The organism is Marilutibacter spongiae (assembly GCF_014145325.1).
GTDB classification, from domain to species: domain Bacteria; phylum Pseudomonadota; class Gammaproteobacteria; order Xanthomonadales; family Xanthomonadaceae; genus Marilutibacter; species Marilutibacter spongiae.
In genome coordinates, this window is sequence record NZ_JACHTF010000006.1 from 1 (window position 1) to 54,595 (window position 54,595).

General features: G+C 70.3%; 57 protein-coding genes (1 of these 57 cut by a window edge). 15 read left to right on the forward strand and 42 right to left on the reverse strand.

From position 1 onward, the window contains the following. Window positions 1-139: integrase core domain-containing protein (locus H4F98_RS06510; RefSeq protein ID WP_182686044.1), on the forward strand; the 139-nt coding region annotated here is incomplete at its 5' end. 1,062 nt (window positions 140-1,201) lie between these two features. On the opposite strand, the gene H4F98_RS06515 is transcribed toward H4F98_RS06510, so the two are convergent. From H4F98_RS06515 to H4F98_RS06530, 4 genes are read right to left on the reverse strand one after another with little or no spacing between them, the layout of a single operon-like run. After that, entirely contained in the window at window positions 1,202-1,771 is a 570-nt protein-coding gene (locus H4F98_RS06515) for a DNA-3-methyladenine glycosylase I (protein WP_182686045.1), read from the reverse strand. Continuing rightward, window positions 1,768-2,166 carry a response regulator gene (locus tag H4F98_RS06520; protein WP_170218544.1) on the reverse strand — a complete coding sequence of 133 codons (399 nt, stop codon included), beginning with the start codon at window positions 2,164-2,166 and terminating at the stop codon, window positions 1,768-1,770. The genes H4F98_RS06515 and H4F98_RS06520 overlap by 4 nt, the downstream gene beginning before the upstream one ends. 2 nt (window positions 2,167-2,168) lie before the next feature. Next, window positions 2,169-2,606, reverse strand: coding sequence for a response regulator (locus tag H4F98_RS06525; RefSeq protein WP_182686047.1), 438 nt, complete (start codon window positions 2,604-2,606; stop codon window positions 2,169-2,171). Continuing rightward, window positions 2,603-4,429, reverse strand: coding sequence for a sensor histidine kinase (locus H4F98_RS06530; RefSeq protein ID WP_182686049.1), 1,827 nt, complete (start codon window positions 4,427-4,429; stop codon window positions 2,603-2,605). Before H4F98_RS06530 ends, H4F98_RS06525 begins: the two co-directional genes overlap by 4 nt. A 142-nt stretch (window positions 4,430-4,571) precedes the next feature. Here H4F98_RS06530 and H4F98_RS06535 point away from each other — a divergent pair, with 142 nt between their 5' ends. The 3 genes from H4F98_RS06535 to H4F98_RS06545 are packed head-to-tail and all read left to right on the forward strand — an operon-like array spanning window position 4,572 to window position 6,643. Further along, window positions 4,572-5,138: a YqgE/AlgH family protein gene (locus H4F98_RS06535; RefSeq protein WP_182686051.1), complete on the forward strand. Its 567-nt coding sequence runs from the start codon at window positions 4,572-4,574 to the stop codon at window positions 5,136-5,138. A gap of 52 nt (window positions 5,139-5,190) precedes the next feature. Continuing rightward, window positions 5,191-5,649: a Holliday junction resolvase RuvX gene (ruvX, locus tag H4F98_RS06540; protein WP_182686053.1), complete on the forward strand. Its 459-nt coding sequence runs from the start codon at window positions 5,191-5,193 to the stop codon at window positions 5,647-5,649. Between the two features lie 46 nt (window positions 5,650-5,695). Next, window positions 5,696-6,643, forward strand: a complete 948-nt coding sequence (locus tag H4F98_RS06545; RefSeq protein ID WP_182686055.1) for an aspartate carbamoyltransferase catalytic subunit — start codon at window positions 5,696-5,698, stop codon at window positions 6,641-6,643. A 40-nt stretch (window positions 6,644-6,683) separates the two neighbouring features. On the opposite strand, the gene H4F98_RS06550 is transcribed toward H4F98_RS06545, so the two are convergent. The 15 genes from H4F98_RS06550 to H4F98_RS06620 all read right to left on the reverse strand — a co-directional run bounded on the left by H4F98_RS06550 (window position 6,684) and on the right by H4F98_RS06620 (window position 19,548). Beyond that, a complete protein-coding gene (locus tag H4F98_RS06550; RefSeq protein WP_182686057.1) occupies window positions 6,684-7,532 on the reverse strand; it encodes a carboxylesterase family protein in 849 nt (282 codons plus the stop codon). Window positions 7,533-7,629: 97 nt separating this feature from the next. Beyond that, complete coding sequence (gene mgtE / locus H4F98_RS06555; protein WP_182686058.1) at window positions 7,630-8,991, reverse strand: magnesium transporter; 1,362 nt, start codon at window positions 8,989-8,991, stop codon at window positions 7,630-7,632. Between the two features lie 156 nt (window positions 8,992-9,147). Further along, window positions 9,148-10,872: a phosphoenolpyruvate--protein phosphotransferase gene (gene ptsP, locus H4F98_RS06560; protein WP_182686060.1), complete on the reverse strand. Its 1,725-nt coding sequence runs from the start codon at window positions 10,870-10,872 to the stop codon at window positions 9,148-9,150. Between the two features lie 12 nt (window positions 10,873-10,884). After that, window positions 10,885-11,154 (reverse strand): HPr family phosphocarrier protein, encoded by a 270-nt coding sequence (locus tag H4F98_RS06565; protein WP_141517717.1) that lies wholly within the window; start codon window positions 11,152-11,154, stop codon window positions 10,885-10,887. Between the two features lie 22 nt (window positions 11,155-11,176). Then, window positions 11,177-11,569 carry a PTS sugar transporter subunit IIA gene (locus tag H4F98_RS06570; RefSeq protein WP_182686062.1) on the reverse strand — a complete coding sequence of 131 codons (393 nt, stop codon included), beginning with the start codon at window positions 11,567-11,569 and terminating at the stop codon, window positions 11,177-11,179. 71 nt (window positions 11,570-11,640) lie between these two features. Continuing rightward, a complete protein-coding gene (gene rapZ / locus H4F98_RS06575) occupies window positions 11,641-12,543 on the reverse strand; it encodes an RNase adapter RapZ (RefSeq protein WP_182686064.1) in 903 nt (300 codons plus the stop codon). Between the two features lie 8 nt (window positions 12,544-12,551). Further along, window positions 12,552-13,502, reverse strand: coding sequence for an HPr(Ser) kinase/phosphatase (gene hprK, locus H4F98_RS06580; RefSeq protein ID WP_182686066.1), 951 nt, complete (start codon window positions 13,500-13,502; stop codon window positions 12,552-12,554). A gap of 42 nt (window positions 13,503-13,544) precedes the next feature. After that, window positions 13,545-14,021 carry a PTS sugar transporter subunit IIA gene (locus tag H4F98_RS06585; protein WP_182686068.1) on the reverse strand — a complete coding sequence of 159 codons (477 nt, stop codon included), beginning with the start codon at window positions 14,019-14,021 and terminating at the stop codon, window positions 13,545-13,547. A 5-nt stretch (window positions 14,022-14,026) separates the two neighbouring features. Then, window positions 14,027-14,356, reverse strand: a complete 330-nt coding sequence (gene hpf / locus H4F98_RS06590; protein WP_182686070.1) for a ribosome hibernation-promoting factor, HPF/YfiA family — start codon at window positions 14,354-14,356, stop codon at window positions 14,027-14,029. A 137-nt stretch (window positions 14,357-14,493) separates the two neighbouring features. After that, window positions 14,494-15,909, reverse strand: coding sequence for an RNA polymerase factor sigma-54 (locus H4F98_RS06595; protein WP_182686072.1), 1,416 nt, complete (start codon window positions 15,907-15,909; stop codon window positions 14,494-14,496). A 120-nt stretch (window positions 15,910-16,029) separates the two neighbouring features. Beyond that, a complete protein-coding gene (gene lptB, locus H4F98_RS06600; protein ID WP_141517711.1) occupies window positions 16,030-16,749 on the reverse strand; it encodes an LPS export ABC transporter ATP-binding protein in 720 nt (239 codons plus the stop codon). Beyond that, window positions 16,749-17,297 carry a lipopolysaccharide transport periplasmic protein LptA gene (gene lptA / locus H4F98_RS06605; protein ID WP_182686074.1) on the reverse strand — a complete coding sequence of 183 codons (549 nt, stop codon included), beginning with the start codon at window positions 17,295-17,297 and terminating at the stop codon, window positions 16,749-16,751. Before lptA ends, lptB begins: the two co-directional genes overlap by 1 nt. Further along, window positions 17,278-17,844 carry an LPS export ABC transporter periplasmic protein LptC gene (gene lptC / locus H4F98_RS06610; RefSeq protein ID WP_182686076.1) on the reverse strand — a complete coding sequence of 189 codons (567 nt, stop codon included), beginning with the start codon at window positions 17,842-17,844 and terminating at the stop codon, window positions 17,278-17,280. Before lptC ends, lptA begins: the two co-directional genes overlap by 20 nt. Next, window positions 17,841-18,419: a KdsC family phosphatase gene (locus H4F98_RS06615; RefSeq protein WP_182686078.1), complete on the reverse strand. Its 579-nt coding sequence runs from the start codon at window positions 18,417-18,419 to the stop codon at window positions 17,841-17,843. The genes lptC and H4F98_RS06615 overlap by 4 nt, the downstream gene beginning before the upstream one ends. 115 nt (window positions 18,420-18,534) lie before the next feature. After that, the gene (locus H4F98_RS06620) at window positions 18,535-19,548 is read right to left on the reverse strand and encodes a KpsF/GutQ family sugar-phosphate isomerase (RefSeq protein WP_182686080.1); all 1,014 of its coding nucleotides are present in this window, start codon (window positions 19,546-19,548) and stop codon (window positions 18,535-18,537) included. 168 nt (window positions 19,549-19,716) lie between these two features. On the opposite strand from H4F98_RS06620, the gene H4F98_RS06625 reads away from it, so the two are divergent. Together H4F98_RS06625 and murA are read left to right on the forward strand one after the other, a co-directional pair. Then, window positions 19,717-19,947, forward strand: a complete 231-nt coding sequence (locus H4F98_RS06625; RefSeq protein ID WP_141517706.1) for a BolA family protein — start codon at window positions 19,717-19,719, stop codon at window positions 19,945-19,947. Between the two features lie 28 nt (window positions 19,948-19,975). Then, on the forward strand, window positions 19,976-21,232 hold the full coding sequence (gene murA / locus H4F98_RS06630) for a UDP-N-acetylglucosamine 1-carboxyvinyltransferase (RefSeq protein ID WP_182686082.1): 1,257 nt from the start codon (window positions 19,976-19,978) through the stop codon (window positions 21,230-21,232). A 40-nt stretch (window positions 21,233-21,272) separates the two neighbouring features. Here murA and H4F98_RS06635 read toward each other — a convergent pair whose 3' ends face one another. From H4F98_RS06635 to purM, 4 genes are read right to left on the reverse strand one after another with little or no spacing between them, the layout of a single operon-like run. After that, entirely contained in the window at window positions 21,273-21,977 is a 705-nt protein-coding gene (locus H4F98_RS06635) for a DUF3108 domain-containing protein (protein ID WP_182686084.1), read from the reverse strand. Beyond that, entirely contained in the window at window positions 21,978-22,772 is a 795-nt protein-coding gene (locus tag H4F98_RS06640) for a DUF3108 domain-containing protein (RefSeq protein ID WP_182686086.1), read from the reverse strand. A 9-nt stretch (window positions 22,773-22,781) separates the two neighbouring features. Then, window positions 22,782-23,447: a phosphoribosylglycinamide formyltransferase gene (purN, locus tag H4F98_RS06645; protein ID WP_182686088.1), complete on the reverse strand. Its 666-nt coding sequence runs from the start codon at window positions 23,445-23,447 to the stop codon at window positions 22,782-22,784. Window positions 23,448-23,451: 4 nt separating this feature from the next. Continuing rightward, the gene (gene purM / locus H4F98_RS06650) at window positions 23,452-24,471 is read right to left on the reverse strand and encodes a phosphoribosylformylglycinamidine cyclo-ligase (RefSeq protein WP_182686410.1); all 1,020 of its coding nucleotides are present in this window, start codon (window positions 24,469-24,471) and stop codon (window positions 23,452-23,454) included. 267 nt (window positions 24,472-24,738) lie between these two features. On the opposite strand from purM, the gene H4F98_RS06655 reads away from it, so the two are divergent. From H4F98_RS06655 to hda, 3 genes are read left to right on the forward strand one after another with little or no spacing between them, the layout of a single operon-like run. Further along, window positions 24,739-25,905 (forward strand): DUF2066 domain-containing protein, encoded by a 1,167-nt coding sequence (locus H4F98_RS06655; protein WP_182686090.1) that lies wholly within the window; start codon window positions 24,739-24,741, stop codon window positions 25,903-25,905. 17 nt (window positions 25,906-25,922) lie between these two features. Further along, entirely contained in the window at window positions 25,923-27,065 is a 1,143-nt protein-coding gene (locus H4F98_RS06660) for an AI-2E family transporter (protein WP_182686411.1), read from the forward strand. After that, window positions 27,062-27,784, forward strand: a complete 723-nt coding sequence (gene hda / locus H4F98_RS06665) for a DnaA regulatory inactivator Hda (protein WP_182686092.1) — start codon at window positions 27,062-27,064, stop codon at window positions 27,782-27,784. Before H4F98_RS06660 ends, hda begins: the two co-directional genes overlap by 4 nt. A gap of 33 nt (window positions 27,785-27,817) precedes the next feature. Here hda and H4F98_RS06670 read toward each other — a convergent pair whose 3' ends face one another. The 7 genes from H4F98_RS06670 to cysG all read right to left on the reverse strand — a co-directional run bounded on the left by H4F98_RS06670 (window position 27,818) and on the right by cysG (window position 33,988). Beyond that, entirely contained in the window at window positions 27,818-28,618 is an 801-nt protein-coding gene (locus tag H4F98_RS06670) for a PDZ domain-containing protein (protein ID WP_182686094.1), read from the reverse strand. After that, the gene (locus H4F98_RS06675; protein ID WP_182686096.1) at window positions 28,615-29,046 is read right to left on the reverse strand and encodes a hypothetical protein; all 432 of its coding nucleotides are present in this window, start codon (window positions 29,044-29,046) and stop codon (window positions 28,615-28,617) included. The genes H4F98_RS06670 and H4F98_RS06675 overlap by 4 nt, the downstream gene beginning before the upstream one ends. After that, window positions 29,027-29,614 carry an RNA polymerase sigma factor gene (locus H4F98_RS06680; RefSeq protein WP_182686098.1) on the reverse strand — a complete coding sequence of 196 codons (588 nt, stop codon included), beginning with the start codon at window positions 29,612-29,614 and terminating at the stop codon, window positions 29,027-29,029. Before H4F98_RS06680 ends, H4F98_RS06675 begins: the two co-directional genes overlap by 20 nt. Before the next feature lie 62 nt (window positions 29,615-29,676). Then, window positions 29,677-30,384 (reverse strand): N-acetylmuramate alpha-1-phosphate uridylyltransferase MurU, encoded by a 708-nt coding sequence (gene murU, locus H4F98_RS06685; protein WP_182686100.1) that lies wholly within the window; start codon window positions 30,382-30,384, stop codon window positions 29,677-29,679. Further along, window positions 30,381-31,406 (reverse strand): aminoglycoside phosphotransferase family protein, encoded by a 1,026-nt coding sequence (locus H4F98_RS06690; protein WP_182686102.1) that lies wholly within the window; start codon window positions 31,404-31,406, stop codon window positions 30,381-30,383. The genes murU and H4F98_RS06690 overlap by 4 nt, the downstream gene beginning before the upstream one ends. A 109-nt stretch (window positions 31,407-31,515) precedes the next feature. Then, window positions 31,516-32,472 carry a cysteine synthase A gene (gene cysK, locus H4F98_RS06695; RefSeq protein WP_182686105.1) on the reverse strand — a complete coding sequence of 319 codons (957 nt, stop codon included), beginning with the start codon at window positions 32,470-32,472 and terminating at the stop codon, window positions 31,516-31,518. A gap of 70 nt (window positions 32,473-32,542) precedes the next feature. Continuing rightward, window positions 32,543-33,988 carry a siroheme synthase CysG gene (gene cysG, locus H4F98_RS06700; RefSeq protein WP_182686107.1) on the reverse strand — a complete coding sequence of 482 codons (1,446 nt, stop codon included), beginning with the start codon at window positions 33,986-33,988 and terminating at the stop codon, window positions 32,543-32,545. Between the two features lie 225 nt (window positions 33,989-34,213). On the opposite strand from cysG, the gene H4F98_RS06705 reads away from it, so the two are divergent. Next, the gene (locus H4F98_RS06705; RefSeq protein ID WP_182686109.1) at window positions 34,214-35,200 is read left to right on the forward strand and encodes a LysR family transcriptional regulator; all 987 of its coding nucleotides are present in this window, start codon (window positions 34,214-34,216) and stop codon (window positions 35,198-35,200) included. 75 nt (window positions 35,201-35,275) lie between these two features. Here the strand turns inward: H4F98_RS06705 and H4F98_RS06710 are convergent, their stop codons facing one another. Genes H4F98_RS06710 through H4F98_RS06720 form a run of 3 tightly spaced genes read right to left on the reverse strand, consistent with a single transcriptional unit; the run spans window position 35,276 to window position 39,550 of the window. Beyond that, the gene (locus H4F98_RS06710) at window positions 35,276-36,028 is read right to left on the reverse strand and encodes a phosphoadenylyl-sulfate reductase (RefSeq protein WP_182686111.1); all 753 of its coding nucleotides are present in this window, start codon (window positions 36,026-36,028) and stop codon (window positions 35,276-35,278) included. Next, window positions 36,025-37,725, reverse strand: a complete 1,701-nt coding sequence (gene cysI / locus H4F98_RS06715) for an assimilatory sulfite reductase (NADPH) hemoprotein subunit (protein ID WP_182686113.1) — start codon at window positions 37,723-37,725, stop codon at window positions 36,025-36,027. The genes H4F98_RS06710 and cysI overlap by 4 nt, the downstream gene beginning before the upstream one ends. A gap of 1 nt (window position 37,726) precedes the next feature. After that, window positions 37,727-39,550, reverse strand: a complete 1,824-nt coding sequence (locus tag H4F98_RS06720) for an assimilatory sulfite reductase (NADPH) flavoprotein subunit (protein ID WP_182686115.1) — start codon at window positions 39,548-39,550, stop codon at window positions 37,727-37,729. Window positions 39,551-39,713: 163 nt separating this feature from the next. On the opposite strand from H4F98_RS06720, the gene H4F98_RS06725 reads away from it, so the two are divergent. The 3 genes from H4F98_RS06725 (at window position 39,714) to cysN (ending at window position 43,335) form a co-directional block, all read left to right on the forward strand. Next, a complete protein-coding gene (locus H4F98_RS06725) occupies window positions 39,714-40,466 on the forward strand; it encodes a sulfite exporter TauE/SafE family protein (protein WP_182686117.1) in 753 nt (250 codons plus the stop codon). Window positions 40,467-40,531: 65 nt separating this feature from the next. Continuing rightward, on the forward strand, window positions 40,532-41,440 hold the full coding sequence (cysD, locus tag H4F98_RS06730) for a sulfate adenylyltransferase subunit CysD (RefSeq protein WP_182686119.1): 909 nt from the start codon (window positions 40,532-40,534) through the stop codon (window positions 41,438-41,440). After that, window positions 41,440-43,335, forward strand: a complete 1,896-nt coding sequence (cysN, locus tag H4F98_RS06735; RefSeq protein WP_182686121.1) for a sulfate adenylyltransferase subunit CysN — start codon at window positions 41,440-41,442, stop codon at window positions 43,333-43,335. The genes cysD and cysN overlap by 1 nt, the downstream gene beginning before the upstream one ends. Window positions 43,336-43,411: 76 nt before the next feature. Here the strand turns inward: cysN and H4F98_RS06740 are convergent, their stop codons facing one another. Next, the gene (locus H4F98_RS06740) at window positions 43,412-44,905 is read right to left on the reverse strand and encodes a M20 family metallopeptidase (protein ID WP_182686122.1); all 1,494 of its coding nucleotides are present in this window, start codon (window positions 44,903-44,905) and stop codon (window positions 43,412-43,414) included. Window positions 44,906-45,102: 197 nt separating this feature from the next. On the opposite strand from H4F98_RS06740, the gene H4F98_RS06745 reads away from it, so the two are divergent. Both H4F98_RS06745 and H4F98_RS06750 read left to right on the forward strand, forming a co-directional pair. After that, the gene (locus tag H4F98_RS06745; RefSeq protein WP_182686124.1) at window positions 45,103-45,453 is read left to right on the forward strand and encodes a ComEA family DNA-binding protein; all 351 of its coding nucleotides are present in this window, start codon (window positions 45,103-45,105) and stop codon (window positions 45,451-45,453) included. Between the two features lie 235 nt (window positions 45,454-45,688). After that, complete coding sequence (locus H4F98_RS06750; protein WP_343064738.1) at window positions 45,689-46,399, forward strand: HutD/Ves family protein; 711 nt, start codon at window positions 45,689-45,691, stop codon at window positions 46,397-46,399. Here H4F98_RS06750 and H4F98_RS06755 read toward each other — a convergent pair. The 8 genes from H4F98_RS06755 to H4F98_RS06790 all read right to left on the reverse strand — a co-directional run. Continuing rightward, entirely contained in the window at window positions 46,393-48,021 is a 1,629-nt protein-coding gene (locus H4F98_RS06755) for a sulfite reductase subunit alpha (RefSeq protein ID WP_182686126.1), read from the reverse strand. The two genes, H4F98_RS06750 and H4F98_RS06755, sit on opposite strands and share 7 nt — an antisense overlap. 11 nt (window positions 48,022-48,032) lie before the next feature. Next, window positions 48,033-49,043 carry an FAD:protein FMN transferase gene (locus H4F98_RS06760; protein WP_343064739.1) on the reverse strand — a complete coding sequence of 337 codons (1,011 nt, stop codon included), beginning with the start codon at window positions 49,041-49,043 and terminating at the stop codon, window positions 48,033-48,035. Between the two features lie 12 nt (window positions 49,044-49,055). Continuing rightward, entirely contained in the window at window positions 49,056-49,865 is an 810-nt protein-coding gene (locus tag H4F98_RS06765) for a DUF4198 domain-containing protein (protein ID WP_182686128.1), read from the reverse strand. A 53-nt stretch (window positions 49,866-49,918) separates the two neighbouring features. Further along, window positions 49,919-50,434 (reverse strand): DUF2271 domain-containing protein, encoded by a 516-nt coding sequence (locus H4F98_RS06770; RefSeq protein WP_182686130.1) that lies wholly within the window; start codon window positions 50,432-50,434, stop codon window positions 49,919-49,921. Between the two features lie 28 nt (window positions 50,435-50,462). After that, window positions 50,463-51,104 carry a PepSY-associated TM helix domain-containing protein gene (locus tag H4F98_RS06775; protein WP_182686132.1) on the reverse strand — a complete coding sequence of 214 codons (642 nt, stop codon included), beginning with the start codon at window positions 51,102-51,104 and terminating at the stop codon, window positions 50,463-50,465. Window positions 51,105-51,201: 97 nt separating this feature from the next. Beyond that, window positions 51,202-51,894 carry a Fe2+-dependent dioxygenase gene (locus H4F98_RS06780; RefSeq protein WP_182686135.1) on the reverse strand — a complete coding sequence of 231 codons (693 nt, stop codon included), beginning with the start codon at window positions 51,892-51,894 and terminating at the stop codon, window positions 51,202-51,204. Between the two features lie 70 nt (window positions 51,895-51,964). Then, entirely contained in the window at window positions 51,965-54,277 is a 2,313-nt protein-coding gene (locus tag H4F98_RS06785; RefSeq protein WP_182686137.1) for a catecholate siderophore receptor Fiu, read from the reverse strand. A 198-nt stretch (window positions 54,278-54,475) separates the two neighbouring features. Beyond that, window positions 54,476-54,595, reverse strand: partial view of a Rieske (2Fe-2S) protein gene (locus H4F98_RS06790; protein ID WP_182686138.1) — the 3' end only. The gene runs 201 nt beyond the window's last position; 120 of the gene's 321 nt are visible here — the last part of the coding sequence; its start codon lies beyond the right edge, outside the window; the stop codon is at window positions 54,476-54,478.

The following is a 54,595-nucleotide window of genomic DNA, read 5'->3' on the forward strand; positions in this document are numbered from 1 at the left end:
CCTGCTGCATGCCAGAACCGTCATCGAAACCTGGCGCCGCGAGTACAACGAGGAGCGACCCAAGAAGGTGCTCGGCGGACTGACCCCGAGCGACTACGCCAGCCAGCTGGCATCCGCTACGATTGATTCCGGACTCTAAACCGCCTTGCTACTGAAGGCGGGGGGACGTCGACGTCGGGGCGGTCGCACTGTATGCCGCAGCGGGCGAGGGGCATGCGGGACGCGCGGACCGGCAAGAGACCCCGGGTGCGCTGCGCTTACCCGGGCTACGGGGCTGCGCTCGGACCAAGCCAAGGGAGGGGCGGGAGAAGGGCAAAGGCTGGATCCCAGCGTTCGCTGGGATGACGGCAAGTTGCGATGGTCCTCGGGATTTTTTGTGCTCGCGCGACAAGGTAGAACGGGCAAGCGAGGCACGGCCGGGGAGTGCCCGTCTGGTCGGCCATCGCGCACCATGCAGGGGCGCGAGTGGGACGACGTGTGGGGGCGGTCGCACTGTATGCCGCAGCGGGCGAGGGGCATGCGGGACGCGCGGACCGGCAAGAGACCCCGGGTGCGCTGCGCTTACCCGGGCTACGAACGGGCTACGCTCGGACCAACCCAAGGGAGGGGCGGGAGAAGGGCAAAGGCTGGATCCCAGCGTTCGCTGGGATGACGGCAAGTTGCGAGGGTCCTCGGGATTTTTTGTGTTCGCTCGACAAGGTAGAACGGGCAAGCGAGGCACGGCCGGGGAGTGCCCGTCGGGTCGGCCATCGCGCACCATGCAGGGGCGCGAGTGGGGCGACGTGTGGCGGCGGTCGCACTGTGTGCCGCAGCGGGCGAGGGGCATGCGGTACGCGCGGGCCGGCAAGAGACCCCGGGTGCGCTGCGCTTACCCGGGCTACGCTCGGACCAACCCAAGGGGGGAGGCGGGGGAAGGGCAAAGGCTGGATCCCAGCGTTCGCTGGGATGACGGCAAGTTGCGTGGGGTCCCGCATAGCCGCCTCGCCTCGAATTCCGAATCCCCAATCCCCAATCCCCAATCCCCAATCCCCAATCCCCAATCCCCAATCCCCAATCCCCAATCCCCAATCCCCAATCCCCAATCCCCAATCCCCAATCCCCAATCCCCAATCCCGAATCACGAATCACGAATCACGAATTACGAATTACGAATTACGAATTACGAATTACGAATTACGAATTACGAATTACGAATTACGAATTACGAATTACGAGCCCCCACCACCGAAGGCAGCCCCGGATGCAGACGGGCGATGCGCTGCATCACCGGGCAGTCGGGGCGGTGGGCGCCGGGCAGGTAGCCCAGGCTCATGAGGAACTCGCCGGTGATCTCGCCGCCGGTGAAACGGAAGGTCTGCTTGAACAGCTTGACCCAGGCGGCCTTGTCGCGGGCGCGGCCGCCGTCGGCGGCATGCGCGTCGAGCCATTCGGCGAAGCCGCCATGGCTGTCGCGCAGGCGCTGGATGACGCCGGCATTGTGGATGGCGGCGTCGACCTTCAGGCGGTTGCGGATGATGCCGGCGTCGGCCAGCAGGCGGGCGCGATCGCGCTCGCCGTAGGCGGCCACGATGTCGACGTCGAAGCCGCCGTAGGCGCTGCGGAAGCCCTCGCGCTTGCGCAGGATGGTTTCCCAGCTCAGGCCGGCCTGGTTGATCTCCAGCAGCAGCCGCTCGAACAGCACGTGTTCCTCGCGCTGCGGGAAGCCGTATTCGGTGTCGTGGTAGGGGCCGTGGAGCGGGTGCCCGGGGGCGATGTCGCAATAGCCGCTCATCGCGGCTGCAGCAGTTCGGCCAGCAGGCCGGGCAGGAGCTGGAGCTCGGACTTCGGCAGTTGCGCATCGGCCGGGGCCAGGCCGCCGGGGCGGTGGGCGGGCAGGTCGTCGAGCCAGCCGTCGGACACGTACACGAAGGGCACGCGGGGCGCGTGCGTGCGGACCAGCTCCAGCGCCTGCTCGCCGGAAAAGCCAGGCAGGTTGAGGTCCGACAGCACGCACTGGGGATTGAAGTCGTCCAGTGCGCGCAGCAGCGCATGCTCGTCCTGCACGCGCACGTAGTGGAACTCGATGCCGGCGTCGGCGAGTTCCAGGGTGGTCAACTCGGCGTCGTCGGCCGAGTCTTCGATCAACAGCAGCCTGAGCGGGCCGCCGTCTTCGCCGGACAGGTTCAAGCTCAGACCTCGGGGATCTCGTTGAACACGGCCCAGAACTTGCCCAGCGCCTGCACCGCGTCGAAGAACTGGTCGACGTCGACCGGCTTGACCACGTAGGCGTTGACGCCCAGGTCCCAGCTGCGGGCCAGGTCGCTTTCCTCGCGGGACGAAGACAGGATCACCACCGGCATCCGCTTGAGGTGCTCATCGGCGCGCAACTGCTGCAGGACTTCCAGGCCATCCATGCGCGGCATCTTGATGTCGAGCAGCAGGACCGCCGGGTCCTCGCCGCCGCGGTCGGCGAACTGGCCGCGGCGCAACAGGTAATCCATGGCCTCGACGCCGTCCTCGACGTGGACGATGGGGTTGGCCAGGTGGGCCTCGCGCAGGGCGTCGATGGCCATTTCGGCATCGGCGGGGCTGTCTTCGGCCAGCAGGATGGTGCGGAGTTTGCTCATGTCGTGGGCTCGTTGTTGGCCGGTTGGTCCAGCGATGCTGGAAGGGTGAAGGTGAAGGTGGCGCCTTCGTCGGGTCGCGCGTCGGCGCTGACGGTGCCGCCGTGGCGGGTCAGGACGCGGCGGACGCTGGCCAGGCCGATGCCGGTGCCGGGGTAGTCGCTGGCCTTGTGCATGCGCTGGAACACGCCGAACAGCTTGCCGGCGTAGCGCATGTCGAAGCCAGCGCCGTTGTCGCGCACGCTGAACTGGTGGCGGCCTTCCTCGTCCTGGTGGTACTCGACCTCGATGACCGCCGGGTCGCGGTTGGCGCTGTACTTGACGGCGTTGCCCAGCAGGTTGAGCCAGACCTGGCGCATCATGTTCTCGTCGGCGACCAGGATCGGCATCGGGCCGATGCGCCATTCGACGTGGCGGCCGGGGGCGTCGTTGTGCAGGTTGGCGTCGAGGATGGCGCGGGTCTCGTCGACCATCGACTGCATGTCCACCGCCTGCAGGCGCATGGCGTTGCGGCCCAGGCGCGAGTAGACCAGCAGGTCGTCGATCAGCGAGGACATGCGTCGCGCCGACTTCGCGATGACGTCCAGGTAGTGCAGGCTCTTCTCGTCGGCCTCGTCGCCCAACTGCCGGCCCAGCTTGTCGGCGAAGCCGGCGATGTGCCGCAGCGGCGCGCGCAGGTCGTGCGACACCGAGTAGCTGAAGGCTTCCAGCTCGCGATTGACGTCGGAGACCTGGTCGACCTTGCCGGCCAGCTGACGGTTCAGCTCGCGGATCTGCCGCTCGGAGGACTTCTGGGTGGTCACGTCGCTGACCGTCAGCAGGGCGACTTCATCCTCGCGGTCGGGCAGGGGCATGCGCCGGGCGTTCACCAGCATCACGCGCTCGCTGCCGTCCTCGGTCTGCTGGGCCAGTTCGAAGTCCCACAGCTCGCGGTCGCGGGCGAGGACGTCGCGCAGGCGCTGCAGCAGCTCGGCATGTCGCCAGGCGCCGTTGCCGATCGCCTCCAGCGGCTGCCCCAGGGCTTCGTCGCCCTCGACGCCATACATCTCGGCGAAGGCGAGGTTGTGCATGATGATCGCCTGATGGCTGTCGGTCAGCGCGATCGGCTCGCGCACGCTCTGCAGCACCGTCAGCGCGCGGGCGCTGGCGCGACTGGCGGCGTTCTCGGCCTGCAGGCGCTGGCGCGCCTGGCGCTGGGAGAAGAAGCTCAGCAGCCCGAGCAGGACAAGCTGTCCGATCATCGCCGCCCAGAACAATGCGTTGGTCCTGCGTTGCATTGCCTCGGCGCGGGCGTCGCGCAGCGCGAGCAGGCGCGACTCCTCGTCCATCATCGACTGGGCGAGTTCGCGGATGGGGAATCGCGAGATCATCGCGGCGGTTTCGCTTCGCTGGCGTGCCACCGAAGGCTCCTGGAGGATGCTCTCGGTGATCTCCAGGCGCTGGCGGATCATCACGTTGAGCTCGCCCACGCGTACCTGCTGGTCGGGGTTGTCGCGGGTCAGGGTCTGCAGGTGCGCGCTGAGTTGGCGGATATTCTCGGTGCCCTCCTGCAGGCGCTGCTTCAGCAGATCGCCGTCGAGGCTCTCTTCGCTGTCGAGCCCGGCCACCAGCGACAGCGTGGCCGACTCCAGGCTGCGCATTTCATAGGCAAGCGACTGGACGGTGTTCTCGACTTCGCGCGTGTGGTTGGCCAGGCCCACCGCCGAGACGTTGTCCTGGTGCGCATCGCGAAGCAACAGGAACGGCGCCACCACGATCAGCAGGACCGCGAAGACGAGTACCGGCAAGCGCCAGCGCGACCAGTTGTCGACGAAGTCAAAGGGCATCGGATCCTGCCGGGCCGCCATGGAAAAGGGCACGGACAGGGCGACCCACAGTCGACTCCCCCCGGATCCGTCCCCCATCATCCCCCGCGCGAGGCGGTATTTCAATGGATGCCAGGCCGCGGCGGCGCGATAGAATGGGCCCATGCCAGAGCCCACCACGCCCCTCGCCAACCAGCTCCTGATCGCCCTGCCATCGCTGGCGGACACCAATTTCTCGCGCTGCGTGGCCCTGGTCTGCCAGCACGACACCGACGGCGCGATGGGCATCATCGTCAACCGGGCCTCCGAGTACACCCTGGGCGAGGTGTTCGGCCAGATGGGCGTGGAGGGCGGCAGCGACCGCCTGCGCGGCCAGGCCGTGCTCGCCGGCGGCCCGGTCCACCCCGAGCGCGGCTTCGTGCTCCACGACGGCGGCATGCAGTGGGACTCGACCCTGATGATCACCGACGGCCTGTACCTGACCACCTCGCGCGACATCCTCGAGGCCATGGCCCGGGGCGAGGGCCCCGCGCACGCCATGGTGGCGCTGGGCTGCGCCGGCTGGAGCGCGGGCCAGCTGGAGCAGGAACTGGGCGAGAACGACTGGTTGACCGCGCCTTCGGACGCGGAGCTGCTGTTCGCCCTGCCGCTGGATGCCCGTTGGCAGGCCGCGGCGGGTCGCATCGGCGTGGACTTCGCGCACCTGGCCGATTACGCCGGGCACGCCTGAGGACCCACGGTGACCACGGCCGCCACGAGGCACGGACGATGAGCGCGCGGCGATGAGGCGCGACGGCACGGTGCTGGGCTTCGATGTCGGCGGCCGTCGCATCGGCGTCGCCGTCGGCAGCGCCTTCGGCCATGGCGCCCGCGCGCTGGCGGTGGTCGACATGCATGGCCATGGGCCCGACTGGACCGCGATCGACCGGTTGCGCAAGGAGTGGCTGCCCAATGGCTTCGTCGTCGGCGACCCGATGACCCTCGACGGCGGCGACCAGCCGATCCGCAAGCAGGCGCATGCCTTCGCCCGCGAGCTGCAGGCCCGCTACCGGCTGCCGGTGGCGCTGGTGGACGAGCGCTCGAGCTCGATCGAGGCGGCGCAGCGCTTCGCTGGCGACCGCGCCGAGGGCCGCCGCCGCCGTCGCGACGCCGAAGTGCTCGATGCCATGGCCGCGGCAGTCATCATCGAACGCTGGCTGGCCGCGCCCGACGACGCGGTCGAGCTGCCGCCGCTGGAATGAGCCCGTCGCCTCCCGCTTCCTTCCCCGCCATCCCGACCCCTACCGCATGAACGCCCCACGCCCCGGCACCCCGGCCGCCGACGCCTCGCAGCACCTCATCGGCCTGCACGACATGCCCGCCGCACGCATGACCGCGCTGCTCGACCGCGCGCAGTACTTCGCCGAGGGCCACGATGCGCGCCAGGCGCTGGCCGGCATCGCGATCTGCACGCTGTTCTTCGAGCCGTCCACCCGCACCCGCCTGAGCTTTCAGCTCGCCGCGCAGCGGTTGGGCGCGGACGTGCTGAACTTCGACGCCTCCACATCGTCCACCAGCAAGGGCGAGACCGCGCTCGACACGCTGCGCACCATCGAAGCGATGGGCGTGCGCGGCTTCGTGGTCCGACACAAAGAGGACGGTGCGGTCGCCGCGCTGGCCGCCGCCGCCGCGCCGGGTACCGCCGTGGTCAACGCCGGCGACGGGCGCAGTGCCCACCCCACCCAGGGCCTGCTCGACATGCTCACCCTGCGTCAGGCCAAGGGCCCGGACTTCTCCCACCTGAAGGTGCTGGTGGTCGGCGACGTGAGGCATTCGCGCGTCGCCCGCTCCGACCTGCATGCGTTGCGCGCGCTGGGCGCGGGCGAGATCCGCGTCTGCGGCCCAAAGGCGCTGTTGCCCGACGATGGCACGTTGGACGGCTGCGCGGTGTCGGGCGACTTCGACGCGTCGCTGGCGGGCGTGGACGCGGTGATGATGCTGCGCCTTCAGCGCGAGCGCATGGAGGACGGGCTGGTCGACTCGCTGGAGGACTACCACCGCGACTACGGCCTGACAGTCGCCCGCCTCGCACGCGCGGCGCCGGACGCGATCGTGATGCACCCCGGGCCGATGAACCGCGGCGTCGAGATCACCGATGAGGTCGCCGACGGTCCGCAGTCGCGGGTCCTGCGCCAGGTCGGCAATGGCGTGGCGGTGCGCATGGCGGTCCTGGAAGCCCTGCTCGGCGCGCGCTGACGGCCGCGGGCCGGGCCGCAAGCCCCGGCGATCGGCCGCTTCAGGGCCGGGTGATACCCGCGCTCGTGGCGTCGGCTTCGTTGCGCTCGAGGCGCTGGGCGAACAGCCAGGGCCACAAGGCCGGCGTCCCGGCGTAGGTCGCGTCCCAGGCATTGTGGTCGGCGTCGGGGAACTCGGTGTAGCGCGCGTCGGCGGTGCTGACCTCGTCGAAGGCCCGCGCCAGCATGCGGTCGTCGTGGGTGGGGACCACGTCGTCCTTCGCGCCATGGAAAATCCATACCGGCACGCGGGACAGCCGCGTCGCGATCGCGGCGTATGGGTCGGCCTCGCCGGCGACGGCGGTGACCTGCAGGTCGCGTTCCGGACGGATCCGCCGGACCGCGCCGCACACGGGCACCAGCGCGGCGAAACGGCCGGGTTCGGCCAGCGCGATCTCCCACACGCCATAGCCGCCCATCGACAGCCCGGTCAGGTAGGTCCGGTCGGGGTCGCCGTTGAATTCGCGGGTCGCCGCGTCCAGTGCGGCCAGCGCGGCGCGGACATTGGCGCCCTGCCACTCCTGCCCGTCGGGCACCTGCGGGAAGACCACGATCGCGGGGAAGTCCGCGGCATGGGCGCGGACGTACGGTCCCAGCCCGACCAGGGTCGGCGTGCGCCCGTCATCGCCGCGTTCGCCCGAGCCGTGCAGGAACAGGATCACCGGCGCGGATTCGCGGCGCGCGACCGCCGACGGCACGAAGACCTGGTAGCTGCGGCGAGCGCCGTCGATCTCGACGGTGCGGGTCACGAAGCCGGTGTCGGCCGCGGCGCGCATGCCCGCGCATCCGGACAGCGCCAGCACGGTGGCGAATGCGGCGACGAGTCGTTGCGCGATCCCTGGACGTTCCATGGCGTCTACCGGTGGGCCTGTGGGAGTACCAGCATGACATCGCCACCGCGGGCTGTCGCGCGGCGGCCGTCACGTCACGGCGCCGGGCGGCGCCTGCTCAGCGCACCAGGATCAGCGTTGCCAGGCCCAGGAAGGTGAAGAAGCCCAGCACGTCGGTGACCGTGGTCAGGAAGATACTGCTCGCCAGCGCGGGATCGAAGCCGAGCCGCTTCAGGGTCAGCGGCACCAGCACGCCGGCGGTGGCGGCGAACAGCAGGTTGAGGGTCAGCGCGGTTGCGATGACCGCCGACAGCTTGGGATCGCCGAACCAGAACCAGACGATCACGCCCAGCAGCAGGCCCAGCGACAGGCCGTTGAGCAGGGCCAGGCGCACTTCCTTCCACAGCAGCACGCCGGCGTTGGACGAGCCGACCTGGCCCAGCGCAAGGCCGCGGATCATCAGCGCCAGCACCTGGGTGCCGGCATTGCCGCCCATGCCGGCGACGATGGGCATCAGCACGGCCAGCGCGACGATCTTCTCGATCGTCATCTCGAACTGGCCGACCACGCTGGCCGCGAGGAAGGCCGTCCCCAGGTTGATCGTCAACCAGATCAGGCGCCGGCGCATCGCGCGCCGGATGGGACTGAAGAGGTCCTCGTCCTCGTCCAGGCCGGCGGCGCCGAGCGCCTGGTGCTCGGCGCGGTCGCGGATGATGTCGACCACGTCGTCGATGGTGATGCGGCCCAGCAGCACGTTGCCGTCGTCGACGACGGGCGCGCTGAGCCAGTCGTGGTCGGAGAACTGGCGGGCGACTTCGTCGTCGGACTCGTCCACGTCGATCGCCGGCTGTTCGTCGTCGATCAGGCGGTTGATCGGGTCGGTGGGTTCGCAGGTCAGCAGCGACGCCAGCGCGATGCGACCCAGGTACTGGTGGCGGCGGCTGACCACGTACAGGTGGTCGGTGTGCTCGGGCAGTTCGCCGCGCAGGCGCAGGTAGCGCAGGACGACGTCGACCGTGGTGTCGGCGCGCACCGTCACCACGTCCGGGTTCATCAGGCGGCCGGCGGTGTCCTCGGGATAGGACAGCACCTGTTCCAGGCGCTCGCGGTTCTCGCGGTCCATCGACTTGAGCACTTCGTCGATGACCGTGTCGGGCAGGTCCTCGGCCAGGTCGGCGAGGTCGTCGATGTCGAGGTCTTCGACCGCGGCGACGATCTCGTCCGGGTCCATCTCCGCCAGCAGGCTTTCGCGGACCTCGTCGCCGACATGGACCAGCACCTCGCCGTCGTCCTCGGGATCGACCAGCCCCCAGACCACCGTGCGCTTGGCCGGCGGCAGCGACTCGAGCAGGTTGCCGATCTCGGCCGGCGACAAGGTGTTGACCAGGCGCTTGACCGGCCCCAGCCGCCCGCTGTCCAGCGCGTCCGAAAGCAGGCGCAGCTGGCGTGCGGTCTTGTCGTGGCGGACGGCTTCGGCCATGCAGTGCTCCGGGTGGGGCAGACGGAACCGCAGGGGTATCCGACCGGGGGCGGGCTTCGCGGTGGGTCACATCATCGGGCGGCGCGTCCCTGGCGCCCGCGCGGCATTATCGCTGTTGCGGATGGACCTGCACACCCCGGCAGGCCGTGGATGCGTTCAGTCGGCGGGCGTGCAGGCTGCCAGCCAGCGTTCGATGGCGGGTCGATCGCGTGCGCGGAGCAAGGTGGCGGCGCGTGCGCGCAGCACGCCCAGGTCATGGCGGCGAATGGTCTGCCGCAGCTCAAGCAGGGTGCCCGGGTGCAGGCTGAACTCCATCAATCCCAGCGCCAGCAACAGGGGCGCGAAGCTTGGGTCGCCGGCCATCTCGCCGCAGACCGACACCGGCACGTCGCGCGCCTGCGCCAGCCGGATCACGTCGCGCATGAGCCTGACCACCGCCGGGTGCAGCGGCGTGTACAGCTCGCCCAGCGCTTCGTTGATGCGGTCGGCCGCCAGCAGGTACTGGACCAGGTCGTTGGTGCCGATGGAGAGGAAGTCGACGTCGTTGATGAAGCTGCCCAGGGCGATCGCCGCCGCCGGGACCTCGATCATCGCGCCCACCTGCACGTGGTCGGCGATCATGTGGCCTTCCGCCCGCAGTTCCCCGGCGATGCGTTCCAGGTGCCGGCGCACGCCGAGGATCTCCTCGCGGCTGCTGACCATCGGCAGCAGGATGCGCAGCGGCCCGTAGCCGGACGCACGCAGCAGGGCGCGCAACTGGGTCTCCATGACCTCCGGTCGCGCCAGCGACAGGCGCACGCCGCGCAGGCCCAGGGCGGGATTGGGCTCGTCGCGCAGGGCCAGGCCGGTGCGGTCGGCCTTGTCCGCGCCCAGGTCGACGGTGCGGATGGTGACCGTGCGGCCGGTCATGCCCAGGACGACGTCGCGATAGGCGCGGAACTGCTCTTCTTCGTCGGGCAGCTCGCTGCGCTGCAGGAACAGGAACTCGGTGCGGTACAGGCCGATGCCGGCCGATCCCAGCGAATGCGCCTCGGCGACGTCCTCGCGCGACTCGGCGTTGGCGTACAGCTTGATGTCGACGCCGTCGACGGTGCGCGTGGGCTCGCGCCGCAGGCGATGCAGCTGCTTGCGTTCGCGCTTTTGTTCGCGGACGCGCGCGCGATGCCCGCGCAGGTCGTCGGCATTGGGTTCGAGCACCACCAGGCCGGTGGCGCCGTCGATCATCAGGGTGTCGCCGTCGTTGATCTTCTGCAGCACGTTCGGCGTGCCGACCACGAGCGGCAGGTGCAGGCTGCGCGCGAGGATGGCGCTGTGCGAGAGGTGGCTGCCGGAGGCGGTCACGATCGCCATCACGCCCTGGGCCTGGAGTTGCGCGATCTCCGCCGGGGCGACCGCGTCCGTCACCAGGATCTCCCCGGCGACGCCCTGCAGCTCGCCCTCGCGCCGGTGCAGGGCGGCGTGGATGCGGCCGATGACCTGGTCGATGTCCTCGATGCGGCTGCGGAAGTACGCGTCGTCCATTTCCTGGAAGACGGCGGCGATGCGGTCGCGCTGCAGGCGCAATGCGTAGTCGGCCGAATAGTGGCCGGTGCGGATGAGGGCATCCAGGCCCTGCAGCAGTTCCGGGTCGTCCAGCAGCAGGGTATGCAGGTCCAGGAACTCGCCGACCTCGTGGGCCAGCGCGCCGTGCAGGCGCTCGCGCAGTTCCTGCATCTCGCTGCGGACGGCGTCGATGGCGGCGTGGATGCGGTCGAGCTCGCCTTCGACGGCCTCGGTGGGGATCAGCTCTTCATCGACTTCCAGCGCATGCGGCAGGCGGACGCGGGCCCGGCCCAGCACGCTTCCGCGCGAGGCTCCGTTGCCGTTGAACTCCTGCCGCATCCAGCCCCGTCCTCAGCTGTCTTCGTCGAAGCGACGGTCGAACAGGGCGACGATCGCGTCGGTGGCCGCGGTTTCGTCGTCGCCGTTCACGCGCAGCTTCACCGGCGTGCCCTGCCCGGCGGCGAGCAGCATCACGCCCATGATGCTCTTGGCATTCACCTCGCGGCCCTTGGCGGTCAGGGTCGCGCTGCTGCGGTAGGCCGAGAGCACCTGGACCAGCTTGGCGGTGGCCCGGGCATGCAGGCCCAGGCGGTTGGAGACGGTCAGTTCGCGTTCGATCATGGGGGATTTCCTCGGGCCGTCTTCAGGCATCGTCCAATATGACACCGTTGCGTGCGCCAGCGGAAGCGATCGCCGGCAGTTCGTCCAGTTCGAGCTCCGCGTAGTTCATCACCCTCAGCAGCATGGGCAGGTTCAGCGAGGACACCCGGCGCACCGGCGTGCCCAGGTGGGCGACCCGGGCGGCCAGGTTGCTCGGGGTGGCGCCGTACAGGTCGGTCAGGACCAGCACCCCGTGGCCACCGTCCACACGCCGCAGGGCCGCGCTGGCCTGGGGCAGGATGGCGTCGGGGTCGGCGTCGAACGGCACTTCGAAGGCCTCCGCCTTCAGCGGCAGCGCGCTGAGCAGGCGGGTGGCCACCGCCAGCAATGCGCTGCCGATGCCTTCATGGGTCACGAGTAGGATGCCGACGCTCATGGAGACAACTTAGCAGAGCCGGGTGACACGCCGGTAGCCGGAAAGCCGCGCCTGGCGGCCCCAACGACCGTTCAGTCGAGTTCGCGATGGTGCACGGCGACTTCGTCCCAACCCCCGGCGCGGGCGCGCTCGCCCATCTTCTCGGCCAGGTAGACCGACCGGTGGCGGCCGCCGCTGCAGCCGAAGGCCACGGTGACGTAGCTGCGGGTGGTGTCGCGGGTCATGCGCGGCAGCCAGGTGTCGAGGAACTCGCCCACCTGCCCGACGTACTGCATCACCTCGGGCTGCTGCTCGAGGTATTCGCGGATGGCGCCGTCGCGACCCGACAGGGGGCGCAGGCTGGCATCCCAGTGCGGGTTGGGCAGGCCGCGCGCGTCGAACACGAAATCGGCGTCGGCGGGGACACCGTGGCGGTAGGCGAAGGACTCGAACAGCAGCGAGACGGTGTTGTCGCTGCCCAGGCCGAACTCGGTGATGATGTGCCGGCGCAACTGGTGGACGTTCATCTCGCTGGTATCGACGACGGTGTCGGCCAGGCGCCGCAGCGGGCGGGACACCTGGCGTTCGAGCGCGATCGCGTCGCCCAGCGACAGTCCCAGGCGGCTGAGCGGGTGCCGCCGCCGCGTATCGGCATAGCGCCGCAGCAGCACGTCGTCGCGGCTCTCGAAGTAGACCAGGCGGGGATCGAAGCCGAGCCGGCCGACTTCGGCCAGCCAGTTGGCCATGTGGCTGAGGTCGTTGTGGCGGTTGCGCACGTCGATCGCCACCGCCAGCTTGGGCGGCGCGCCGTCGTCGTTCTTGACGCTCTTGACGAAACTGGCGAGCAGGTCGGCCGGCAGGTTGTCGACGCAGTAGTAGCCCAGGTCCTCCAGGGTCTTGAGCGCGACCGACTTGCCGGAGCCGGACATGCCGCTGACGATCACCAGCGCCGGGTTGCCGTTGCCGCCGGCGTTCCCGGGGGGTGGACTGTCCATGCCGGCGCTCACGAGTCGCCCCTCTCGAGGAAGTTGCTGTGCCGCGCGATGAAGGCCGCGGCCGGGTCCATGCCCTTCATGCGCAGGCTGTGCAGGCGCGTGGCGGCCTCTGCCAGGACCGCGAGGTTGCGGCCGGGCATGACGGGCAGGGTTATCGTAGGGACGTCCAGGTCGAGGATGCGGCGGGTGCCGCTGTCGCCGGTCAGGCGCTCGATCCCGGCGGGCAGGGGGTCCTGCATCGGCTTGGTGAGGTGGACCACCAGGCGCAGGTACTTGTTGCTCTTGATCGCGGTGTCGCCGAACATCTCGCGGATGTTCAGCACGCCCAGGCCGCGCACCTCCAGCAGGTCCTGGAGCATGTCCGGGCAGGTGCCGTCGAGCACGTCCGGGGCGATCTGGGTGAACTCCGGCGCGTCGTCGGCGACCAGGCGGTGGCCGCGCGTGACCAGCTCCAGCGCGAGTTCGCTCTTGCCCGAGCCCGACTCGCCGGTGATCAGTACCCCGATCGAATAGATTTCCATGAACACGCCATGCAGCGTCACGCGTGGCGCCAGCGTGCGGGCCAGGTGGTACTGCATGAGGTTGAGCAGTTCGTGGCCGCGCCGTGGCGAGACCCACAGGGGCGTGCCGGACTCCTCGGCCGCGTCGCGCAGGTCCTCCGGGCAGTGCTGCTGCTTGCTGATCACCATCGCCAGCGGGCGGTACTGCATGATCTTCTCGATCGTCTCCCAGCGCTGGCGCGAGTCGAGGCCATCGAGCCAGGTCAGCTCCTCGGTCCCCAGGATCTGCACCTTGTTGGGGTAGATCGTGTTGAGGTAGCCCGCCAGCGAGGGGCGGCGCGCGACGGTCTGGACGGCCTCGAGCATGCGCTCGCCGCCGGTTTCCCCGGCGATCCAGCGCAGGTCCAGCCTTTCGCGCTGCTGCTCGAAGAGTTCGGCCGCACTGATGCTGGCATTCACCCGCGATTCCCCCGTTGCCCGTTCAATGCCCAGCGTCCCACGTCACGCCGCCGACTGGTAGTGGTCCGCATCCAGCAACAAGGTCGCCAGGGCGGTCTCGTCCCCGGCGGCGCGCAGCGAGGCGCAGAACGCCGGGTTGCCCAGCCGGTCCGCGATCGCCGCCAGCCGGCGCAGGTGGGACTGCACGTTGGCCTCCGACACCGCCATGGCGAACACCAGGTCGACCTCGAGGCCGTCGGCGGCGCCGAAGTCCACGCCCCGGGGCAGGCGCAGGAACACGCCGGTGTCCTCCGCCAGGTCGGGGATGCGCGCGTGCGGGATCGCGATCCCGAAGCCGATCCCGGTGCTGGCCAGCGTCTCGCGCTGGACCAGCAGCTCGTGGACCTGGCGAGCCTGGAGGCCGCCGTGGCCGGCGAGCAGCCGGGCGGCGAGGTCGAGCACCTCCGCGCGGTTGGACGCCGGCGTCGCGGCGTCGACCAGGACGACGCGGCCGGGGGCGAGCAGCGGTCGGAAAGGCATGCGGTCTAGAGGTTGAACTCACCGGTGCGGGCGAGGCTCTCGCCGCGGTGGTGGTCGACCATCTTCTCCTTGTGCTTCATCAGCAGGCGGTCGAGCTTGTCGGCCAGCAGGTCGATGGCCGCGTACATGTCGACGGCATTGGCATCGGCATGCAGGGTGCGCCCGGCGATGCTGAGGGTCGCCTCCGCGCGGTGGTCGGGCTTGTCCAGGCTGAGCTGCGCCTTGATGTCCAGGGGCTGCTCGTAGTGGCGCTCCAGTCGGGCCAGTTTGGTCTCCACGTAGTCGCGCAGGGCCGGTGTCACGTCGATCTGTTGGCCGTGGGTTTCGATACGCATCGCTGACCTCCTGTTCATCACTGGGGAGTAGTGGCTACAGCATCGCACGATCGGGGGGAATTGCGAGTGTCGATGCACGCAGGCCGCCTGCCCGTGCCCGTTCATGCGGCCCCGGTGCTGCCGCCGGGCCCGCGTGTTCAGCCGATCCTGACGCGATCCTGCGAGGAGGGGATGTTCATCGCCTCGCGGTACTTGGCGACGGTGCGGCGCGCCACCGGGACCCCGGTGGACTTGAGCGAGGCGGCCAGGCGGGCATCGGACAAGGGCTTGCGCGGGTCCTCGGCGTCGATCAGCTGGCGGATCATGGCCTGGATGGCGGTGCTGGATGACTCGCCCCCGCTGTCGTTGCTCACCCCCGAGGCGAAGAACGCCCGCAGGGGAACGGTTCCACGCGGCGTGCGGGCGTACTTGCGCGAGATCGCGCGCGAGACGGTCGATTCGTGCATGCCGATCTCCGCGGCGACCTCGCGCAGGGTCAGCGGACGCAGGGCGCTGTCGCCGAATTCCAGGAAACCGGCCTGCTGTTTGATCAGGCACTGGGCGACCTTGAGCAGGGTCTCGCCCCGGGCCTCCAGGCTCTTGAGCAGCCAGCGCGCCTCCTGCAGGTGGCCGCGCAGGTAGCTGGCGTCGGCGGCGTTGGCGCCGCGGATCATGCCTTCGTAGCCGCGGTGGATGGTGATCCGCGGACGCATGCTGTCGGCCAGGCTGACCCGCCACAGGCCATGCTGGCGCCAGATGACGACGTCGGGCGCGACGTAGGTGTCGTGGTCGGTCGCGCCGATCTGCGAGCCCGGGCGGGGGTCGAGCGTGCGCAGCAGCTGTACGGCCAGCTCGACCTCGTCCGGGTCCAGCCTCATCTCGCTGGCCAGGCCCTTCACGCCGACCTTGGCGAGCTTCTGCAGCGGCCCGTTGGCGAGGGTGTGGGCCAGGGCCTTTCCCGGCGTGTCGTCCGACAGCGGTTGCAGCTGCAGGCGCAGGCATTCGCCGAGATCGCGCGCGCCGACGCCGACCGGGTCGAAGCGCTGGATGGTGTGCAGGACCGCGACGATCTCGTCCTCGCTGGCCTGGATGGCCGGCCCCAGCGAGTCGATGATGGCCGACAGCGGCTCGCGCAGGTAGCCGTCTTCCTCGATTGCCTCGATCAGCGTCGCGCCGATGCTGCGGTCGCGCGGGGAGAGCGGGCTGAGGTGAAGCTGCCAGAGCAGGTGGTCATGCAGGGTGTCGTCGTCGACGACCTGCTCGGCCATGGTGTCGGCGAGGCTGTTGTCGGCCGGCCCGATGCGTTCGTACCAGGGCTCGCCATCGGTGGGGCCCCAGTCCTCGGGGCCTTCGGACAGGGCCTCGCCGGGGGAGCTGCCATTGCCTTCGACGGGCGCCTCCTGGCTGGCACTGATGCTGCTTTCGGTCCAGTCCAGCAGCGGATTGCTCTCCACCGCCTCAACCAGTTCAAGCTCGAGTTCGGTCGCCGAGAGCTGCAACAGGCGGATGGCCTGACGCAGTTGCGGCGTCATGACCAGGTTCTGTCCCAGGGAAGCTTGGAGGCGCGGTTTCATGTCCTATCGCGATGCATGGCCAGTCGGAAGCGGCGGAACGGCCCTTCCGGCACGGCAGCCGGGCGACCCGGCGGCCCGGGCGCGATGCTCGGGGTCCGGGGCGGTTCCGGCCATCCAGCGTCAAAGACGGAATGTATCCCCGAGGTACACGCGGCGCACATCCGGATTGGCCAGCAGCGCGTCCGGAGCCCCCTGCGCGAGCACGCCACCTTCGTTGAGGATATACGCGCGGTCGCAGATTCCCAAGGTCTCGCGCACGTTGTGGTCGGTGATGAGTACGCCGATGCCCCGATTCTTGAGGTGGCTCACGATCCGCTGGATCTCCCCGACCGAGATCGGATCGACGCCCGCGAAGGGTTCGTCGAGCAGCATCAGGCGGGGGCGGGCGGCCAACGCGCGGGCGATCTCGACCCGGCGGCGCTCACCGCCCGAAAGGCTGGCGCCAAGCTGGTCGGCGACGTGGGTCACCTGCAACTCGTCCATCAGGCTGGCCAGTTCGCGCTCGCGGCCGGCCTTGTCCAGGTCCGGACGCAGTTCCAGGACCAGGCGGATGTTGTCGGCCACGTTGAGCTTGCGGAACACCGAGGGTTCCTGCGGCAGGTAGCCGACGCCGAACTTCGCGCGGGCGTACATGGGCTCGGCGGTGATGTCCTTGCCGTCGAGCACGATCTGCCCGGCGTCGGCGGGGACCAGGCCCACGATCATGTAGAAGCAGGTGGTCTTGCCGGCACCATTGGGACCGAGCAGGCCGACGACTTCCCCGGCGTCGAGGGTCAGGCCGAAGTCCTTGACGACCTCGCGCGAACGGTAGGCCTTGCGCAGGCCCTTGGCGACCAGCATCAGCCGCCCTCCGCCCCGTCCCGGGCCGGCGAGGCGGGCGCGGTCCTGGGCACCAGGCGCATGCGCACGCGGCCGCCGTCGGACTCGGAACCCGAGGCCTGCACGCGCCCGGTCTTCATGTTGTAGACCACGCGCGGGCCGTTCATGGTGTTGCCGCGCTGCTTGACCACGACGTCGCCGGTCAGGGTCACGATGTCGCTGGTGAGGTCGTAGTCGATGCGGCTGGCGTCGGCGCTGAAGGGGCTGCCGTCGTCCATCTCCTGCTTGAGCCGGGCGGGGCTGCCGGTCAGGACCACGCGGGTGGGTTCGCTGTCGCGCGAGGTCACCTCGGCCTTGCTGGATCGGATGTCCAGCGTGCCCTGGGTGATGACCACGTTGCCGCTGAGCACGGACGGCTCGCTCTCGTCGGTGACGTAGTTGGTGGTGTTGGCCGCGATGTCCATTGGCTTGTTGCGGTCGGACGAGCGCGCCAGCGCGCTGGCCGGCGCGGCGACCAGCAGCAGGGCCACCAGGAGTGGCGCGGCGGGGCTAGCGGGCGGTGTTTTCATATCGGGATCGGGTGTCCTTGAGGGTGATCCGGTTGCCTTCGAGGTCGGCCACCAGGTGATGCCCGTTCATTGTGAGGCCTGGACGCGTAACCTTAACTTTAACCGGGGATTGCGCCCGCTTGTCTTCCGGGAAGACATCCAGCCGTTCAGTGGCGATACGGGTGGGCCTGCCGCTGGCGTCCTGGCTGTCGGCCCGGACTTCGCCGCGCAGGCGGATCTCGTCGCCTTCGGCGCTGACCCAGCCGGTCCGCGACCTGACCTCCCACGCGCCCGCCTGGCTGCCCTCCCGGGCCGGGATGATGAAAAGGGGCGTGGTGATGTCCATCGTCCGGCTGTCGGGGTCGCGTTCCAGCCGCGGCGCGCGCAGGGTGAAGGACTCGCGTCCGTCGGCGTCGAGGGCGATCAGTTCGAAATCGTTGAGGATGTAGTCCGGCGGGCTGTCGCTGGTGCCGGGCGCGGCGGCCGGGTGGCGCTGGCTCCACAGCATCCAGCCGGTCAGCAGTGCACCGCCGAGCAGGGCCAGGGTGGCGAGGGTGCGCCAGCTCATGCGCGGGTCCCGTCGGCGGCCGCGCCGCCGCCTGCGATGTCGGCCAGCAGGGCCTCGGCGTGCCCCTGCGCTGCCAGCAGCAGGTCGCAGAACTCGCGCACCGCGCCGTCGCCGCCGCAGGCACGCGTGCGCCAGTGCACGCGCTCCCGGGTCCAGGGATGGGCATTGGCCGGAGCGGCGGAAAAGCCGACGTGCGGCATCACCTTGAGGTCGGGCAGGTCGTCGCCCATGAAGGCGACCTCGTCCAGGCCGATGCCCAGGCGCCCGGCGATGCCCTCCACGCAGGCCAGCTTGTCGGCTACCCGGGTGTGGGCCTCCAGGCCGAGCTCGGCCGCGCGGCGCTCGGCGATGCTGCTGGCGCGCGCGGTGACGAAGGCGACGGCCAGGCCGGCCTTGCGCAGCATCACCAGGCCCATGCCGTCGTGGACATGGAAGGCCTTGATCTCGCGGCCCTCGCTGTCGAACATCAGGCGGCCGTCGGTCAGCGTGCCGTCCACGTCGAAACAGGCCAGGCGGACGCGTGCGGCGCGCTGGCGGATGTCGGCGGGATAGTCGTTGAGGTGCGAATAGGGCATCGGGTTGTGGGTGACTCGTGATGGGTGATGGGTGATTCGTGGAGGGCGATTCAGCGTCAGGCGGGCGGAAGCGTGTTTCTTCCAATCCCCCATCACGAATCACCCATCACCGCACTTAAACCACCCGCGCGCGCAACAGGTCATGAATGTTCAGCGCGCCGACGACGATGCCGTCCGCGTCGACGACGAGCAGGCCGCTGATCTTGTGGGTCTCCATCAACTGCGCGGCCTCCACCGCCAGGGCGTCCGCGCCGATGGTCCTGGGCGAGCGGGTCATCACCTGGCCGATCGTGGTGACGCGCAGGTCGACCGCGGCATCGTCGAGGCTGCGGCGCAGGTCGCCGTCGGTGTACAGGCCCAACAGGCGTCCGTCACCGTCGACGATCGCCGTCATGCCCAGGCGCTTGCTGCTCATCTCCACCAGCGCCTCGCTGATGGTCGCGTCCGGTCCTATCCGCGGCACCTGGTCGCCCGCATGCATCACGTCGGTGATGTGCAGCAGCAGGCGACGACCCAGGGAGCCGGCCGGGTGCGAGCGGGCGAAGTCATCCGCGGTGAAACCGCGCGCCTCGAGCAGGGCCACCGCCAGGGCGTCGCCCATCGCCAGCGCGGCGGTGGTGCTGGACGTCGGCGCCAGGTCGAGCGGGCAGGCTTCGGCGGGCACGGTCACGTCCAGGTGGACGTCGGACTCGCGTGCCAGCGTGGAATCGGGCCGGCCGGTCATCGCGACTACGCGGTTGCCCTGGCGCTTGAGGACGGGCAGGAGCATCAGCACTTCATCGCTTTCGCCCGAGTTCGACAGCGCCAGCACCACGTCGGCGTCGGTCACCATGCCCAGGTCGCCATGGCCGGCTTCGCCGGGGTGCATGAAGAACGCCGGGGTCCCGGTCGACGCCAGCGTCGCGGCGATCTTGCGGGCCACGTGCCCGGACTTCCCCATGCCGGTGCAGACCACGCGGCCGGGGGCTTCGAGCATCAGCTGGCAGGCCCGCGCGAACGCGTCGCCGACCCGTTCACCGACCGCGGCCAGGGCCTGGCCCTCGATCTCGAAGACCCGGCGCCCCGAGGCGGCGAGCGCGGAAGCGGAGGCGGTGCGGGCACCGGGCGGGGAAGCGGGATGGGCTGCCATTCAGGAGATTGCCATTTATGGCCGAGGGGGTTTGGGCTACGCTAATCCGACGATTCTAGGCGCTTCGCCATCGAATTGCCTGCCTTACACCCCAATGCCCACCCCGGCGATCGCTTCGCCATGCGCGCGCTGCCGGCGCCCGCGGGGGGGCCCAGCCAAGGAATTCCAGTGGATCCCAGCACCATCCAGTCTTTGATCGAGCAGGGCCTGCCCGGCGCGCGCGCCGACGTCCGCGGCGACGACGGCGTGCACTTCGAGGCGACCGTCGTGGCCGAGGCCTTCCGCGGCAAGCTGCCGCTGGCCCGGCACCGCCTCGTCTATGCCACCCTCGGCGACCGCATGGGCGGCGAGATCCACGCCCTCGCGCTGAAGACCCTGACCCCCGAAGAAGCCGCCTGAGGCGGCGCTTCCCCGAACCGGAACCCCGATGCAGAAAATCGTTGTCCAGGGCGGCCGTCCGCTCACTGGCGAAGTCCAGATTTCCGGCGCCAAGAACGCCGTCCTGCCCATCTTGTGCGCCACCCTGCTGGCCGACGGGCCGGTCGAGATCAGCAACGTGCCGCACCTGCACGACGTGGTCACCACGGTGAAGCTGCTGGGCGAGCTGGGCGCGGGGATCACCATCGACGAGCACTACGGCATCACGGTCGACCCGACCACGGTCCACAGCCAGGTGGCGTCCTACGAGCTGGTGAAGACCATGCGTGCTTCGGTGCTGGTGCTCGGCCCGCTGCTGGCGCGCCATGGCCACGCCGAAGTCTCGCTGCCCGGAGGCTGCGCGATCGGCTCGCGGCCGGTGGACCTGCACATCAAGGGCCTGCAGGCCCTGGGCGCGGAGATCAGCGTCGAGAACGGTTTCATCAAGGCCCGGGCCGAGCGCCTGAAGGGTGCGCGCTTCGTTTTCGACATGGTCAGTGTCGGCGCCACCGAGAACGTGCTCATGGCGGCCACGCTCGCCGAAGGCACCACGGTGCTGGAGAACGCGGCCATGGAGCCGGAGATCGTCGACCTGGCCGAATGCCTGCAGGCCATGGGCGCGCGGATCCAGGGCGCGGGCAGCAACCGGATCGTGGTGGAGGGCGTGCCGTCGCTCCATGGGGGGCGGCATTCGGTGGTGCCCGATCGCATCGAGACCGGCACCTTCCTGGTGGCCGCGGCGATGACCGGTGGACGCGTGGTGGTGCGCCGTGCGCGGCCAGACACCATGGATGCCGTGCTCGACAAGCTCAAGCAGGCCGGTGCCGCGATCGAGGTCGAGGGCGATTCGATCACCCTGGACATGGGGGGGCGCAGGCCGAAGGCGGTCAACATCACCACCGCGCCGCACCCCGCGTTCCCGACCGACATGCAGGCGCAGTTCATGGCGCTCAACTGCATCGCCGACGGCGTGGGCGTGATCAACGAAACGATCTTCGAGAACCGCTTCATGCACGTCAACGAACTGCTGCGCCTGGGCGCGGACATCCGCGTGGACGGGCACACGGCGGTGGTGCGCGGGGTGGAACGGCTCAGCGGCGCGCCGGTGATGGCGACCGACCTGCGCGCCTCGGCGTCGCTGATCCTGGCCGGCCTCGTCGCCGATGGCGAGACCACGATCGACCGCATCTACCACCTGGACCGCGGCTACGAGAACATCGAGGAGAAGCTGTCGGGACTGGGCGCGGTGATCCGCCGGATCGACTGAGCCGAAGGCGTCGTGGCCGCCGCCCGGGCGGCCACTTGCGTCAGCGGATCGCCTGCATCGTGAGTTCGAGCGCGTCGCCGTCCTTGTCCTTCTGGACGATGCGTGCCGGTACCTGCATGCCCTCGACGATCCAGGCCGTGGTTTCGCGGCGACCGTCGTTGCCCACGACCTTGGTGGCCTGGTGGCGCCGGCCGTCGACGGTGATCGTCTCGGTGCCGGCGTTGCGGTAGTCGAGCTGCTTGATCCGGCCGTCGTCGACCATGCGGTACTTCAACGGCTTGCCCGCGGCCACGTCGCGGACCAGGGCGAGGTTGATGAGCAGTGCGTCGAGGTCGCCCGCCTTGAGCGCGATGGGGCCGGCGCGGTCGGGCTTGACGTCGCCGCTCCAGCGCGCCTCGCCAGCGGCCCAGTCGTAGGTCGCGGTCTTCTGGCTGCGTTTGACCAGCACCTTGTTGGTGTCGTTGCTGCTCAGCGGGCGCCACTGGTCGCCGCTGACCTCGAACACGGTGATCTGGCTGAGGTCGGCCAGCGCATTGCGCACGTTCAGGCTATAGCGCCAGCGCCCTTCGCCCTCGCGCGCGAGGGTCATCTGGCCATTGGCCTCCATGCCCATGTAGCTGGCCTTGTAGTCGGCGGTGAAGGGTTCGATGGCCCGTGCCGGCAGCACGGCCAGCGCCAGTGCGGTACCGAGCACCAGCACCGGTGCCTTCGACAGGGTGTTCCGGATCTTCGATGCAACGTTCATCTACTGCACTCCTGTGTAGTCCACCAGTCGCAAGTCGTACTTGTCTTCGCCGTCCTCGCGCTGGAGCATGCGGACCGGGGTCGGTACGCCGTGGGCGACCCAGATCACGGTTTCTTCGTCGTCCTGCGCGTCGCCGGTCTCGGGCGAGCGGGTCACGCGCATGGCGTTGTAGCTGAGGTCGCCCACCTCGACGCCCTCCATGTCGTCCGCGACGCGGTAGACGTGGGGCTTGGCGCGGCCGTTGTCGACGTAGCGGTAATGCAGGGTCGCGCCGGGCCGGGCGTCGCGGATCACCGCCAGGTTGATCAGCAGGCCGCTCATGTCCCCCGGTTCCAGCGGGACCGGGCGCTCGCGGCTCTCCTTGATGTCGCCGGTCCATGTCGCGCTGCGTCGGGACCAATCGTAGGTGCCGGTGGTCTGCTTGCGGCTGAACAGGGTCTTGCGGACCGTCCCCTGGCTGAGGGGCAGGAAGCCCGAGGCCGTGTCCTCGAAGACGGTGCTCTGCTCGGCGTTGATGCCGGCCAGGCGGAACAGGCCGCGACCGCCCATGTCCAGGTCGACGCGCCAGCGGTGGCTGGCCAACGGCGTCAGTTGCAAGGTGGCTTCGCCGAGCGCCTTGCCCCCGGCGAGGACTTCGTAACGCGCCTGGAAGGGCGCCAGCGGGGGCGCGGCTTCGGCTTCCAGCGCCGAGGACGCCTCCGGGAGGCCTTCGCCGACGCTGGGATCCTGCGCGGCCGCGTCGGAGGTACCGAGCATGCCCAGCAGCAGGAGGAGGGGCAGGGTGGAGCGGATCATGGGCACCTGTCAGGCCGTCGGGACATGCAGCGTATTGTCGGCACCCAACTGCAAGGGCGCGTGCATGGGGCCCCCGTCGACGCAGGGTCGCGGTCCCGAAAGGGTGATGCGGCCCCGCAACAGCGCGTCCACCGTGGCCAGCAGCAACGGATGCTCGCGTTCCAGCACGCGGGCCGCGAGGCGATCGGCATCGTCGCCCGCCTGGACGGGCACGCGGGCCTGGGCGATGACCGGGCCGCCGTCCAGTTCCGCGGTGACCACGTGCACGCTGGCGCCGTGCACCGGCACCCCGGCATCCAGCGCCTGCTGGTGGGTGTGCAGGCCCTTGAAGGCCGGCAGCAGCGATGGATGGATGTTGATCATGCGACCGGGACGCGCCTCGACGACGTTGGAATCCAACAGTCGCATATATCCGGCACAGACGATGAGGTCGGGCTGAACGCCGTCGACCAGGCTGAACAGCGCTTCGTCGAAGGCCCGTCGCGACTCGAAGTCGCGCGGTCGCAGCGAGCACGCCGGGATCCCGGCGTCGCGTGCGCGCTGAAGTGCGCCGGCCCTGGCGCGATCGGAGAACACGCCGACCAGCTCGCCGTCCAGGCGGCCGTCGGCGATGGCGTCGACGAGCACCTGCAGGTTGCTGCCGCGGCCGGAGGCCAGTACGGCGATGCGGCGCATCCGTTCAGCCGATCTTGACGCGGGCGTCGTCCGCGGCGGCCACGACGCGGCCGATGCGCCAGTTCGGCAGCGCCATCCGCTCCAGGTCGGCCTCGATCGCGGGCGCGTCGGCGGGGTCGACGACGAGGACGAAGCCGATGCCGCAGTTGAAGGTGCGCCACATTTCCTCGTCGGCGACGGCGCCTTCGCGCTGCAGCCACTCGAAGACCGGGGGTTGCGGCCAGCTGGCGGCGTCGATCTCCAGGCCCAGGCCCCCGGGGATCACGCGGATGATGTTCTCGGTCAGGCCGCCGCCGGTGATGTGCGACATGGCGTGGATGTCGTGGGCGGCCAGCAGCGCCAGCACCGGCTTCACGTACAGCCGGGTCGGGGCCATCAGCGCGTCGGCGAGGCGGGTGCCGTCGGCCAGGACGTGATCGCCCGGCTGGCCGGCACGGTCGTAGATGCGGCGGACCAGCGAATAGCCGTTGGAGTGCGGGCCACTGGAGGCGATGCCGATCAGCAGGTCGCCCTCGCGGCTGCGGCCGCCGTCGAGCAGCCGGGACTTCTCCACGCCCGCGACGCAGAAGCCCGCCAGGTCGTATTCGCCCGGCGCATACATGTCCGGCATCTCCGCGGTCTCGCCGCCGATCAGCGCGCAGCCCGATGCCTCGCAGCCCTGGGCGATGCCGCCCACGACCGCGGCGGCGGTGTCGATGTCGAGCTTGCCGGTGGCGAAGTAGTCGAGGAAGAACAAGGGCTCGGCGCCCTGCACGAGCACGTCGTTCACGCACATCGCGACCAGGTCGATTCCGATGCTGTCGTGGCGGCCGAGCTGCTGGGCCAGCTTGAGCTTGGTGCCGACGCCGTCGGTGCCCGAGACCAGGACCGGTTCCTTGTACTTGGCCGACAGGTCGAACAGGGCGCCGAAGCCGCCCAGTCCACCCATCACCTCGGGGCGGAAGCTGCGCTTGACCAGGGGCTTGATGCGTTCGACGAGTTCATTGCCCGCGTCGATGTCGACGCCGGCGTCACGGTAGGTCAGCGGGGTTTGGGGGCTGGTCACGGGCAGTGCTTCGACGGCGGGGAATGGGACATTTTAGCAGCCATGGCGGCCCGATCCGTCGTTCCTCCCGTCGAGCCCGTACCCGATCATCCCGCCTGCGATCGCGCGCCGGGGCGGGCGATCCGCGCCGCGTGAAGCGGACACGGCGGCGCCCGGCTGGCGGACGATTCCATTTTAGATGGACGTACCGGGCCCGCTGCGGCACCATTTCGGTGTTTCCGGAGCAAACCAGGCGGCGAATCCTGCATGAGTGGCGCAATCCGTACGGCCTTCCTGTCCATCACCGCGGCGATGCTGCTGGCCTGCCTCGCGCCCGTGGCCCAGGCCCAGCGCGTCGAAGGCGACCGCGCGCGGGCCGAGGACATCTACACGGCGGAAGTCGCGGTGCGCGGGCAGGCAGAGGGCGAGCGCAAGGCCGCCTTCGCCCGTGGCCTGGCCCAGGTGCTGGGCAAGCTCTCCGGCGATCGCCAGGCGGCGTCCGCGCCAGGCGTGGGACGCGAGCTGCGCCGCGCCGAGGACTACGTGGTCCATTACGACTACCGCCAGGACGAGACGGTGACCTCAAGCGGCGCCCCCACCTACCGCACCATGCTGGTGGTGCAGTACCAGGACACCGCTGTCGACGCGCTCGCCGCGACGCTGGGCATCCCGGTCTGGCCGCAGCCGCGACCCAAGCCGGTGCTGTGGCTGGCCATCGACGACGGTAGCGGCCCGCGCCTGGTCGGCCTGTCCAAGTCGGCCGTCGCCCGCACGGTGCTGGACCGCGCCATCCAGCGCGGTTACCGCCTGGGCCTGCCCACCGGCAACGCCGCCGAGCAGGCCGTCGTCGGCGCGATCTGGCGTGGCGACACCGCGGCCGTGGCCCGGGCCTCGCAGCGCTACAACCCGCCCATGCAGCTGGTGGGCAAGCTGTACCGCGATGGCGGCGGCTGGACCGCGGACTGGATCTTCGTCGATCGCGGCCGCGTGCTCGCCCGCTGGTCCGAAAGCGGCGCCGACGCGCGCCAGGTCATGGCCACCGGCGCCGACGGCGCCGCCGACGCCCTCACCAAGCGCTATGCCAAGCGCAGCGCGGTCGGTCCGGCCGGCAGCTACGCGGTGACCTTCGAGGGCCTGGACAGCGCCGACGACTACATCCGCCTGTCCGGGTACCTGCAGGGCCTGGCGGTGGTGCGCGGGATCAAGCCGCTCAAGGCCACCGCCGACAGCGTGGTGCTGAAGCTGGAGCTGCTCACCGGCCTGGCCGGCCTCAAGCGCATGGCCGATGGCGACGACGTGCTGGTGCCGGTGGAAAGCCTGGCGATGCCGGACGGCCTGCCCGAACCCCTGCCGGAGCCGGGCCCGGTACTGCCCGAGGACGACACGCTCGACGAACCGCCGGTCTCGGCCCCCAGCGTCTACCGGGTGCGCTGATGCACGAGACCGACGCCATGGACGACATCGCTCGATTCCTCAAGCGGTTGCAGTGGGGCGCGGTCGCGCTGGCCGCACTGTGGCTGGTCTGGGCGCTGGCGCCCATCCTCACGCCCTTCGTGCTCGCGGCCCTGCTGGGCTGGCTGGGCGACCCGCTCGTCGATCGCCTGGAGCGCTCGGGGCGCTCGCGCAACATGGCCGTGGGCCTGGTGTTCACGTTGATGGCACTGCTGATCATCCTCGCCCTGGTGATCCTGGTGCCGATGATCGAGCGGCAGGTGGTCACCGTCGTGGAGATGATGCCCAAACTTCGCGACTGGCTGCTGGGCACCGGCCTGCCGTGGGTTGAACAACGCACGGGGCTGGAACTGAGGGGGTGGCTCGACCCGCAGCGCCTGATCGAGCTGATGCGCGAGCATTGGCAGCAGGCTGGCGGCGTGGCCGCGACCTTCTTCGGCTACGTCTCGCGCTCGGGCTTCGCGCTGGTGACGATGGTCGCCAACGCCGTGTTGCTGCCCATCCTCACGTTCTACTTCCTGCGCGACTGGGACAAGCTGGTCGAGCGCGTCGGCCTGCTCGTGCCGCGCGACCACGTGCCGACCGTGCGACGCCTGGCGATCGAGTCCAACGACGTGCTGTCGGCGTTCCTGCGCGGACAGATCCTGGTGATGCTCGCGCTGGGCGCGATCTACGCGATCGGCCTGTCGGTGGTGGGCCTGAAGGTGGGCCTGCTGATCGGCATCGTCGCCGGCCTCATCAGCTTCGTGCCCTACCTGGGTACGGCGACGGGCGTGGTGCTGGGGTTGATCGCGGCCTTCATCCAGCCCGGTGGCGACCTGACCCTGGTCCTGATGGTCGGCGGCGTGTTCGTCGTCGGGCAGATGCTGGAGGGCTACGTGCTGACCCCGCGCATCGTCGGCGACCGGATCGGCCTGCATCCGGCCGCGGTGATCTTCGCCATCATGGCCGGCGGCCAGCTGTTCGGCTTCCTCGGCATGCTGATCGCCCTGCCGGTGGCGGCGGTCGCCAACGTGCTGCTGCGCTTCGCGCAGGAGCGCTACACGCACAGCCGCCTGTACGCCGGCGAGCACGCCGAGGTCCTCGACACCGGCAGCACGCCGGCCGAGGCGCTGGCGGACCCGGGCCCGGATCCGAAGTGAGTGTCCCGCAGTTGCCGTTGGCGCTGCGCTACCCGCCGGACCAGCGATTCGAGACCTGCGTCGGCGCCCCGGCGGGTGCGCTTGCGCAGTTGCAGGCGCTTGCCGATGGTGGCGCGGGCGAATGGCTTTACCTCGCCGGGCCGGCCGGGGTCGGAAAGACGCATCTGCTGCTGGCGACCTGCGCGGCGGCTGAGACCGCCGGCCGCCGCGTGGCCTACCTGCCCCTGGCCGCGGCCGCCGGCCGCCTGGGCGACGCCCTGCAGGCGCTGGAAGGCAACGACCTGGTCGCGCTGGACGGCCTGGAGGCCATCGCCGGGCATCGCGAGGACGAAGTCGCCCTGTTCGACGCCCACAACCGCGCCCGCGCCGCTGGCGCCTGCCTGCTCTACGCGGCGCGCGGCAACCCGGTCGAACTGGCCCTGGGCCTGCCCGACCTGCGTTCGCGGCTCTCGCAGTGCATCCGCGTCAACCTCTCGCCCCTCGACGATGCCGGCCGACGGCAAGTGCTGGCCCAGCGCGCCCAGCGCCGCGGCCTGGTGGTGGACGATGCCGCGCTGGACTGGCTGTTGCGGCGCAGCGGCCGCGACCTGGCCGGCCTGACGGCGCTGCTCGACACCCTGGATCGCGAATCCCTGGCCGCGCAGCGGCGGGTGACGGTACCGTTCCTGCGGCAGGCGTTGGGCCTTGGGGCGACGCGCCCCGGGGCAGACGGCACCTGAACGCCATGGGCGCGCGAGGCGCGTCCGGGGCGCTCAACGGCAATCGTCGGCGATGTCCTTCCACACCACCGGCTCCCAGTAGGCGTTCCGGCGGATGCGGTCGCCATCGAGCCCGTCGTCCAGGAAGCGTGCACCCAGCAGGTGCCGGGTACCGGGCTTCACCTCGACCACCACGGTCTTGGCCGCGCGCGCACCTTCGCGGCGCAGCAGTTGTTCGCGCATGCGGAGTTCCACCGGGTTGAAGCGGATCGACTCGATCCGTTCGGCCACCGTGATCGCGTGCATGCCGGCAGGGAGGCGGTGGCGGTTGGCGTCGATCGGAAGGCCGCCGCCGTCGATGCTGATGATCTCGACCGGGTACAGGCGGTCGCTCACATGCGGCAAGGTCCCGCGGTTGCTGACGTAACCACAGCCGCTGGGCGGCGGCGTGCTGCGTTCGACCGGGGCCGTGTCGGACAGTTCCAGCACCTGTCCATCGCGCGAGACGGTGGCGCGGATCGCGCCACCCTGCGCGAGCGCGGCCTGCATGACCGCGTTCGGCTCCAGCGTGTCGGTCAGCGAGCGGCCGTTGACCGCCAGCAGGCGATCGCCGACCCGCATGCCCATGCGGTCGGCATTGCCGCCAGGGGTGATGGCCAGGACCGCGACGCCCCGCGTCTCGGGCCGGCGCACGTCGATGACCGCGTCCAGCGCGCTCGACTGCGCGCCAGCGAGCATCGCCGGCAGGGCCGCGGCGGACGGCAGGTCCGCCGCGATCGCGGGCAGCGCCCATGAACCCAGGACCAGGACGAGGGGTGCGACGCGGAGAAGGCCGGGCTGGCGTCGGGTGTTCATGACGAGGTACCCCCGTTCGCGCCGCCGGACGGGGCGAGGTCATGCACGAGCCGCGAGCGCGCCTCCCACAGGGGGGCGACTTCGGCATCGCTGGCGCCGCGCGCGTAGGCGGTCTGCAAGGCGCGGTCGATCGCCTGCAGCTTCAGGTGCGTCGCGTCTCCCGCCGCGCGTCCGGCACCGTGCCCGGCGGCGGCGATGCGTGTCGTGCTGGCGTCCGTTGCGCCGTCCAGGCGTGATCCGTCGTACCCCGGCAGCGCGATGACCGCGACCAGGCCCAGGGCCAGGACCGAGGCCCCGATCCGCAGGACGCGGCTGCGGCGCGCCTGCGACGCGCGCAGGCGGCTCTCCAGCGAGGCCGGCGGCAGCGGTTCGGGCAAAGCCTGCAGGTGTCGGCGCAGGCGTTCGTGGTCAGGCTCGGGTGCGTGCATGGGGTTCGGTCGCGTTCAGGACGTCGTTGTCGGGATCGAGGTTCTCGCGCAGTCGGGACAGGGCGCGGGAAATCTGGGATTTGGACCAGCTGGGACTGCGGTCGAAGCGTTCGGCCAGTTCGGTGTGTGACCAGCCCTCGACCTCGTGCAGCCATACCAGGGTACGGGCCACCGGGTCGAGGCGTTGCAGCAGGGCGCCGGCATCGACCTGCCGCGCGGCGCTGCCTTCGGCGCCGTCGGCGACGGCCGCCACGTCCTCGTCCGCGTACAGGTGTGCGTGCTCGCGACGCATGCGGTCGATCGCGGCATTGGCCACGACCTTCTTCAGCCACGGGCGCACCGGCCGGTCGCTGCGCAGGCCGCCGATGAAGCGCAGCATCTTCATGAAGGCGTCATGGGTGAGGTCCTCGGCCGCGGCGGGGTCGCCGGTCAGTCGCAGGGCGAGCGCGTGCGCCGCCGCCGCGTGCCGCGCGTACAGCTCGGCGAAGGCCTGGCGGTCGCCCCAGCGGGCTTTTCGCAGCAGTTCGGGTTCATCCACGAGTCGGGTGACGGCCTGGTCCATTGGCATGGATACGCGCCGGGGCCGGAAAGCGTCGCATGGCCGGCGCGAAGACCGGGTGGCGAGGGCGTTCAGGCACCGTCCGTGGCCAGGCGCGCATCGAGTTCGGCCAGGCGTTGCGGCGTGCCGACATCGGTCCATTGCCCGCGGTAGTGCTCACCGCCGACCTGGTCTCCGGCCATCCTGGCCGACAGCACCGGCGCCAGGCGGAAGCGGGGGCGGCCGCCGGGGGACTCGTGCGCGCCGATGATCGCCTCCCAGCCTGCCAGGACCCCGGGACGGAATACGCCGAGCCCTGCATAGGTCAGCAGGGGCTCGCCCGCGGCCCGGACCCGTCCTGCGGCGTTGAGGGCGAAGTCGCCGCGGGCGGCCTGCGCGGGCGGATCGACCAGGACCAGGTGGGCCAGGCCATCGGGTTCGCGCGGCAGGCGGCGGAAGTCGTAGTCGGTCCAGACATCGCCGTTGACCAGCAGGAAGGGCGCGTCGCCCAGCAGCGGCAGCGCATTGAACATGCCGCCGCCGGTTTCCAGTGGCGTGTCGCCTTCGTGCAGGAAGTGCAGCGACAGGCCCCAGCGTCGCCCATCGCCCAGGGCTGCCGGGAAGCGGTCGGCCAGCCAGCTGGTGTTGACCACCACGTCGCGCACGCCCAGCGCCGCCAGTTTCTCCAGGTGCCACTCGATCAGCGGCTTGCCGCCCACCGACAGCAGGGGCTTGGGCGTGTGCTCGGTGAGCGGCCGCATGCGTTCGCCAAAGCCGGCGGCGAAGATCAGGGCCTTCATCGCGACTCCGCCAGGCGCCGCTCGAAGGCCGGGCGCACGCGTGCGTCGAGCAGCTCCCGCAGCGGGTGCAGCGCGGGATGGCGGGGCAGCACGTCGTCCAGGTAGGCCAGGAAGCGGGGCGCATCGGCCAGGTATTTCGGCTTGCCGTCGCGATGGTGGAGGCGGGCGAAGATGCCGAGGATCTTGAGGTGCCGCTGCACGCCCAGCCAGTCGGCGTCGCGCATGAAGGCGTCCAGCGAAGGCACCGGCAGGCCGGCGTCGCGGGCGCGGGCGTGGTAGCGCGCCAGCCAGTCGTCGACGCGTGCCAGCGGCCAGCTGAGGAACGCGTCCTTGAACAGGCTCACCGCGTCGTAGGCGATGGGGCCGACCACGCAATCCTGGAAGTCGAGCACCGCCGGGCCTTCGTCGGCGGGCATCAGGTTGCGCAGCATGTAGTCGCGATGGGTCAGCACGCGCGCCTGGGCGAGCGCATTGTCCATCAGGCGTCGCTGGACCAGCTGCAGGCGCTCGGCATCCGCGCAGTCGAGCGCCAGGCCCAGGTGTTCGCCCAGGAACCAGGTTTCGAACAGCCCGGCATCGCGTTGCAGGAGGGCCTCGCCGAATAGCGGCAGGTCGGCCGGCGGGGCGATCCGCTGCAGCCGGACCAGTTGCGCGATGGCGGCGTCGAAATGGGCGTCGGCCGATGCCTCGTCGATCAGCTGTGCGAGGGTCGGGCCGCCGAGGTCCTCCAGCAGCAGGAAGCCGGCGTCGCTGTCCTGCGCGAGCACGCGGGGCACGCGCACGCCACCCTCTTCCAGGAGCCGGTGCATCGCCAGCCAGGGGCGGACATCCTCCAGGCCAGGGGGGGCGTCCATGACGACCATGCTCGGCGACGTCCCGGTGCTCCGCCAGTAGCTGCGGTGGCCGGCGTCGTACGAGGCACGTTCAAGGCCGAGTGCGGGCACGCCGCTGGCCGCGCGCGCCCAGTCCAGGCGCGCGGCATCGCGCGGCGGTGATTCGATGGATGCGTTGGGCGTGGGCATGCGCGACGGGGCGGTTTCGACAGCCCACAGGATAACGCCCGGGACGCGGCGCTTCGCGCGCCGCGGCTCCGGGCGCGAGGTCAGCCCGCGCGGCGTGGGGCCGTCTGGCCTAGAGCGTGGCCAGCCACTCGTCGTCCGAGCCTTCGGCAACTTCTTCGAACAGGAAGGTCGACAGGTACCGTTCGCCGGTGTCGGGCAGCATCGCCAGCAGCACCGCGCCTTCCGGGGCCTGTTCGGCGACCTGCAGCGCGGCGGCCACCGTGGCGCCGGCGGAGATGCCGACGAAGATGCCTTCCTCGGCGGCCAGGCGGCGCGAGGTGTCGCGGGCCAGCACGTCGTCGATCGGCAGGATCTCGTCGGCGATGTCGCGGCTGAGGACCTCGGGCAGGAAGTCGGGCGTCCAGCCCTGGATCTTGTGCGGCTGCCATTCCTTGCCCGACAGCAGCGCGGCGCCGGCGGGTTCGCTGGCGATGACCTTGAGGTCCGGGCGCGCGGTCTTGAGCACCTCGCCGGCACCGGTGATGGTGCCGCCGGTGCCCCAGCCGCTGACGAAGAAGTCCAGGCGCTTGCCGGCGAAGTCGCGCAGGATCTCCGGTCCGGTGGTGTTGCGGTGGTAGGCGGGGTTGGCCGGGTTCTCGAACTGGCTGGCGAGGAACCAGCCGTGCTCGCGCGCCAGTTCCGCGGCCTTGCGGACCATGCCGGTGCCGCGCTCGGCGGCGGGCGTGAGGATCACCCGGGCGCCATACGCGCGCATCAGCTTGCGGCGCTCGATCGAGAAGGTTTCGGTCATCACCGCGACGAAGGGGTAGCCGCGGGCGGCGCAGACCATCGCCAGGGCGATGCCGGTGTTGCCGCTGGTGGCCTCGACCACGGTCTGGCCGGGCTTGAGCACGCCCCGCTGCTCGGCGTCCAGGATGATCGCCAGGGCCAGGCGGTCCTTGACCGAGCCGCCGGGGTTGAAGGATTCCACCTTCGCGTACAGCGTCACGTGGCTGGGCGCGATGCGGTGGAGCTTGACGATCGGCGTGCCGCCGATGGTGTCCAGGATGCTGTCGTACAGGGCCATGGGGTGCTCCGGTTTCAGATCGTGTCGGGCAGGCGGCCGGTGCGGCCGCGTGGTCGGTAAGACGTAGGGATCACGCGGCTTCGGCCATCGTGGAATCCCGCGGGGCGGGACTGTCGAGCCGCAGCGGCTCCGGACCGAACCAGTGTAGGGCCTCCGCCGATGCGGCCACTTCACCCAGGATCAACAGTGCGGGGGCCTTCACGGCGTGCCGCGCGGCGGCTTCGGGCAAGGTGTCCAGCGTGCCGGTCACCACGCGCTGGTCGGCACGGGTGCCGTTCTCGACCAGGGCGAACGGCGTGCCGGGCGCGCGTCCGTGGGCGATGAGTTGTTCGCGCAGGCGGGTCAGGCCGGAGACGCCCATGTAGAAGGCGAGCGTCTGCCGCTCGCGGGCCAGCGCCGGCCAATCCACCGGATCGGTGCCGTCGCGGCCGAGCGCGGTGACGAAACGCACCGACTGGGCGTGCTCGCGATGGGTCAGGGGCACGCCGGCATAGGCCGCGCAGGCCACGGCCGCGGTGATCCCCGGCACCACCTCGAAATCGATGCCGTGCGCATGGAGCACTTCCAGCTCCTCGCCGCCGCGACCGAAGACGAAGGGGTCGCCTCCCTTCAGGCGCACCACGCGCTTGCCGGCGCGGGCGTGCTCGACGAGCAGGGCGTGGATGCGGGCCTGGGTGGCCTCGTGGTCGCCGCCGACCTGCTTGCCGAGCTCGATCCTGTCGGCGTCGCGGCGCGCCAGCGCGAGGACCTCGTCGCTGACCAGACGGTCGTGGAGGATGACGTCGGCCTCGTTCAGCACGCGCAGGCCGCGCAGGGTCAGCAGGCCCGGGTCGCCCGGTCCCGCGCCGACCAGGGCGACGCTGCCCCGCGAGGGGGATGCTTCCGTGGCCAGCGCGGCGTCGAAGGCCGCCTGCGCGGCGCGGGTATCGCCGCGCCGCAGGTGCGAGGGTACCGGTCCGGCGAGCAGGGCGTCGAAGAAGCGGCGACGCGCGCCGATCTCCGGGAAGCGTTGGCGGATGCGCGTACGTTCGCGGTCGAGCAGGCCGGCCAGGTCGCCCAGCGATTCGTCCAGTTCGGTCTCCAGGCGTTCGCGCAGGTGGCGCGCGAGCATCGGCGCGCCGCCGCCGCTGGAGATCGCGACCTGCAGCGGGCCGCGTTCGACGCGCGAGGGCACCTGCACGCTCGACAGCGTCGCGTCGTCGACCACGTTGGCCCAGACCCGGCGGGCCTCGGCCGCGGTGGAGACCGCGCGGTTGATGATCGGGTTGTCGGTGGCCGCCACGACCAGCCACGCGTCATTGAGCCAGTTCGGATCGAAGCGTCCGGCGATGTGTTCGACCCGGCCCTCGGCCACCAGCGCGGCCACGCCGGGCTCGAGCGTCGGCGCACCCACCACCACGCGCGCACCCGACGCCAGCAGCGCATCGATCTTGCGCCGGGCCACGGCGCCGCCGCCGACCACCAGCACGCGGCGGTCGCGAAGGTCGATGAACAGGGGAAACAGGGAGGCGGGCATGGCATCGGGCCGGGGCAGGGATTGCAACGCTAGGCCCTGCTCCCCGGATGCGGAAATGAGCAATCGCCCGGCCGCCATGCCGAGCCGTCATAAGCGCGGGCCATCGCGCGCTGGACGGGTCGGGGGGCTTGGGCTAGTTTCGTGGCTGTCCTGCATGCACTCCACCGGCATGCCTCCATCCGCCCTGTCGCGCGCCTGCGCGGACCGGAGACCGGAACCGCGTCCATGACCCTGACCCAACTCCGCTACCTCGTGGCCATCGCCGACTCGGGCCTCAACATCACCCTGGCCGCCGAACGCGTGCACGCGACCCAGCCGGGCCTGTCCAAGCAGCTCAAACAACTGGAGGAGGAACTGGGCTTCCAGCTGTTCGTCCGCCGTGGCCGCAGCCTGGAGTCGATCGCGCCCGGCGGCGAGAAGGTCCTCACCCACGCACGGCGGATCCTGGAGGAGGCGGCCAACATCCGTGCCTATGCCGCCAACGAGCGGGGCGAGCATGTCGGGCGGCTGGTGCTGGCGACCACGCACACCCAGGCCCGGCACGTGCTGCCCAGCGCGATCGCCGCGGTCAAGCGCGAGTTTCCCCGCATCAGCGTGCACCTGGAGCCGGTGGCCGACGGCGAAGTGCTGGAGCAGCTGGCCCACGGTGCCGCGGACCTCGCCGTCCTCAGCACCGCCGGGCAGGTGCCCGATGCGGGGCTGGCGGTGCCCCTGTTCCGCTGGCGGCGCATGGTGCTGGTGCCCGCCTCGCACCCGCTGGCGCGCCTGCGCCGCACGCCGACGCTGACCGAACTGTCGCGCCACCCGCTGGTCAGCTACGAGTCCTCGATACGCCCGGAGTCGTCGTTGCGGCGCGCCTTCGCGAGCGAAGGTGTCGAGCCGCAACTGGCGATGACCGCGCGCGACGCCGACCTCATCAAGACCTACGTGCGGGCGGGCATGGGCGTGGGACTGCTCGCGGAGATGGCCCTCGACGCGCAGGGCGACAAGGACCTGGTGGCCATGCCGGCGCCGGATGCGATCCCCGAGTGCACGGCCTGGGCGGTGTTGCCGCGCTCGCGCGTGTCGCGCGACTATGCCCTCGAACTCATCCACGCGATCGCCCCGCAGCTCGATCGGCACGACCTTCGCCGCGTCCTGGAAGGCAATGCCGAGGCCGATTGGCCGTTGCCGCCGACCTGGATCGAGCTGAGCCAGCCGATCACCCTCTGAGCGCCAGGCCCTTGCCAGCGCGCGGGGCGCGTGCGAAGCCCGCCGTCCCCGCGACGCGTGCGCGGGCGTCGGCGCTCAGGCGGCTTCTTCGGCGGCGACGGGCTCGTCGTCGAAATGCAGGCCGCATTCGCGCTTGAGTCCGAAGAAGCGCGTCTCTTCGGGGTTCATGCCGTCCTCTAGCCGACGCGTGGTGTGGACGTCGCCGATCGAGACGTAGCCTTCGTGCCAGAGCGGGTGGTAGGGCAGGTCGTGCCGGTCCAGGTACTGCCAGATGTCGCGGTCGGTCCAGTCCGCCAGGGGGTGCAGCTTCCAGCGGCCGTCGCGCAGCTCGAGGAAGTCGATGCCCGCGCGGCTGCGCGACTGGTCGCGGCGCAGGCCGGCGATCCACGTGCGCACGCCAAGCACCGACAACGCCCGCTGCATGGGTTCGACCTTGTGCACGCGGTTGTACTGGCCGATCGCCTCCGCACCCAGCCGCTCGAGCTGCCGCGTGCGGCTTTCGGGCCAGGCTTCGCTAGGATCGGGCTGGAAGACCTTGAGGTTCAGGCGCAGGCGTTCGCGCAGCTCGCCGATGAAGACATGGGTTTCCGGGAACAGGTAGCCGGTGTCGACCAGGACGACCGGCAGGTCCGGCGCCTGGCGGGTGGCCATGTGCAGCGAAACCGCGGCCTGCGCGCCGAAGCTGGAGGACAGCGCATGGTTGCCGGCCGTGTTCTCCAGCGCCCAGGCGATGCGGTCGGCGGCATCCAGCCGGCCCAGCCAGCGGTTGAGGTCGGCCAGCGCCTTGGGGGATTCGGCGGCGGTGATGGGGTCGGGGGGGGGAGTCATGTCGTCACCTCGTAGTGCGAGGGGTGCGAATACGCCACCACGTCGCTGCGCACCAGGAAGTCGCCGAAGCCTTCGTCGGGATCGCGTTCCTTGGCGTAGCGCGCGAGCAGCGCGTCGAGCTCGGAGAGGATCTGCGCCTCGTCGATGTTCTCGCGGTGCAGGGTGTTGAGCCGCTGGCCACGGTGGTCGGCGCCGAGCATGAGGTTGTAGCGGCCGGGGGCCTTGCCGACCAGGGCGATCTCGCCCAGGTAGGGGCGCGAACACCCGTTCGGGCAGCCACTGACGCGCAGGTTGATCGCCGCGTCGACCAGGCCGTGACCGGCCATGAGCGAGTCGATGCGCGACACCAGCGCCGGCAGGTAGCGCTCGGCCTCGGCCATCGCCAGGCCGCAGGTGGGCAGGGCCACGCAGGCGATCGCGTCGCGCTGCAAGGGGGTGGCGCTGCGGTGGGCGTCGAGCGCATAGACCGCGACCAGGGCGTCGATCGCCTGGCGCCGGGCGGCTGGGATCCCGGCAATCACCAGGTTCTGGTTGGCCGTCATCCGGAACTCGGCGCCCTCGCCGTGGCCCTCCAGCAGGCGTGCGATCTCGCGCAGCCCACTGAGGTGGCGCACGGTCTCGTCGTCGACGATGCGACCGGCCGGCAGCGCCAGGGTCAGGTGCCAGCGACCATCCTCGCCTTCGATCCAGCCGAAACGGTCGTTGTTGTGTTCGAAAACGAACGGACGGGCCGGGGCGAGAGCGAACCCGGCACGCCGTTCAACCTCATCCCTGAAAGCCTCCAGTCCATGGTCGTCGATCGTGTACTTGAGCCGCGCACGCTTGCGCACCTCGCGGTTGCCCCAGTCACGCTGGGTGGTGACCACCGCCACCGACACCGCCTTCAGGCCTTCGGCCGGCACGAAGCCGATCACGTTGGCCAGGCGTGGGTAGGTCTCGGCATCCCCATGGGTGGCGCCCATGCCGCCGCCGACGGCGACGTTGTAGCCGACCACGCGGCCGCGCTCGATCACGGCGATGAAGCCCAGGTCCTGGGCGAACACGTCGACGTCGTTGAAGGGCGGGATCGCGAACCCGATCTTGAACTTGCGCGGCAGGTAGGCCTCGCCGTAGATGGGTTCCTCCACCTGCGGCGTGCCGGCGACCTGCTCCTCGTCCAGCCAGATCTCGTAGTACGCGCGGGTGTTGGGCAGCAAGTGCTCGGAGACCGCCGCGGCATGCGCGTAGACCTCGGAATGGGCAGCGGACTGCAGCGGATTGGCGGCCACGGCGACATTGCGGTTAACGTCGCCGCAGGCCGCCAGCGTGTCGATGAGCGCGGCGTTGATCGCCTGCATCGTCGATTTCAGCTCGGTCTTGATGACGCCATGGAACTGGAAGGCCTGGCGCGTGGTGATGCGCAGGCCGCGTTCGGCGAAGGTGGTCGCCACGTGGTCGAGCTTCAGCCACTGCGTTGGCGTGACCACGCCGCCGGGGGTGCGGGTGCGGATCATGAAGCTGTAGGCCGGCTCCAGCTTGGCTGCGCGGCGTTCCTCGCGGATGTCGCGGTCGTCCTGCTGGTAACTGCCGTGGTACTTGATCAGGGTCTGGTCGTCTTCCCGCAGCGCGCCCGTCAACGGGTCGGCGAGGCTTTCGAGCAGGCTGCCGCGCAGGCCGATGCTGGCGCGCTTGATGTCTTCGACCGAATGCGTGCTCATGTCAGTAGACGTCCCGTGCGTAGCGACCCTGCTGCTGCAGGCGGGCCAGGTAGTCCTCGGCGTCCTCGGCCGAGCGGGCGCCATGCTCGACGATCACGTCCAGCAGCGCCGCATGCACGTCCTTCCCCATGCCGATCGCGCCGCACACGTAGAAATGGGCGCCTTCCTCGAGTCGCGCGTACACCTCGCGCCCCTGATCGCGCAGCTTGTGCTGCACGTAGACCTTGTGGGCCTGGTCGCGCGAGAAGGCCAGGTCGATCCGGTCCAGGTGGCCGTCCCTGAGCGCGCGCTGCCACTCCAGCTGGTACAGGAAGTCGGTGCGGAAGTGCGGATTGCCGAAGAAGAGCCAGTTGCGTCCGCTGGCGCCGGTGATGGCGCGTTCCTGCACGAAGGCGCGGAACGGCGCGACGCCGGTGCCTGGACCCACCATGATGATGTCCCGCGTGGGGTCGGCCGGCAGGCGGAAGCGTTCGTTGGCCTCGACGTAGACGGGCAGGCGGTCGCCCTCGGTGGCGCGGGCGAGGAAGTTGGATGCGCAGCCCCAGCGCGACTGCCCGTCGACCGCGTACTCGACGTGGGCGACGGTCAGGTGGATCTCGTCGCCGGCGTGCTTCTGGCTGGACGCGATCGAATACAGGCGCGGAGTCATCGGCCGCAGTGCCGCGACCAGCGAGGCCGCGTCCCATTGGGCGGGATGGCGCTGCAGAAGGTCGATCACCTGCTGCTCGTCGAACAGACGGGCCAGGGCGTCACGGCCGTCGGGCTCGAGCAGCGCCCCCAGCGCCGCATCACCGGCGCGTTCGGCGTGCGCGGCAAGGAACGGGCGCGAGAGGCGCGTGAGCTCGCGCTTGTCGCCCAGCCATTCGCGCAGCGGACGAGTCTCGTCGGCCAGGTCGACGGCCTGGTCGCCATCAAGGCCCAGCGCGTCGAGCACGCCCTGGACCAGGGCTGGCGGGTTCCGCGGCCAGATCCCCAGCGCATCGCCGGGCTCGTAATGCAGTCCCGAGTCCTCCAGGGACAGTTCGAAATGGCGGACGTCGCGTCCGCGCGGCGTACGCAGGCCGCCGGGGGCGGACAGGGCGTGGCCGGCGAGCAGTTCCGCATCGAAGGGACGGTCGCGGTCGAAGGCCGGCGCCGCGGGCAGCGGCCGCAGGGGCGTGACGGTCGCACTGCGCGCCGGGCTGGCCTTGGCCAGCGCCTTGGCGGCCTCCACGGCGCGTGCCATCCAGGGCGTTGCGACGCTGTCGATGTCGAGGTCGGCATCGCCGCGTTCGAACAGCCGGCTGGCGCCCAGCTCGGCCAGGCGCGCGTCCAGCACGCGTCCGATCTCGCAGAACTGCGGGTAACTCGAATCGCCCAGGCCGAGCACGGCGAACTTCAGCTCGGGCAGCTTCGGCGCGCGGCGTCCGCGGATGAAGTCGACCAGGCCGATGGCGTCGTCCGGGGGATCGCCTTCGCCCTGGGTGCTGATGACGATGTAAAGCTGGCGTTCGTCCTTGAGTTCGCGGGTCGGGTAGGCGTCCGCCCGCAGCAGGCGCACGCTGGCGCCGGCGGCCTCGCTCTGCGCGGCGAGTTTCTCGGCCAGGCGCTTGGCATTGCCGGTCTGGCTGCCGTACACGATGGTCAGGGTCGGCGACGCCGTCGCGCCAGTCACCGGGGCCGCGATGGCCGGCGCCGGGCGAGTGACCAGGGCCTGGCCGCGGGCCAGGCCGGCGGCATAGCCCGACAGCCACCACAGGCCGGAGCCGTCGAGGCCGTCGGTCAGCTGGTTCAACAGGCCGGCCTGCTGGTCGGTCAGGGGCGCGGGGGCGGGGGAGGCGGGCATTGCGGTGGTTCTCGGGCGATTTCCTGGGCTCGAGACTAAGGACCGGCCCGGACCACCGGAAAGGATGCGTGGTTATGCGGTTATGCCTTTCGCGAACTTCCGGCTGCCGGGAGCGCCCTCGATACTGCGGCGACGCAACATCGCGCCCCCCATGCCGAATGCCATGGAACTCCCCCCCGATCTCCTCTACTACATCGCCATTGGTGTCGCCGCACAGCTCGTCGATGGCGCGCTCGGGATGGCGTATGGCGTCACGGCCTCCAGCCTGCTGCTGGGCCTGGGGGTGCCGCCGGCGGTGACCAGTGCCACCGTGCACGCGGCGGAGTGTTTCACCACGGGCGCGTCGGCGGCTTCCCACCACGCCTTCGGCAACATCGACAAGCGCCTGTTCCGTCGCTTGCTGCTGCCGGGCGTCGTCGGCGCCGGCGTCGGCGCCTACCTGCTGGCCAGCCTGCCGGGCGAGGCGATGCGCCCCTGGATTGCCGGATACCTGATGCTCATGGGCGCGGTGATCATCATCAAGGCCTTCAGGGCCTTTCCTTCCCGGGAAGTCACCACCCACATGGCTCCGCTGGGCTTCTTCGGTGCGCTGGTGGATGCGATGGGAGGCGGTGGCTGGGGGCCGATCGTCGCCAGCAACCTGCTGGCCCGGGGCAACGAGTTCCGCCTCACGGTCGGCACGGTCAATGCCGTCGAATTCTTCGTGACCCTGACCGCCTCGCTCGTGTTCCTGCTCACGCTTGGCCTCGAGCACTGGGACGTCATCCTCGGCCTGGCCCTGGGTGGCGTGATCGCGGCACCGTTCGGCGCGTGGCTGGTCAAGCGGGTCCGCCCCCGGCCGATGCTCGTCTGCGTGGGACTGGTGGTCATCGGCCTGAGCCTGCGCACCCTGCTGAAGCATCTGGGCGTGATTTGAGCGACGATGCAAGCACCATGCGCGGGCTCTCCACCCCTTTACCCATTACATAAGCGTTGCCTGAAATGTCATTAGAAGAGCTGTCCCATCTCGATCGACTCGAAGCCGAGAGCATCCACATCCTTCGCGAGGTCGCCGCCGAGTTCCAGAACCCGGTGATGCTGTATTCGGTCGGAAAGGACAGCTCGGTCCTGCTGCACCTGCTGGTGAAGGCCTTCGCCCCGGCGCGCCCGCCCATCCCGCTGCTGCACGTCGACACCGGCTGGAAGTTCCGCGAGATGATCGCCTTCCGCGATCGCCGCGCCGCCGAGACCGGGGTCGAGCTGCGTACCCACACCAACCCCGAGGGCCTGGCCCAGGGGATCGGGCCGTTCACGCACGGCGCGACGGTCCATACCGACGTGATGAAGACACAGGCGCTCAAGCAGGCCCTGGGCATGTGGAACTTCGACGCCGCTATCGGAGGCGCCCGACGCGACGAGGAGAAGTCGCGCGCGAAGGAGCGCATCTTCAGCTTCCGCAACGCCCAGCATCGCTGGGACCCCAAGGCCCAGCGCCCGGAGCTGTGGGACGTCTACAACACCCGGGTGAACAAGGGCGAGAGCGTGCGCGTGTTCCCGCTGTCCAACTGGACCGAACTCGACGTCTGGCTGTACATCTATCGCGAGAAGATCCCGGTACCGGACCTTTATTTCGCCGCCGAGCGCCCGGTGGTCGAGCGCGATGGCGCCCTGATCATGGTCGACGACGAGCGCATGCCGCTGGCCGAGGGCGAGGTGCCGCAGTTGCGCAAGGTCCGCTTCCGCACGCTGGGTTGCTATCCGCTGACCGGGGCAATCGAGTCCGGGGCCGAAACGCTGGAGAAGATCATCGCCGAGATGCTGGTCTCGACCACGTCGGAACGCCAGGGCCGGGTGATCGACCACGATCCCACCGCGTCGATGGAGAAGAAGAAGCAAGAGGGGTATTTCTGATGGGCGTCCACGACAACGGCACCCAGGACGCCGCGGCCGCGGTCGCCGCCTACCTGGAGCAGCACGAGAAGAAGGGCCTGCTGCGCTTCATCACCTGCGGCAGCGTCGACGACGGGAAGAGCACCCTCATCGGTCGCCTGCTGCACGACACCAAGCGCCTGTTCGACGACCAGTTGGCGGCGCTGGAATCCGACAGCCGTCGCCATGGCACGCAGAATGGCGAGATCGATTTCGCCCTGCTGGTCGACGGCCTGTCCGCCGAGCGCGAGCAGGGCATCACCATCGACGTCGCCTACCGGTTCTTCAGCACCGAGCAGCGCAAGTTCATCGTCGCCGACTGCCCCGGCCACGAGCAGTACACCCGCAACATGGCCACCGGCGCATCGACCGCCGACGTGGCGGTCGTGCTGGTGGACGCACGCAAGGGCCTGCTCACCCAGACCCACCGCCACAGCTACATCGTTTCGCTGCTCGGCATCCGGCACGTACTGCTGGCGGTCAACAAGATGGACCTGGTCGACTACGATCCCGGCGTGTTCGACGCGATCGTGGAGGGCTATCGCGCGCTCGCCGCGGATCTGGGGATCGAGCACGTCCAGGCCGTGCCGCTTTCGGCACTGAAGGGCGACAACCTGATCGAGCGGTCGGCCGCCATGCCCTGGTACGAAGGACCGAGCGCGCTGGAATACCTGGAGAGCGTCGACGTCTCGCGAACGGACAGGGACATCGGCTTCCGGTTGCCGGTGCAGTGGGTCAATCGGCCTCACCAGGATTTCCGCGGCTTCGCCGGCACGGTGTGCGCCGGTGAAGTGCGTCCTGGCGATGCCGTGGTCACCCTGCCTTCCGGCCGGCGCTCCCAGGTGGCGCGCATCGTCACCGCAGATGGCGACCTGGACCGCGCCGTGGCCGGCCAGGCGGTCACGCTGACCCTGGACGACGAACTCGACATCAGTCGAGGGGACGTCATCGCCAGCGCGAGCCAGCCGGCCGAAGTATCGGACCAGTTCTCCGCCCACGTGTTGTGGATGGGCGAACAGGCGCTGCTGCCGGGTCGGCCCTACTGGCTCAAGATCGGCGCCCGGCAGGTCAGCGCCACCGTCACCGAGATCAAGCACAAGGTCGACGTCAACACGCGCGACGAGCTGGCGGCCAAGCATCTTGCGCTCAACGAGGTGGGGGTGTGCAACCTGCACCTGGACCAGCCCGTCGCGTTCGAGGCCTACGCCGACAACCGCAGCCTGGGCGGTTTCATCCTGATCGACCGCATCAGCAATGCCACGGTCGCCGCGGGCACGCTCGACTTCGCCCTGCGTCGCGCCGCCAACATCCACTGGCAGCACGTCGATGTCGACAAGACCGCCCGTGCGGCGAGCAAGGGGCAGGTCGCGCGCTGCGTCTGGTTCACCGGTCTGTCGGGCTCCGGCAAGTCGACGATCGCCAACCTGGTCGACAAGCGCCTGCATGCCCTCGGCCACCATGCCTTCGTGCTCGACGGCGACAACGTGCGCCATGGCCTCAACAAGGACCTGGGCTTCACCGACGAGGATCGCGTCGAGAACATCCGGCGCGTGGCGGAAGTGTCGCGCCTGATGACGGACGCGGGCCTGATCGTGCTGGTGAGCTTCATCTCGCCGTTCCGCGCCGAGCGCCGCCTGGCCCGCGAACTGTTCGCCGAGGGCGAGTTCATCGAGGTCCATGTCGACACGCCGCTGGAGGTCGCCGAGCAGCGCGACGTCAAGGGTCTCTACGCCAAGGCGCGCGCGGGCAAGATCCCGAACTTCACCGGGATCGACTCGCCCTACGAGGCGCCTGAAGCCGCGGAGCTCACCCTGGACACGGTCGCCGAGGACGCCGAGGCGCTTGCCCAGCGCGTGATCGACCGCCTGCTGGGCTGAGGGCCGTTCGAGCGCTGGATGGAAAAAGGGCCGGATCCCCTGGGATCCGGCCCTTCTGCATCGGAGGCAGCGCCGCTCAGCAGCAGCCGTGGTCGCCGTGGCGGGTGCCGCTGTCGGGGGCCACCGCGGCGCCGCGGGTCTCGCCGCGCTCGCTCGCGAGGTGGTGCTCGGCGATGACGCGGGCCACGCAGGCGGTGACCCGCTTGCCCATCGGGATGTGCAGGAACTCATTGGGGCCGTGGGCGTTGGAATGCGGACCCAGGACGCCGGTGATCATGAACTGCGCGCCCGGGAACTTCTCGCCAAGCATGCCCATGAAGGGGATCGACCCGCCTTCGCCCATGTACATGGCCGGGGCGTCGTAGAACGCCTGGCTGGCGTCGTCGATCGCCTTGAACAGCCATGGCGACATCGCCGGCGCGTTCCAGCCCGTCGAGGCCTTCTCCAGGTTCAGGGTGACCTCGGCGCCATTGGGCGCGTCCGACAGCAGGGCGGTCTGCAGCAGTTCGCCCGCGCGGGCGCCGTCCAGCGTGGGCGGCAGTCGCAGCGACAGCTTCACCGCGGTATGCGGGCGCAGCACATTGCCGGCGGAGTCGAGCGACGGCATGCCGCCGATGCCGGTCAGCGACAGCGCGGGTCGCCAGGTGCGGTTGAGCACCAGTTCGGCCAGGTCGTCGTCCATCGGCGACAGGCCGTCGACCAGCGGGAACTTGTCGTAGACGGCGGTGCCCAGCACCTCGGCGGCCTGCCGCGCCTGCTCCAGGCGCTCGGCGGGGATATCCACGTGCAGGCCGTCGAGGGTGATGCGCCCGGTCTTCTCGTCCTCGATGCGCGACAGCAGCTGGCGCAGCAGGCGGAAGCTGGACGGCACGATGCCCGAGGCGTCGCCGGAGTGGACGCCCTCGTCGAGGACCTTCACGCTCAGGTTGCCTCCGGCCAGTCCGCGCAGCGAGGTCGTGCACCACAACTGGTCGTAGTTGCCGCAGCCCGAATCCAGGCACACGACCAGCGATGGCTTGCCGATGCGGTCGGCGAGGTGGTCCACGTAGGCCGGCAGGTCGTAGCTGCCCGATTCCTCGCAGGCTTCGATGATGACCACGCAACGCGAGTGCGGGAGGCCCTGGGCCTGGAGCGCCATGATCGCGGTGAGCGAGCCGAAGATCGCGTACCCGTCGTCCGCGCCGCCACGGCCATAGAGCTTGTCGTCGCGAAGCACCGGCTTCCACGGGCCGAGGTCGTCGTCCCAGCCGGTCATCTCCGGTTGCTTGTCCAGATGGCCGTACAGCAGGATCGAGTCCTCGTTGCTGCCGCCGTTGCTGGCGGGGATGTCGATGTAGATCAGGGGGGTTCTGCCCTCCAGCCGGACCACCTCGAGCTGCATGCCGGGGATGTCCTGCGCGCGCGCCCAGGTTTCCATCAGGCGGACCGCGTCGTCCATGTACCCGTGCTTGACCCAGTCGGCGTCGAACATCGGCGACTTGTTCGGGATGCGGATGTACTCGATGAGCTGGGGCACGATTTCGTCATCCCATTTTCCGGCGACGAAACGTTCGACCTGGCGGGTATCCATGGTGGCGGACCTCGGTACTGAAAAGATCGCCCATCTTAACGCCTGGCATGTGTAGGACTTTTCCTACCCCACGCTGCGTTCATTTCCGATCCATGCCGGCTGGTTTGCCGATACCGCCCCATTCGCGTGGGCGCAACACTGGGGACGTCGCCGATGAGAGGCCCGGGCCCATCATCATGAACCGTACGGAGTGGGACATGAGTCCGTTCAAGCCGATCCTGAAGTCCGTCGCGCTCGCGCTGCTGGTGGTGTGGGCGGTGCTGACGGGCGTCGTGCTGGCGGCGGAGCGGGTCGACATCAACACCGCCGACGCCGACCGCCTGGATCGCGTGCTGACCAACGTCGGCCCCGCGCGCGCCGCGGCGATCGTCGAGTACCGGCGCCTGAACGGCCCGTTCCGCAGCGCGGAGGAGTTGGCCCTGGTCCGGGGAATCGGCCTGAAGACCGTCGAGAAGAATCGCGACCGGATCGAGGTTGGCACGCCGCGGGCACACCGTCCCGCCAGCGCGTCCGGTGCCTTGCCGAGGATCGTGCCCGTCACGCCCTGATTGGGCGCGAGGGGAGCCACAGGAGCTGCCTCCGCAGGGACGCGTGGGCGGCGGATGTCAGGGCAGGGAGCCCGGAGGAGTCAGGCGGAGTGCCTGGACATGGATGTACACCGCCCGGCGTGGAAGGACCCACGATCGGGCGGCCCGGCGGGCGCTGCGCAGGACGTGCAGCGCCGCCGGTCGCGCCGATACACTGTCGCGCATGGGGCATGACACCGAGATCCACGGCGACGGCGTGCTGCGCGTCGTGCCGGCCAACGAGTACCGCCGCGTGCGTTGGAAAAACGGGCGCGGCTGGACGCGCGAGGCGGTCCAGGGCCGTCTCGTGCAAGGACCGGGAGGCCCGGCATTCCCGGAAGGCAGCGACCAGGACGCCGGCCCGCAGCTTGGCGACGGGAATGCCGATCGCAGCGCCTCCGATGACGCCTGGGACTGGCGCCTGTCCATCGCCGAAATCGACGAGGACACGGCGTATTCGTGTTTTCCGGGCATCGATCGCGAGCAGATGCTGCTCTCGGGCAACGGTCTGCGCCTGCGCATCGGCGGGCATGCCGTGAGCCTCCTGCCGCCGCACGACCGCCACGTCTTCCCCGGTGAGGCGGCTGTGTTCGCGGAGCTGGTCGATGGACGCGTCCAGGCCATCAACCTGATGTGGCGGCGCGGCCGCGTGGCGTTGCAAAGCTGGTTCAGGCCGCTGGTCGGTCCGATGCTGGTTTTCGCCGACCCCGCCGAGACCTGGGTCGTCCATCTCGTCTCCGGTCACGCCGACCTGGACCGGGCGAACGCAACCCCCCGGCTGGAGGCCGGCGACACCATGGTGCTGCAGGGGCTGGGACACCGCCGGCGCTGCTTGATCGAAGGCGCGGGCAGCGTGTTGCTCGCGCGCATCGCGCCGGTCTCCGTCGATGGCGAAGCGGCCGCGGGGCCGTCGGCGACGCCTCAGTAGATGTCGCGGCGGTAGCGTCCGGCCTCGACCAGCGCGTCGACCCCGGCGTCGCCCAGGGCCTCGCGCAGCGCCGCGTCCACCCCGGGCGCCATGCCTTCCAGGCTGCCGCACACATGGATGGACGCGCCCTCGGCGACCCAGCGCACCAGCCGCGGCGCCTGCTGTCGCAGCGCGTCCTGCACGTATTTCAACGCCCCCGGATCGCGCGAGAACACCAGGTCGAGGTGCTCGATCTCGCCGGCGGCCGACCAGGCCGCCAGCTCCTCGCCGAAATGCAGGTCGTGCGCGCGGGTACGCTCGCCGAACAGCAGCCAGTTGCGATGGTGGCCGCGTTCGCTCCGGGTCTTCAGCAACGCGCGCAGCCCGGCCAGTCCGGTGCCGTTGCCGACCAGCACCAGGGGACGGTCGTCGCTGGGCGCATGGAAGGCGCTGTTGCGGCGGATGCGCAGGTCGATGCGGGCGCCCGGGGGCGCATGGTGGGTCAGCCAGCCGCTGCCGCTGCCCAGGCGGCCGTCGTCGTGCCGTACCTGGCGGATGAGCAGGACGAGCGCGCCTTCGCCGGTCGTGGACGCGATGGAGTACTCGCGGTGCGGCAGTGCCTGCAGGGCGTCGACGATCGCCTGCGCATCGCCCGGCGCACCTGGCGGCCGCGTCGCGGGCAGGCGCGAGGCCGCCAGGGCGTCGCGCAGGCGCATGCCGGTCTCGCCGGAGCGAACGGGTTGGTCCCCGTCCAGGCCGCTCGCCAGCAACCAGGCGTCGACGTCGGCCGCCGCATGGCGTGGGCCCACTTCGGCGATGTCGCCGGCCTCCCAGTCCAGGTCCGTCGCATCGTCGGGGCGAAGCGACACCGCGTAGACGGGGCCGCCCGGGCTGCCGGGATTGAGGTGGCGGCGTTCGAGCAGGCGCCAGGGACGGTAGGCCGGAGGGCTCCAGTCCGGAATCCCGGTATTGCCGCCCAGTTGCCCGAGGTGCTGTTGCCATGCACGCAGGGCCCCCGGGTCGCCGTTGTCGACCTCGATCAGGTCGAACAGCGGATGCGCGTGGCTGTGGCGGAGCCATGCGTCCAGCGCATGCCCGAACGCGCAGTACGCCTGGTACTCGCGATCGCCAAGGGCCAGCACGCCGTACTGCAGGGCGCCGAGCGCGGCGGGCGACTGCATCGCGCGGCGGACGAAGGCCAGCGCGGTGTCGGGTGCGTCGCCTTCGCCCGTGGTGCTGGCGATGAACAGGACCCGGCGGGCCTGCGCGAGCTGCTCGATGTCCAGCCTGCCCAGGTCGGTCACGCGCACGGACTGGCCCGAGTCCCGGAGCGCCTGTGCGCTCAGCTCGGCGAGGGCCTCGGCATGGCCGGTCTGGCTGGCGTGGACGACCCACCAGTCCGCCGCCGTTTCCGTCGCGGGCGCCACCCGGGCCACCCCAGACAGGCGGCGTTGCAGCACCACCAGGCCGGTGAAGCCCGCCCACAGCAGGGCGACAGCCGCGGCGGCCCAGGCGCGCACGCTGCCGGGTGCGCGCCACTGCAGGGGCTCCACCTGCCAGCCGGCCAGGGCGATGCACAAGACCAGCAGGCCGAGCACGACGACGGCCTGGCCCAGGGTCGAGGCCTCGAGGCGCGGCTGCATCCGCCCGGTGTTCATGGCGTGGGCAGGTGGCGGGCGAACGCCGGCGTCATGCGCTGGCGGAAACCCTCGCCATCGTGGACGAAGAACAGCACCGCGAGATCGTGGTCCAGCGCGTAGCGCCAGCCCTCGTGCGGGCCCAGCACGCTCATCGCGGTCGCCAGGGCGTCGGCCTGCATGCAGTCGCGGTGCAGGACGGTGACCGAGGCGAGCGCATGCGCGACCGGGCGTGCGGTGCGCGGGTCGATGGTGTGCGAGTAGCGCTGCCCGGCGTCATCGAAGAAATGCCGGTAGTCGCCGGAGGTCGCCATGGCCAGGTCCTCGAGTGCGACCACGATGCCGTCGTCGCGGGCCGTGCCGTCCTGCGGGTCGGGGCGCTCGACGGCGACATGCCACGCGCGCCCCTCCGGGTGGCGTCCGCGTGCACGCAGCTCGCCGCCCACCTCGACAAGCCAGGCGGTGCTGCCGCTGGCGTCGAGGTAGTCGGCCACGCGATCGACGGCGTATCCCTTCGCGATCGACGACAGGTCCACGTACAGGCCACCCGGCTGGATCGCCACCCGGCGCGCCGGATCGATCGCCAGGCGCTGCCAGCCCGTGCGCGGCCTGGCCGCGGCGATCGCCGCCCCGGTGGGCGCGGCGAGGCGTTCTCCATCCGGGCCGAAGCCCCAGAGATTGACCAGCGGGCCGACCGTCGGGTCGTAGGCCCCGCCGGTGTCGGCCGCCAGCGCAAGCGCCGCCTGCAGCACCCGGAAGAAGCCCTCCGGCAGCACCTGCGCGGTGCCGGCCGGCGCGGCGTTGAAGCGGCTGATGTCGGAGCCGGCCTCCCAGGTGCTCATCTCGGCCACGACCTCGTCCAGCTGCCCCTGGATGCCGGCGCGCAACGCCGCCTCGTCGCGGTCGGAGGCGACGGTCACCTGCCAGGTGGTGCCCATGCTCTGGCCGGCCAGGTGCCGGACCTGCCCCGCCTGGGCCGCCAGCGGCCAGAGCAGGAGCGCAAGCACCAGGGCGAGGGCGGGGCGCACGACGGACGCGCCCTAGAGCGGCAGGACTTCGAGGGTGGCGACGTAGCTGGCGCGACGCTCGCCGGCGCCGGGCAGCGAGGTCTTGTCGTCGCTGTGGCTGGTTTCCATCCAGTACATGCCGGCGGTCGGCCAGGTCACGCTGAACTTGCCTTCCGCGTCGGTGGTCAGGGTGATGGTGTCCTGCTGGTCGCGATAGCGGGTCGCGCCCGGCACGATCTCGATCTCCAGCCCCGCCGCCGGCTCGCCGTCGAGCAGCAACTGGAACTGCGCCGCCTCGCCGGCGTAGAGATCGTTGGGGTGCGTGACGGGCGCGAGCTCGAGGCCCTGGCCGGTCGGCTTGAACACCGCGGTCGTCGGGGCACCGACGGTCACGAAGGTCTCCACCCGGCCGGCGCTCTCGGAGGCGCGCACCTGGGTCGCGCGGGCGGGGAGGGCGGTCTTGAAGTCCGCGGCGCTGCCACGCCAGCGCTTGTTCTCGCCGTCGAGGACATAACTGGCGAACATGCCCTGGTTGACCATGGCCAGCCGGTAGGTGCCTTCCTGCGCCAGCTCCAGGTCGAACACGCTGCGCAGCTTGCCGGTCGACGCGTTCTGCGGCGACACGCGGCTGCCGTCGGGCGCGGTCACCTGCAGGCGCTCGAGCGCGAGCGGCACATGGTTGAAGTAGAACAGGTCGTTGGACACGGCGGCATCGACCGTCATCCAGGCGCCCTTCTCGGAGAACACCGTCTGCGAGGGCTGCAGCCAGGCCTTGTGGGCGAACGCGGTGGGGGCGATGCCGAGGGTGAGTGCGACGGCGAGGGCGATGTGGTGGAGTTTCATCGGTATCTCCTGCGGGAAGGGGGCGTCGTGGAAAGCGGCCGGTAAAGGACCGCTCAGGGCGTGAGGGAAAGCGTCACCGCGCCGAGTTCGCTGGAACCCGACGCCTGCTTCCGGGCGGGCGCCCGGACCGGCCAGCTGAAGGGGATGCTCACGACCTCGCGGCCGCCGACTTCGCGGGCGGCTTCCACCACCAGGGTGTAGTCGCCCGGGGCGAGGTCGGCGAGCGGTGCCTGGCCGCTCCTGAAGCTGAGCTGGTGCTGGCCGGCGGGCCGGGTCGCGCCGCTGACGCCGTCGACCGGCATCTTCAGCGTGCGTCCGCTGCGCCGCCACCACTGGCGCATGTCCTTGAGCCACTTGGTGCCCTCGCCGTCGCGCATGTCGACGTCGTACCAGACGGCGAGGTTGGCGGCGACGCTGTTGTCGGGGCGCTCGACCCACACCGCGACGTAGGGCCGGTGGTACTCGGCCACGTTCAGGCGCGGGATCTCCAGGCGGATGTCCATGTCGGCGGCCGCGGCCGCGAACGGGGCGAGCAGCATCAACATCAGGGCAGTGCGGGACGGCTTCATCGGGGGCTCCGTTGGATGGGCGGGTGCGTCAATGCATGAACAGGATGACCACGAGCGCCGGCACCGCCAGGCCCGCGGCCACCAGCGGCCAGGTCGAGCCGCGCTGGCGCGCGTGGAGTTGCAGCAGCCACAGCCCGGTCAGCGCGAACAGCAGGCAGGCGATGGCGAAAATGTCGATGAACCAGCGCCAGACCGCCCCGGTGTTGCGGCCCTTGTGCAGGTCGTTGAGCCAGGCGATGGTGCCGCGCGTGGTCAACTCGTATTCGACGGTGCCGGCGTCGCGGTCGATCGCCAGCCAGGCGTCGCCCCCGGGGCGGGGCAGCGAGACATAGACCTCGCCTTCGGACCATTCCGCCGCGCGTTCGTCGACGCGCACGCCCAGTTCCGCGTCCAGCCAGCGGCGCAGGCTGGCGGGCAGCGGTGCGTCGCCGGCAATACCGCCCTGCAGGGTCTTGAGGACGCTGGTGGGCAGTTCGCCGGTGACGCTGGTCACCGTCGGCTCGGCCTCGATCTGCGCGGCATGGTTGAGCGTGATGCCGGTAACCGTGAACAGCAGCAGGACCACCAGGCTGACCGCGGCGCTGATCCAGTGCCACTGGTGCAGGGTGCGCAGCCAATAGCCGCGGCGCTGCTGTGCGGTGGCCGGTGCGGCCGGGCGGGATGCGGTCAAGCGTGGGGTTCCGTCGAGCGCGGTCGGGCGGGCCGCGTATTACAACAAAAATGAGAATTAGTCGCAATTGCGAACCGCCCGCAACTGCGCGCGGCGCTCAGGTTTCGCTCCAGCGCCTGAGCAGGTTGTGGTACACGCTGGTCAGCCGCAGCACGTCCTCGCGGGCGGCGCCGGCCGCCGTCAGCGACTGGATCGAAGCGTCCATCTCGAACAGCAGGCGGCGCTGGGCGTCGTCGCGCACGAGGCTCTGCACCCAGAAGAACGACGCCAGGCGCTCGCCGCGTGTCACCGGTTCCACGCGGTGCAGGCTGCTGGACGGATACACCACCAGGTCGCCAGCGGGAAGTTTCACCTCGTGCTCGCCGTAGGTGTCGTGGATCACCAGCGCGCCGCCGTCGTAGCTGTCCGGATCGCTCAGGAACAGGGTGCAGGACACGTCGCTGCGCAGGTGCATGGCGGGCATGCCCGGCGGGGTCGCCAGGCCCATGACCGCGCCGTCCACGTGGAAGCCGTACTGGCCACCGCCGCGATAGCAGTTGAAGCGGGGTGGCAGGGTCCGCGCCGGCAGGGCCGCGGCGAAGTACAGCGGGTTGCGCGCCAGCGCCGCCAGCACCTGTCCGCCAAGGGCCTGGCGCAGCGGCGCATCATCGGGCAGCTGCAGGTTGTGCTTGACCTGGGCGCCCTGCGCACCGACCGTCGCACGGCCATCGGTCCAGTCGGCGGCGCCGAGCGCGTCGCGCATCGCCGCGACTTCTTCCGGTCGCAGGACGTCGGGGATGTGCATCAGCATGGCAGGCTCTCCGGAAATGGCGACGCCTCCCGCGGGGGAGGCGCCGGCCGTCCGTTCCTCGGCTTTCGCCTCAGAAGCGGTAGTTGACCGTCAGCAGCGCCGATCGCGGCTGCCCCGGGGTGTAACGGTAGCCGCTCTTGTTGATCGCGGCGACATACTCTTCGTCGAACAGGTTGTAGACGTTGAGCCGCAGGTTCCACTGCTCGCTGAAGGCGTAGCTGGCGACCGCGTCGAACACCCAGTAGTCCTCGGCATGGGCGGGCGTACCCACGGCGCCGTCGTTGCCGCGCTTGAGCTCGCCGGAATAGCGCGCGCCGCCGCCAATGGTCAGGCCCGAGTCGAACGCATAGGTCGACCAGGCGGTGAAGGCGCGGTCCGGGGTGTAGGTCAGCTCGTTCGAACCGTCGACGGCGACGCCGGGGCCCTCGATGACTTCGGTGTCCATGGTGGTGAAGCCGGCCGACACGGCCCAGGCGTCGGTGATCTGGCCGACCGCGCTCAGCTCGATGCCGCGTACGCGCTTCTCGCCGTTCTGGTAGTACTGCTGGTCGGTCGGATCCTGCACGATCTCGTTCTCGATCGTCGTGTCGTACAGCGCCGCGGTCAGCAGCAGCGAGTCGCCGGCCAGGGTCCACTTGGCGCCGACTTCCGCGGTCTTCGCCTTCTGCGGGTCGAACGCCGGGTTGTTGGCGCTGTTGGCGGAATTGCTCAGCTCGAGGCTGCCGCCGCCCGGGGGCTGCTGCGAGATGGCGTAGTTGGCGTAGAAGCTGGACGCGGCGGTCGGCTTGTACAACGCGCCGAGCTTCCAGTTGAACAGGGTGTCGGAGCTCTCGGCGTCGACGTTGGGCAGCACGGTCCCCACCGGGAGGCCGTTGCAGTCGGGGCCGCGACGGCCGCCGCAGGCGGCGAAGTTGCTGAACTCGCTGTCGTAGCGGTCCACGCGCAGGCCGCCGTTGAGCTGCCAGCGCTCGCCGAACTTGACGGTGTCGAACAGGTAGGCCGAGACCGTGTCGGTACGGCCTTCGCCGTCGGCGCCGGTGCGGCCCCAGCGCAGGCCGCCCACGTGCGGGTCGGGCGCGTAGAGGTTGGCGTCGGGCCAGGCGCTGCCGTCGAGGGCGCCCATGCCGGTGATGTCGAGTTCCTCGCGGGTGACCTCGACGCCGGCGGTGAAGTCGTGCGTCACCTCGCCGCTGCCGAACGAGCCGGTCAGGCTGGTCTGGTTGGTCGCGATGGTGTTGCGGTTGTCCTTGAAGGTCGGCAGGTTGCGCGTGATCGTCCAGCCCGAGGGGTCGGCCAGGTCCGGGGTGGTGAGGTTGCCGGCGCCGCCCATGAACGCCGTCAGCATGTACTCCTGGTGCGAGCGGCCCCAGCGCGTGGTGTTGCGCAGGATCATCGCGTTGTCGAACTGGTGTTCGACGTGCAGGCTGAGCATGTCCGCGGTGACGTCGTCGTAGTCCGACAGCGTGCCGTAGTAGTTATCGCGGTCGACCTTGGGCGCGTCGCCGATCTCGGGACGCGTGGGGTCGGGCGAGGTGTAGCCGGGCAGGCCGATCGTGGAGACGCCGCCGTCGGGGATGTTGTCCTGCTGGACGTGCAGCAGGTCGAAGAACACGCGGGTGGCGCCGTCCAGGCCGAAGCCGAACGAGGTCGCCACGCCCCAACGGTTGTTCTCGACCACGTCGCGGCCGGGCACGTCGCTGTCCTGCGCCATCAGGTTGACGCGGAAGGCATTGCCGTCGCCGAAGGTCTGGTTCCAGTCGGCGGTGGCGCGTTTCTGGTCGTCGGTGCCCAGCGACAGCGACGCGGCGCCGGCGTTGCGCAGGTAGGCGTGCTTGGTCACCAGGTTGACCGAGCCGGTGGGGGAACTGCGGCCGGTATCGGTGCCGGCGGGGCCCTTGGTCACCTCGATCTGCTCGACGTTGAAGATGTCGCGGGTGATCGAGCCGACGTCGCGCACGCCGTCCACGAAAATGCTGCTGGAGCTGTCGAAGCCGCGCATGTAGATCGCGTCGCCGGTGGTCGTGTTGCCGTTCTCGCCGACGTAGAAGGTGCCCACGCCCGGGCTGTTGCGCAGGGCTTCGGTCAGCGAGGTCGCGCCCTGTTCGGTGAACAGGTCGTTGCTGATCACGTTGATCGTCTGGGTGGTGTCGACCAGTGGCTGGGTGAACTTGGGCGAGGAGAGCTCCTCGTTGAGGTAGCGCTTGACCCGCTGCCCGTGCACTTCCAGGTTCTCCAGGGTCTTGGTGTCGGCATCGGCGGCGACCTCGCCGGCGGCGTGCGCTGCGATCGGCGCGCCCAGCGCCAGGCCGGTCAGCAGCGAGGCGGCGCCCAGCGAGCGGGCCGTGGAGGGGCGGGGGTGCTTGCGACTCTTGATGTAGGACATTTCAAATCCATTGACGTGCGAGCGCCCGGCGCGGGGCCGGGCAGGGGAGGCGTTCGGGATCGGGGCTGGCCGGCTGCGCGGGGCAGGCGCTGGCATCCCTGTTCAGGGCGACATTAGAACGCAATCAAGAATGATTCGCAATAGCTTTATCGACAAAAAGGTGTCGAAAAGCGCCCGGACGAATGGGCGCGCGGCCCGTCAGCGATCGTCGCGGGTCCAGACCGCGCCGTCTGCGACGCGGGTGGGGAACTTGCGCACGGGCGTGTAGGCCGGCGGATTGAGGCAGCGGCCGTCGCGTACGTCGAAGCGGGAGCCGTG

Bases quoted from the DNA above. Each gene is read 5' to 3' on its own strand.
- H4F98_RS06515 (WP_182686045.1), bottom strand. From the start codon at position 1,771: ATGAGCGGCTATTGCGACATCGCCCCCGGGCACCCGCTCCACGGCCCC.
- H4F98_RS06525 (WP_182686047.1), bottom strand. From the start codon at position 2,606: ATGAGCAAACTCCGCACCATCCTGCTGGCCGAAGACAGCCCCGCCGAT.
- H4F98_RS06530 (WP_182686049.1), bottom strand. From the start codon at position 4,429: ATGCCCTTTGACTTCGTCGACAACTGGTCGCGCTGGCGCTTGCCGGTA.
- H4F98_RS06535 (WP_182686051.1), top strand. From the start codon at position 4,572: ATGCCAGAGCCCACCACGCCCCTCGCCAACCAGCTCCTGATCGCCCTG.
- ruvX (WP_182686053.1), top strand. From the start codon at position 5,191: ATGAGGCGCGACGGCACGGTGCTGGGCTTCGATGTCGGCGGCCGTCGC.
- H4F98_RS06545 (WP_182686055.1), top strand. From the start codon at position 5,696: ATGAACGCCCCACGCCCCGGCACCCCGGCCGCCGACGCCTCGCAGCAC.
- H4F98_RS06550 (WP_182686057.1), bottom strand. From the start codon at position 7,532: ATGGAACGTCCAGGGATCGCGCAACGACTCGTCGCCGCATTCGCCACC.
- mgtE (WP_182686058.1), bottom strand. From the start codon at position 8,991: ATGGCCGAAGCCGTCCGCCACGACAAGACCGCACGCCAGCTGCGCCTG.
- ptsP (WP_182686060.1), bottom strand. From the start codon at position 10,872: ATGCGGCAGGAGTTCAACGGCAACGGAGCCTCGCGCGGAAGCGTGCTG.
- H4F98_RS06565 (WP_141517717.1), bottom strand. From the start codon at position 11,154: ATGATCGAACGCGAACTGACCGTCTCCAACCGCCTGGGCCTGCATGCC.
- H4F98_RS06570 (WP_182686062.1), bottom strand. From the start codon at position 11,569: ATGAGCGTCGGCATCCTACTCGTGACCCATGAAGGCATCGGCAGCGCA.
- rapZ (WP_182686064.1), bottom strand. From the start codon at position 12,543: ATGGACAGTCCACCCCCCGGGAACGCCGGCGGCAACGGCAACCCGGCG.
- H4F98_RS06585 (WP_182686068.1), bottom strand. From the start codon at position 14,021: ATGCCTTTCCGACCGCTGCTCGCCCCCGGCCGCGTCGTCCTGGTCGAC.
- hpf (WP_182686070.1), bottom strand. From the start codon at position 14,356: ATGCGTATCGAAACCCACGGCCAACAGATCGACGTGACACCGGCCCTG.
- H4F98_RS06595 (WP_182686072.1), bottom strand. From the start codon at position 15,909: ATGAAACCGCGCCTCCAAGCTTCCCTGGGACAGAACCTGGTCATGACG.
- lptB (WP_141517711.1), bottom strand. From the start codon at position 16,749: ATGCTGGTCGCCAAGGGCCTGCGCAAGGCCTACCGTTCGCGCGAGGTC.
- lptA (WP_182686074.1), bottom strand. From the start codon at position 17,297: ATGAAAACACCGCCCGCTAGCCCCGCCGCGCCACTCCTGGTGGCCCTG.
- lptC (WP_182686076.1), bottom strand. From the start codon at position 17,844: ATGAGCTGGCGCACCCTCGCCACCCTGGCCCTGCTCGGCGGTGCACTG.
- H4F98_RS06615 (WP_182686078.1), bottom strand. From the start codon at position 18,419: ATGCCCTATTCGCACCTCAACGACTATCCCGCCGACATCCGCCAGCGC.
- H4F98_RS06620 (WP_182686080.1), bottom strand. From the start codon at position 19,548: ATGGCAGCCCATCCCGCTTCCCCGCCCGGTGCCCGCACCGCCTCCGCT.
- murA (WP_182686082.1), top strand. From the start codon at position 19,976: ATGCAGAAAATCGTTGTCCAGGGCGGCCGTCCGCTCACTGGCGAAGTC.
- H4F98_RS06635 (WP_182686084.1), bottom strand. From the start codon at position 21,977: ATGAACGTTGCATCGAAGATCCGGAACACCCTGTCGAAGGCACCGGTG.
- H4F98_RS06640 (WP_182686086.1), bottom strand. From the start codon at position 22,772: ATGATCCGCTCCACCCTGCCCCTCCTCCTGCTGCTGGGCATGCTCGGT.
- purN (WP_182686088.1), bottom strand. From the start codon at position 23,447: ATGCGCCGCATCGCCGTACTGGCCTCCGGCCGCGGCAGCAACCTGCAG.
- H4F98_RS06655 (WP_182686090.1), top strand. From the start codon at position 24,739: ATGAGTGGCGCAATCCGTACGGCCTTCCTGTCCATCACCGCGGCGATG.
- H4F98_RS06660 (WP_182686411.1), top strand. From the start codon at position 25,923: ATGGACGACATCGCTCGATTCCTCAAGCGGTTGCAGTGGGGCGCGGTC.
- H4F98_RS06670 (WP_182686094.1), bottom strand. From the start codon at position 28,618: ATGAACACCCGACGCCAGCCCGGCCTTCTCCGCGTCGCACCCCTCGTC.
- H4F98_RS06675 (WP_182686096.1), bottom strand. From the start codon at position 29,046: ATGCACGCACCCGAGCCTGACCACGAACGCCTGCGCCGACACCTGCAG.
- H4F98_RS06680 (WP_182686098.1), bottom strand. From the start codon at position 29,614: ATGCCAATGGACCAGGCCGTCACCCGACTCGTGGATGAACCCGAACTG.
- murU (WP_182686100.1), bottom strand. From the start codon at position 30,384: ATGAAGGCCCTGATCTTCGCCGCCGGCTTTGGCGAACGCATGCGGCCG.
- H4F98_RS06690 (WP_182686102.1), bottom strand. From the start codon at position 31,406: ATGCCCACGCCCAACGCATCCATCGAATCACCGCCGCGCGATGCCGCG.
- cysK (WP_182686105.1), bottom strand. From the start codon at position 32,472: ATGGCCCTGTACGACAGCATCCTGGACACCATCGGCGGCACGCCGATC.
- cysG (WP_182686107.1), bottom strand. From the start codon at position 33,988: ATGCCCGCCTCCCTGTTTCCCCTGTTCATCGACCTTCGCGACCGCCGC.
- H4F98_RS06705 (WP_182686109.1), top strand. From the start codon at position 34,214: ATGACCCTGACCCAACTCCGCTACCTCGTGGCCATCGCCGACTCGGGC.
- H4F98_RS06710 (WP_182686111.1), bottom strand. From the start codon at position 36,028: ATGACTCCCCCCCCCGACCCCATCACCGCCGCCGAATCCCCCAAGGCG.
- cysI (WP_182686113.1), bottom strand. From the start codon at position 37,725: ATGAGCACGCATTCGGTCGAAGACATCAAGCGCGCCAGCATCGGCCTG.
- H4F98_RS06720 (WP_182686115.1), bottom strand. From the start codon at position 39,550: ATGCCCGCCTCCCCCGCCCCCGCGCCCCTGACCGACCAGCAGGCCGGC.
- H4F98_RS06725 (WP_182686117.1), top strand. From the start codon at position 39,714: ATGGAACTCCCCCCCGATCTCCTCTACTACATCGCCATTGGTGTCGCC.
- cysD (WP_182686119.1), top strand. From the start codon at position 40,532: ATGTCATTAGAAGAGCTGTCCCATCTCGATCGACTCGAAGCCGAGAGC.
- cysN (WP_182686121.1), top strand. From the start codon at position 41,440: ATGGGCGTCCACGACAACGGCACCCAGGACGCCGCGGCCGCGGTCGCC.
- H4F98_RS06740 (WP_182686122.1), bottom strand. From the start codon at position 44,905: ATGGATACCCGCCAGGTCGAACGTTTCGTCGCCGGAAAATGGGATGAC.
- H4F98_RS06745 (WP_182686124.1), top strand. From the start codon at position 45,103: ATGAGTCCGTTCAAGCCGATCCTGAAGTCCGTCGCGCTCGCGCTGCTG.
- H4F98_RS06755 (WP_182686126.1), bottom strand. From the start codon at position 48,021: ATGCAGCCGCGCCTCGAGGCCTCGACCCTGGGCCAGGCCGTCGTCGTG.
- H4F98_RS06765 (WP_182686128.1), bottom strand. From the start codon at position 49,865: ATGAAACTCCACCACATCGCCCTCGCCGTCGCACTCACCCTCGGCATC.
- H4F98_RS06770 (WP_182686130.1), bottom strand. From the start codon at position 50,434: ATGAAGCCGTCCCGCACTGCCCTGATGTTGATGCTGCTCGCCCCGTTC.
- H4F98_RS06780 (WP_182686135.1), bottom strand. From the start codon at position 51,894: ATGCTGATGCACATCCCCGACGTCCTGCGACCGGAAGAAGTCGCGGCG.
- H4F98_RS06785 (WP_182686137.1), bottom strand. From the start codon at position 54,277: ATGTCCTACATCAAGAGTCGCAAGCACCCCCGCCCCTCCACGGCCCGC.